This window comes from Cupriavidus sp. SK-4, assembly GCF_000611125.1.
GTDB lineage: Bacteria > Pseudomonadota > Gammaproteobacteria > Burkholderiales > Burkholderiaceae > Cupriavidus > Cupriavidus necator.
The window spans coordinates 33,297-90,176 of the sequence record NZ_JFJW01000138.1 but is presented as its reverse complement, the minus strand read 5'-3'; the positions used below and the strand labels follow the sequence as shown (position 1 = coordinate 90,176).

General features: G+C 64.8%; 54 protein-coding genes (1 of these 54 cut by a window edge). 13 read left to right on the top strand and 41 right to left on the bottom strand.

Annotated features, from left to right (window positions below; all coding sequences use genetic code 11):
- Window positions 1–396, top strand: the end of a protein-coding gene (locus tag CF68_RS27935) for a tripartite tricarboxylate transporter substrate binding protein (RefSeq protein ID WP_035825297.1). It extends 585 nt beyond the left edge of the window; only the last 396 of its 981 coding nucleotides appear in the window; the start codon falls outside the window, past its left edge; its stop codon occupies window positions 394–396.
- 36 nt (window positions 397–432) lie between these two features.
- Here the strand turns inward: CF68_RS27935 and CF68_RS27930 are convergent, their stop codons facing one another.
- Entirely contained in the window at window positions 433–2,163 is a 1,731-nt protein-coding gene (locus CF68_RS27930; protein ID WP_035825294.1) for a SulP family inorganic anion transporter, read from the bottom strand.
- 300 nt (window positions 2,164–2,463) lie between these two features.
- On the opposite strand from CF68_RS27930, the gene CF68_RS27925 reads away from it, so the two are divergent.
- The gene (locus CF68_RS27925; RefSeq protein ID WP_035825291.1) at window positions 2,464–2,811 is read left to right on the top strand and encodes a hypothetical protein; all 348 of its coding nucleotides are present in this window, start codon (window positions 2,464–2,466) and stop codon (window positions 2,809–2,811) included.
- An 84-nt stretch (window positions 2,812–2,895) separates the two neighbouring features.
- Here the strand turns inward: CF68_RS27925 and CF68_RS27920 are convergent, their stop codons facing one another.
- The 5 genes from CF68_RS27920 to CF68_RS27900 form a co-directional block, all read right to left on the bottom strand.
- Window positions 2,896–6,399, bottom strand: a complete 3,504-nt coding sequence (locus CF68_RS27920) for a pyruvate carboxylase (RefSeq protein WP_035825289.1) — start codon at window positions 6,397–6,399, stop codon at window positions 2,896–2,898.
- Between the two features lie 628 nt (window positions 6,400–7,027).
- Window positions 7,028–7,783 carry a hypothetical protein gene (locus CF68_RS27915; RefSeq protein WP_235205907.1) on the bottom strand — a complete coding sequence of 252 codons (756 nt, stop codon included), beginning with the start codon at window positions 7,781–7,783 and terminating at the stop codon, window positions 7,028–7,030.
- Window positions 7,784–7,836: 53 nt separating this feature from the next.
- A complete protein-coding gene (locus tag CF68_RS27910; protein ID WP_235205906.1) occupies window positions 7,837–11,211 on the bottom strand; it encodes an EAL domain-containing protein in 3,375 nt (1,124 codons plus the stop codon).
- A 336-nt stretch (window positions 11,212–11,547) separates the two neighbouring features.
- Window positions 11,548–13,974, bottom strand: a complete 2,427-nt coding sequence (locus CF68_RS35610; protein WP_235205905.1) for a SagB family peptide dehydrogenase — start codon at window positions 13,972–13,974, stop codon at window positions 11,548–11,550.
- Window positions 13,975–14,179: 205 nt separating this feature from the next.
- The gene (locus CF68_RS27900; protein ID WP_013954173.1) at window positions 14,180–14,482 is read right to left on the bottom strand and encodes a putative quinol monooxygenase; all 303 of its coding nucleotides are present in this window, start codon (window positions 14,480–14,482) and stop codon (window positions 14,180–14,182) included.
- Window positions 14,483–14,778: 296 nt separating this feature from the next.
- Here CF68_RS27900 and CF68_RS27895 point away from each other — a divergent pair, with 296 nt between their 5' ends.
- Window positions 14,779–15,510, top strand: coding sequence for a GntR family transcriptional regulator (locus CF68_RS27895; RefSeq protein WP_035825284.1), 732 nt, complete (start codon window positions 14,779–14,781; stop codon window positions 15,508–15,510).
- A gap of 32 nt (window positions 15,511–15,542) precedes the next feature.
- On the opposite strand, the gene CF68_RS27890 is transcribed toward CF68_RS27895, so the two are convergent.
- From CF68_RS27890 to CF68_RS27835, 12 genes are all read right to left on the bottom strand, one after another.
- Window positions 15,543–16,460, bottom strand: a complete 918-nt coding sequence (locus CF68_RS27890; protein ID WP_035825282.1) for a porin — start codon at window positions 16,458–16,460, stop codon at window positions 15,543–15,545.
- Between the two features lie 110 nt (window positions 16,461–16,570).
- Window positions 16,571–17,092, bottom strand: a complete 522-nt coding sequence (locus CF68_RS27885) for a hypothetical protein (protein WP_084187477.1) — start codon at window positions 17,090–17,092, stop codon at window positions 16,571–16,573.
- Between the two features lie 130 nt (window positions 17,093–17,222).
- Entirely contained in the window at window positions 17,223–19,022 is a 1,800-nt protein-coding gene (locus CF68_RS27880) for an amidohydrolase family protein (protein WP_035825280.1), read from the bottom strand.
- Between the two features lie 84 nt (window positions 19,023–19,106).
- On the bottom strand, window positions 19,107–19,814 hold the full coding sequence (locus tag CF68_RS27875; protein ID WP_035825278.1) for a fumarylacetoacetate hydrolase family protein: 708 nt from the start codon (window positions 19,812–19,814) through the stop codon (window positions 19,107–19,109).
- A 31-nt stretch (window positions 19,815–19,845) separates the two neighbouring features.
- Window positions 19,846–20,784: a VOC family protein gene (locus CF68_RS27870; RefSeq protein ID WP_235205904.1), complete on the bottom strand. Its 939-nt coding sequence runs from the start codon at window positions 20,782–20,784 to the stop codon at window positions 19,846–19,848.
- A gap of 55 nt (window positions 20,785–20,839) precedes the next feature.
- Window positions 20,840–21,238: a cupin domain-containing protein gene (locus tag CF68_RS27865; protein WP_235205903.1), complete on the bottom strand. Its 399-nt coding sequence runs from the start codon at window positions 21,236–21,238 to the stop codon at window positions 20,840–20,842.
- A gap of 72 nt (window positions 21,239–21,310) precedes the next feature.
- Window positions 21,311–22,267, bottom strand: a complete 957-nt coding sequence (locus CF68_RS27860; RefSeq protein ID WP_051591718.1) for a fumarylacetoacetate hydrolase family protein — start codon at window positions 22,265–22,267, stop codon at window positions 21,311–21,313.
- Window positions 22,268–22,279: 12 nt separating this feature from the next.
- Complete coding sequence (locus CF68_RS27855; RefSeq protein WP_035825323.1) at window positions 22,280–22,678, bottom strand: nuclear transport factor 2 family protein; 399 nt, start codon at window positions 22,676–22,678, stop codon at window positions 22,280–22,282.
- Window positions 22,679–22,778: 100 nt separating this feature from the next.
- Window positions 22,779–24,170 (bottom strand): MFS transporter, encoded by a 1,392-nt coding sequence (locus CF68_RS27850; RefSeq protein ID WP_084187475.1) that lies wholly within the window; start codon window positions 24,168–24,170, stop codon window positions 22,779–22,781.
- Window positions 24,171–24,283: 113 nt separating this feature from the next.
- Window positions 24,284–24,586, bottom strand: a complete 303-nt coding sequence (locus CF68_RS27845; protein ID WP_051591715.1) for a putative quinol monooxygenase — start codon at window positions 24,584–24,586, stop codon at window positions 24,284–24,286.
- Window positions 24,587–24,676: 90 nt separating this feature from the next.
- Window positions 24,677–24,976, bottom strand: coding sequence for a putative quinol monooxygenase (locus tag CF68_RS27840; RefSeq protein ID WP_013954161.1), 300 nt, complete (start codon window positions 24,974–24,976; stop codon window positions 24,677–24,679).
- Window positions 24,977–25,053: 77 nt separating this feature from the next.
- Window positions 25,054–25,449 carry a nuclear transport factor 2 family protein gene (locus CF68_RS27835; protein WP_035825271.1) on the bottom strand — a complete coding sequence of 132 codons (396 nt, stop codon included), beginning with the start codon at window positions 25,447–25,449 and terminating at the stop codon, window positions 25,054–25,056.
- Window positions 25,450–25,676: 227 nt separating this feature from the next.
- On the opposite strand from CF68_RS27835, the gene CF68_RS27830 reads away from it, so the two are divergent.
- Together CF68_RS27830 and CF68_RS27825 are read left to right on the top strand one after the other, a co-directional pair.
- Window positions 25,677–26,606 carry a LysR family transcriptional regulator gene (locus tag CF68_RS27830; protein WP_035825269.1) on the top strand — a complete coding sequence of 310 codons (930 nt, stop codon included), beginning with the start codon at window positions 25,677–25,679 and terminating at the stop codon, window positions 26,604–26,606.
- Window positions 26,591–26,845, top strand: coding sequence for a hypothetical protein (locus CF68_RS27825; RefSeq protein ID WP_035825266.1), 255 nt, complete (start codon window positions 26,591–26,593; stop codon window positions 26,843–26,845). Before CF68_RS27830 ends, CF68_RS27825 begins: the two co-directional genes overlap by 16 nt.
- A gap of 80 nt (window positions 26,846–26,925) precedes the next feature.
- On the opposite strand, the gene CF68_RS37805 is transcribed toward CF68_RS27825, so the two are convergent.
- The 15 genes from CF68_RS37805 to CF68_RS27750 all read right to left on the bottom strand — a co-directional run bounded on the left by CF68_RS37805 (window position 26,926) and on the right by CF68_RS27750 (window position 39,791).
- On the bottom strand, window positions 26,926–27,108 hold the full coding sequence (locus tag CF68_RS37805; RefSeq protein ID WP_200872600.1) for a hypothetical protein: 183 nt from the start codon (window positions 27,106–27,108) through the stop codon (window positions 26,926–26,928).
- Between the two features lie 30 nt (window positions 27,109–27,138).
- Window positions 27,139–27,447 (bottom strand): YciI family protein, encoded by a 309-nt coding sequence (locus CF68_RS27815; protein WP_035825261.1) that lies wholly within the window; start codon window positions 27,445–27,447, stop codon window positions 27,139–27,141.
- 23 nt (window positions 27,448–27,470) lie between these two features.
- The gene (locus CF68_RS27810) at window positions 27,471–27,911 is read right to left on the bottom strand and encodes a nuclear transport factor 2 family protein (protein WP_051591714.1); all 441 of its coding nucleotides are present in this window, start codon (window positions 27,909–27,911) and stop codon (window positions 27,471–27,473) included.
- A complete protein-coding gene (locus CF68_RS27805; RefSeq protein ID WP_035825257.1) occupies window positions 27,904–28,623 on the bottom strand; it encodes an ABC transporter ATP-binding protein in 720 nt (239 codons plus the stop codon). Before CF68_RS27805 ends, CF68_RS27810 begins: the two co-directional genes overlap by 8 nt.
- 2 nt (window positions 28,624–28,625) lie before the next feature.
- The gene (locus tag CF68_RS27800; protein ID WP_011614952.1) at window positions 28,626–29,432 is read right to left on the bottom strand and encodes an ABC transporter ATP-binding protein; all 807 of its coding nucleotides are present in this window, start codon (window positions 29,430–29,432) and stop codon (window positions 28,626–28,628) included.
- Window positions 29,429–30,376 (bottom strand): branched-chain amino acid ABC transporter permease, encoded by a 948-nt coding sequence (locus CF68_RS27795; protein ID WP_051591713.1) that lies wholly within the window; start codon window positions 30,374–30,376, stop codon window positions 29,429–29,431. Before CF68_RS27795 ends, CF68_RS27800 begins: the two co-directional genes overlap by 4 nt.
- Window positions 30,377–30,378: 2 nt before the next feature.
- On the bottom strand, window positions 30,379–31,266 hold the full coding sequence (locus CF68_RS27790; protein ID WP_035825255.1) for a branched-chain amino acid ABC transporter permease: 888 nt from the start codon (window positions 31,264–31,266) through the stop codon (window positions 30,379–30,381).
- A gap of 29 nt (window positions 31,267–31,295) precedes the next feature.
- Entirely contained in the window at window positions 31,296–32,450 is a 1,155-nt protein-coding gene (locus tag CF68_RS27785) for an ABC transporter substrate-binding protein (RefSeq protein WP_035825253.1), read from the bottom strand.
- A 37-nt stretch (window positions 32,451–32,487) separates the two neighbouring features.
- The gene (locus CF68_RS27780) at window positions 32,488–33,405 is read right to left on the bottom strand and encodes an NAD(P)-dependent oxidoreductase (RefSeq protein ID WP_035825250.1); all 918 of its coding nucleotides are present in this window, start codon (window positions 33,403–33,405) and stop codon (window positions 32,488–32,490) included.
- Window positions 33,406–33,416: 11 nt separating this feature from the next.
- On the bottom strand, window positions 33,417–34,409 hold the full coding sequence (locus CF68_RS27775) for a tripartite tricarboxylate transporter substrate binding protein (RefSeq protein WP_035825248.1): 993 nt from the start codon (window positions 34,407–34,409) through the stop codon (window positions 33,417–33,419).
- A gap of 67 nt (window positions 34,410–34,476) precedes the next feature.
- On the bottom strand, window positions 34,477–35,115 hold the full coding sequence (gene leuD, locus CF68_RS27770; protein WP_035825246.1) for a 3-isopropylmalate dehydratase small subunit: 639 nt from the start codon (window positions 35,113–35,115) through the stop codon (window positions 34,477–34,479).
- Window positions 35,116–35,136: 21 nt separating this feature from the next.
- Window positions 35,137–36,552: a 3-isopropylmalate dehydratase large subunit gene (leuC, locus tag CF68_RS27765; RefSeq protein ID WP_035825242.1), complete on the bottom strand. Its 1,416-nt coding sequence runs from the start codon at window positions 36,550–36,552 to the stop codon at window positions 35,137–35,139.
- Window positions 36,553–36,589: 37 nt separating this feature from the next.
- Window positions 36,590–37,534, bottom strand: coding sequence for a hydroxymethylglutaryl-CoA lyase (locus tag CF68_RS27760; protein WP_035825240.1), 945 nt, complete (start codon window positions 37,532–37,534; stop codon window positions 36,590–36,592).
- A 37-nt stretch (window positions 37,535–37,571) separates the two neighbouring features.
- The gene (locus CF68_RS27755) at window positions 37,572–38,783 is read right to left on the bottom strand and encodes a CaiB/BaiF CoA-transferase family protein (RefSeq protein WP_035825237.1); all 1,212 of its coding nucleotides are present in this window, start codon (window positions 38,781–38,783) and stop codon (window positions 37,572–37,574) included.
- 120 nt (window positions 38,784–38,903) lie between these two features.
- Window positions 38,904–39,791, bottom strand: a complete 888-nt coding sequence (locus CF68_RS27750) for a LysR family transcriptional regulator (RefSeq protein ID WP_035825235.1) — start codon at window positions 39,789–39,791, stop codon at window positions 38,904–38,906.
- An 83-nt stretch (window positions 39,792–39,874) separates the two neighbouring features.
- Here CF68_RS27750 and CF68_RS27745 point away from each other — a divergent pair, with 83 nt between their 5' ends.
- Window positions 39,875–40,729, top strand: a complete 855-nt coding sequence (locus tag CF68_RS27745) for an IclR family transcriptional regulator C-terminal domain-containing protein (RefSeq protein WP_035825233.1) — start codon at window positions 39,875–39,877, stop codon at window positions 40,727–40,729.
- A gap of 18 nt (window positions 40,730–40,747) precedes the next feature.
- On the opposite strand, the gene CF68_RS27740 is transcribed toward CF68_RS27745, so the two are convergent.
- From CF68_RS27740 to CF68_RS27725, 4 genes are all read right to left on the bottom strand, one after another.
- Window positions 40,748–41,587, bottom strand: a complete 840-nt coding sequence (locus CF68_RS27740; RefSeq protein WP_035825231.1) for a protocatechuate 3,4-dioxygenase — start codon at window positions 41,585–41,587, stop codon at window positions 40,748–40,750.
- 22 nt (window positions 41,588–41,609) lie between these two features.
- Entirely contained in the window at window positions 41,610–43,262 is a 1,653-nt protein-coding gene (locus CF68_RS27735) for a class I adenylate-forming enzyme family protein (RefSeq protein WP_035825228.1), read from the bottom strand.
- On the bottom strand, window positions 43,259–44,047 hold the full coding sequence (locus CF68_RS27730) for a citryl-CoA lyase (RefSeq protein WP_035825225.1): 789 nt from the start codon (window positions 44,045–44,047) through the stop codon (window positions 43,259–43,261). The genes CF68_RS27735 and CF68_RS27730 overlap by 4 nt, the downstream gene beginning before the upstream one ends.
- 141 nt (window positions 44,048–44,188) lie before the next feature.
- Complete coding sequence (locus CF68_RS27725) at window positions 44,189–44,482, bottom strand: hypothetical protein (RefSeq protein WP_035825222.1); 294 nt, start codon at window positions 44,480–44,482, stop codon at window positions 44,189–44,191.
- 252 nt (window positions 44,483–44,734) lie between these two features.
- On the opposite strand from CF68_RS27725, the gene CF68_RS27720 reads away from it, so the two are divergent.
- The 6 genes from CF68_RS27720 to CF68_RS27690 all read left to right on the top strand — a co-directional run bounded on the left by CF68_RS27720 (window position 44,735) and on the right by CF68_RS27690 (window position 51,536).
- Complete coding sequence (locus tag CF68_RS27720) at window positions 44,735–45,385, top strand: TetR/AcrR family transcriptional regulator (RefSeq protein WP_051591712.1); 651 nt, start codon at window positions 44,735–44,737, stop codon at window positions 45,383–45,385.
- A gap of 325 nt (window positions 45,386–45,710) precedes the next feature.
- Window positions 45,711–47,006, top strand: coding sequence for an integrase arm-type DNA-binding domain-containing protein (locus CF68_RS27715; protein WP_035825218.1), 1,296 nt, complete (start codon window positions 45,711–45,713; stop codon window positions 47,004–47,006).
- Complete coding sequence (locus CF68_RS27710) at window positions 47,003–47,578, top strand: hypothetical protein (protein WP_035825215.1); 576 nt, start codon at window positions 47,003–47,005, stop codon at window positions 47,576–47,578. Before CF68_RS27715 ends, CF68_RS27710 begins: the two co-directional genes overlap by 4 nt.
- Before the next feature lie 233 nt (window positions 47,579–47,811).
- Window positions 47,812–48,036: an AlpA family transcriptional regulator gene (locus CF68_RS27705; RefSeq protein WP_035825213.1), complete on the top strand. Its 225-nt coding sequence runs from the start codon at window positions 47,812–47,814 to the stop codon at window positions 48,034–48,036.
- 67 nt (window positions 48,037–48,103) lie between these two features.
- Window positions 48,104–48,556 carry a hypothetical protein gene (locus CF68_RS37265; protein ID WP_152548560.1) on the top strand — a complete coding sequence of 151 codons (453 nt, stop codon included), beginning with the start codon at window positions 48,104–48,106 and terminating at the stop codon, window positions 48,554–48,556.
- A 136-nt stretch (window positions 48,557–48,692) separates the two neighbouring features.
- Complete coding sequence (locus CF68_RS27690; protein ID WP_152548559.1) at window positions 48,693–51,536, top strand: phage/plasmid primase, P4 family; 2,844 nt, start codon at window positions 48,693–48,695, stop codon at window positions 51,534–51,536.
- A gap of 328 nt (window positions 51,537–51,864) precedes the next feature.
- Here the strand turns inward: CF68_RS27690 and CF68_RS37555 are convergent, their stop codons facing one another.
- The 4 genes from CF68_RS37555 to CF68_RS27670 all read right to left on the bottom strand — a co-directional run bounded on the left by CF68_RS37555 (window position 51,865) and on the right by CF68_RS27670 (window position 56,457).
- Window positions 51,865–52,728: a hypothetical protein gene (locus CF68_RS37555; protein WP_161786878.1), complete on the bottom strand. Its 864-nt coding sequence runs from the start codon at window positions 52,726–52,728 to the stop codon at window positions 51,865–51,867.
- 341 nt (window positions 52,729–53,069) lie between these two features.
- The gene (locus CF68_RS35605) at window positions 53,070–53,738 is read right to left on the bottom strand and encodes a PIN domain-containing protein (protein ID WP_152548558.1); all 669 of its coding nucleotides are present in this window, start codon (window positions 53,736–53,738) and stop codon (window positions 53,070–53,072) included.
- A gap of 8 nt (window positions 53,739–53,746) precedes the next feature.
- Complete coding sequence (locus tag CF68_RS27675; RefSeq protein ID WP_035825202.1) at window positions 53,747–54,499, bottom strand: hypothetical protein; 753 nt, start codon at window positions 54,497–54,499, stop codon at window positions 53,747–53,749.
- Window positions 54,496–56,457, bottom strand: a complete 1,962-nt coding sequence (locus CF68_RS27670) for an ATP-binding protein (protein WP_035825199.1) — start codon at window positions 56,455–56,457, stop codon at window positions 54,496–54,498. Before CF68_RS27670 ends, CF68_RS27675 begins: the two co-directional genes overlap by 4 nt.
- Window positions 56,458–56,660: 203 nt before the next feature.
- Here CF68_RS27670 and CF68_RS38735 point away from each other — a divergent pair.
- Window positions 56,661–56,880: hypothetical protein (locus tag CF68_RS38735; RefSeq protein ID WP_235205902.1), on the top strand; the 220-nt coding region annotated here is incomplete at its 3' end.

Genomic DNA, 56,880 nt, shown 5'->3' with positions numbered 1-56,880 from the left:
ATGGTGGGAGGCCATATCCACATGATGTTCCACGGCGTGCCGGCGGTGATGCCGTTCGTCAAGGGCGGCCAACTCAAGGGCATCGCCGTGGCCAGCAAGCAGCGGCTGCCGTTGTTCCCCGACGTGCCGACCATGGCGGAAGCCGGCTTCCCGGGCATAGAGGCCAGCGAATGGTATGGCCTGGTCGCGCCTGCCGGCACGCCCAGGGAGATCGTTGCGCTGCTGAGCAAGGAAATCGACAAGGCGCTGAATGCGCCAGGTGTGCGCCAGCAGCTTGCCAGCAAGGGCTATGAGCCGGCCAGCCAGAGCTCTCCGGACCAGTTTGCGACGTTCATGGCGGCAGAGCAGAAGAAATGGGCGCTCGCCATCAAGCAGACCGGGTTCCGGCTGGAGTAGCCGGCGCGCGGCGCAACCAGCCTGGACCGTAACGGTTCAGGCCGGCTTGCCGACGTAGTCATCCACCGCACTGCCCACCGTGGGGTGGAAGTTCTTGTCGCCGATCGCTTCCATCAGCTCGAAGCGCTTGAGCTTGTCGCGCACCGGGTCCTTCATCTCGGCAAAATGCAGCGCGATGCCGCGCTCGCGCAGGATGCCGCTCAGTTCACGCAGCATGTCGGCCGAGGTGACGTCGACGCTGGTCACCGGTTCGGCCGCCACCACCACCCTGCGCACGGGTGTCGGCGATTCGTCGATCGCTTCCATCAGCCGCGCCTGGAACAGCTCGGCATTGGCGAAGAACAGCGGCGCATCCCAGCGGAACAGCAGCAGCCCGTCGATGCGCTCGGCATCCGGGTAGCGCTTGGTGTCGTGGTAGCCGCGCAGGCCCTCGACACGGCCGAGCACGGCATAGTGTGGCCGCCAGCCGTCCCACAGGAATTCGATCACTGCAAGGACCACCGCCAGGATGATCCCCGGGATCGCCCCGAACACGGCGACCGCGGCAAAGCAGACCATCGACAGCCAGAACTCCCACTGCTGGATGCGGTAGATGCGCTTCAGGTCCGCGAACTCGAACAGGCCTATGGCCGCCGCGATCACCACCGCGGCCAGTGCGCTGTTTGGCAGGTACTGCAGCAGGTTGGGCGCGAACATCAGCAGCAGCGCCACGGCCAGTGCACCCACGACTCCGGTGAGCTGGGTCTTCGCGCCCGCGGCTTCGGCCACCGGCGTACGGGACGCGCTGCTGCTGATCGGAAAGCCCTGGAAGAATCCCGCAGCCAGGTTGGCGGCGCCCAGGCCGACCATCTCCTGGTTCGGGTCGACCCGGGTGTTGGTGCGCGCGGCAAAGGTGCGCGACAGCACGCTGGTATCCGCGAACGAGATCAGCGCGACGGCAATGCCGCCCAGCAGGATCGCAACCAGGTCCGCGCCACTGACCCAGGGCACGACAAAGCCCGGCAGCCCTTGCGGGGTCTTGCCCAGCACTTTCACCCCGTGCTGGTCGAGGTCGAACATGCTGACGGCCAGCGTCGCGACGATCACGGCAATCAGGATGCCGGGCACGCGCTCGAAGCGCTTCAGCAACAGGATCAGCACCAGGCTGCCCGCGCCGACCGCAAAGCTGTACCAGTTGGTCTCGCCGGCCAGGATCGCCTGGCCGAGGCTGACCATCTCCCGCAGCGGGCCGGCATCTTCGATCGAGATGGCGAACAGCTTGGGCAACTGGCTGACCAGCACGGTGAGCGCGATCCCGTTCATATAGCCGTAGCGGATCGGCTTGGACAGCAATTCGGTAATGAACCCCAGCCGCAACAGCCCCATCACAATGCAGACCACGCCCGAAACGATCGCCATCATGCTGGCCACCATGACGGCGCGCCCCGGATCACCGCCGGAGACCTGCAACACCACCGCCAGGATTGGCGCCGCCAGCGCCGAATCCGGCCCCAGCACGAGGATCCGGCTCGGGCCAAGCAGGGCATACACCAGCAGCGGGACCATGGTGGCGTAGAGCCCGTAGACACCGGGCACGCCGGAGGCCTCGGCGTAGGCGATGCCCACCGGCACCAGCATGGTCGTGAGCACCAGACCGGCGGCGAGGTCTTTCGGCAGCCAGGCCGGCTGATAGTTCTTCAACACCAGCAGTCCCGGGAGCCAGCGCAACCATCCGGGTGCCTTGTCGACTTCGCGCTGCGCGGCGGGGGTCAGGTTCTGGGGCTGCATGGGTCGAGTTCTGTCCTGGGCAGGCAAGGAGTATGCATCGACTATAGGAGGTCGCGCTTCGACCAATGTGCGTCGGATCAAAGAAAAAATGGGATTGGCTTGCACTGGTGGCGCCAGGCTGAGGACGCCGCGAGCCTCTCCGATGCTGCATCGCAACAGCCCCTCGTGCTGCCATGCTGCCTGCGCCGGTCTCCGCGCTGTCGACAGCAGCGGAACCATCAGTTTCTGACAATCCCGCGACGGGCACATATGATGGTTGTCTGGCGGGCATGCCCGTTATCCATCACCGGGGAGAGAACGATGCCGATATCCAAGAGATGCTTGGTAGCCGGCCTGGTGGCACTGGGCTGCGCCTCGGCAGCGCTGGCGCAGCGCGCATCGACCGAGGGTGCCGCGAGCGCCATATCGGATGCCGTTCAGGGCGGGACCAGTCCCTATCGCCCCCCGTCGGCCGCCACCCAGGATCCCGAAGAGGCCGCACGCGCGAAGTGCGAGGAGCTGAAGGAGCAGTACAACGCCACATCAAAAAGGCGTTCGTACCATTCCGGCCCGGGCACGCAGAACGCGCAGGGCCGGACCATCCCCAAGATCGAACGCGACAAGACCCGCAAGCAACTGCAGCAGGCGTACCGCGACAATTGCACGTAGCCGGGGTCTGTCTGGACCGCGTGGCGGAAGTGGCGGACGGTTCGCTGCAGGATGCGAATCGGAGCCTGCGCCCGCCGGCCAACGTCAATCCTTCAGTTCGATCAGCAAATCCTTCGCCGCCACGCGATCCCCCTGCTGAACATGGACTGCGGCGATTTCGCAGTCCCGCTCCGCCGCGATATGGGTCTCCATCTTCATCGCCTCCAGCGCCAGCAGCGTCGTGCCCGCGGCCACGCGCTGCCCCGGCTGCACCGCCACCGTCACGATCGAGCCAGGCATGGGGGCGGCGACATGCAGCGGGTTGTCGGGCTCGGCAACCGGACGGCTGTGGCGCGCCGCCGCCGCTTGCGTGGTGCTGCGCTGCTCGACCAGCGTGGTGCGCGACTGCCCGTTCAGCTCGAACTGGACCTTGATGACACCCTCTTCGGCATCGGGGTGCGTGCCTTGCAGCGAGACCAGTAAAGTCTTGCCGGCGGCGATGTCGATGGCTACTTCTTCCTGCGGCTGCAGGCCGTACAGGTATGCCGGCGTGGGTACCACCGAGGTGTCGCTGTAGTTGCGCACATGCGCGTGGTACTCGCCGGCCTGCTTCGGGTACATCAGGTACGAAGCCAGCTGGCGGTCGTCGAGCGGCTGCTCGCATGCTGCTTCACCCGCGGCGCGCGCCGCGTCGAGGTCGACCGGCGGGATCTGGTCGCCGGGCCGGTACGGCACCGGCGGCTCGCCGCGCAGCACCTTGCGCGACAGTTCCGCGGGGAAGCCGTCGGGCGGAAAGCCCAGCTCGCCCTTGAACAGCGACACCACCGATTCAGGGAAGGCGGTTTCCTTGGCCGGATCGCACACGTCGGTGGCGCTCAGGTCGTTGGCCACCATCATCAATGCCAGGTCGCCGACCACCTTGGAAGTCGGAGTCACCTTGACGATGTCGCCGAACATCTGGTTGACCTCGGCATAGGCACGCGACACCTCGGTCCAGCGATGCTCGATGCCGAGCGAGCGCGCCTGCTCGCGCAGGTTGGTGTACTGGCCGCCGGGCATCTCGTGGCGGTACACGTCGGCGGTGCCGGCGCGGATTTCGGATTCGAACGGCGCGTAGTAGCGGCGCACCCCTTCCCAGTACATCGACGCTTCGTGCAGGCGCTCCAGGCTGAGGCCGGGATCGCGCTCGCTGCCGGCCAGGGCCGCGGCGATGCTCGACAGGTTGGGTTGCGAGGTCAGCCCGCTCATGGCGTCGAGCGCGCCGTCGACCGCATCGCAGCCGGCCTCGATCGCGGCCAGTGCTGAAGCGGCCGAGATGCCGCTGGTGTCGTGGGTATGGAAATGCACCGGCAGCCCGGTCTCTTCCTTGAGCGCCCTGACCAGTGCCGCCGCGGCCTGCGGACGGCAGATGCCTGCCATGTCCTTGATGCCCAGCACGTGCACGCCGGCCTGCTTCAGCTCGCGCGCGATGCCGACGTAGTATTTCAGGTCGTACTTGGCGCGCGACTTGTCGAACAGGTCGCCGGTATAGCAGATCGCGCCTTCGCACAGCGCGCCGCTCTCGCCGACGGCATCGATCGCGACCCGCATGTTGCGCACCCAGTTCAGTGAATCGAACACGCGGAACACATCCACGCCGGCGCTGACCGCCTGACGCACGAAGAAGCGCACCACGTTGTCCGCATAATTGGTGTAGCCGACCGCGTTGGAGCCGCGCAGCAGCATCTGGAACAGCACGTTGGGAACGCGCTCGCGCAGTTGCTCAAGGCGCTGCCACGGGTCTTCCTTGAGGAAGCGCAGCGCCACGTCGAATGTGGCGCCGCCCCAGCACTCCAGCGAGAACAGCTGCGACAGTTCGCGCGCATAGAACGGCGCGATCGGCAGCATGTCGGCGGTGCGCATGCGCGTGGCGAACAGCGACTGGTGCGCGTCGCGCATGGTGGTATCGGTCAACAGCACCTGCTTCTGCTCCAGCATCCAGCGCGAGAACTTCTCCGCGCCCAGCTCGCGCAGCCGGTCGCGCGTACCGTAGGGCAGCGCACCGCTGGTGTCGAAGGCGGGCAGGACCGGTGCGGGCAGCGGCAGTGATGGCAGCGTGCGGCCGCTCATCTCCGGGTGCCCGTTGACGCTGACCTCGCCCAGGTAACGCAGCAGCTTGGTGGCGCGGTCCAGGCGCCTGGTGAACGCCAGCAGTTCCGGCGTCAGGTCGATAAAGCGCGTGGTGACGTCGCCGGACCGGAACGCGGGATGGTTGATGACGTTCTCGAGAAACTGCAGGTTGGACGCGACGCCGCGGATGCGGAACTCGCGCAGCGCACGGTCCATGCGCCGGATCGATTCGGGCGCGGTCGGCGCCCAGGTGGTGACCTTGACCAGCAGCGAATCGTAGTACGGCGTGATCACCGCGCCGCCGTAGGCGGTGCCGGCGTCCAGGCGCACGCCGAAGCCGGCCGCGCTGCGGTAGGCGGTGAGGCGGCCGTAGTCCGGCAGGAAGCCGTTCTCCGGGTCCTCGGTGGTGATCCGGCATTGCAGCGCATGACCGTTGAGCGAAATCGCTTCCTGCACCGGCACGCCCGCGGCGCGCACGATGATGTCGCCGTTGTCGTTGCGCGTGTTCTCGGTCATGCCGATATGGCCGCCCTCCGTCACGCGGATCTGCGCCTTGACGATATCGATCCCGGTGACCATCTCCGTGACCGTGTGCTCGACCTGGATGCGCGGATTGACCTCGATGAAGTAGAACTGGCCGGAATCGGCATCCATCAGGAATTCGACCGTGCCGGCATGCGTGTAGCCGACCGCGCGCATCAGCCGCAGGGCCGATTCGCACAGCGCGGCCCGGCCGGCATCGTCGAGGTATGGCGCGGGCGCCCGCTCCACCACCTTCTGGTTGCGCCGCTGCACGGTACAGTCGCGCTCATAGAGATGCACGAGGTTGCCGTGCGTGTCGCCCAGCACCTGCACTTCGACATGGCGCGCGTTGCGCACCAACTTTTCGACATACACCTCGTCGTTGCCGAACGCGGCCAGCGCCTCGCGCCGCGCCGCGGCGAGCGCCCCCTCAAGGTCCTGCTCGCTTTCCAGGACCCGCATGCCGCGTCCGCCGCCGCCCCAGCTTGCCTTGAGCATCAGCGGATAGCCGATGCCGGCGGCCAGGCGCTTGCACGTCTCCAGGTCATGCGGCAGCGGATCGGTTGCCGGCATCACCGGCACGCCCGCCTCGATCGCCGCGTTGCGCGCCGCCACCTTGTTGCCAAGCTTGCGCATGACCTCTGGCGACGGGCCGATCCAGCGGATTCCCGCGTCGATCACGGCCTGCGCGAAATCCGGGTTTTCCGAGAGGAAGCCATAGCCCGGATGAATGGCGTCGACCTTCGCCTGCCTGGCAATGCGCAGGATGTCGTCGATGTCGAGGTAAGCCGCCAGCGGCTTCTTGCCCTCGCCGACCAGGTAGCTCTCATCCGCCTTGAAGCGATGGAGCGCGAGGCGGTCTTCCTTCGAATAGATTGCCACCGTGCGCACGTTCATCTCGGCGGCCGCGCGCATCACGCGGATCGCGATCTCGGAACGGTTGGCAATCAGCAGGGAGCGGATAGGGGCGTAGTCCATGGGGTGCAGGGAAACGAACCGGCCGCGCGCAACCGCCGCGGCAGGGTCAGGTGATCGGGGATGCAGCACGGGCGCAAGCCTTGCCCGGGGCCGCTAGTCGTAATGGGCAAATGGGGCGTGCGAGTCCATCCAATCATAGTGCGCCGACGCAGCGGCCCACGCCCAGTTGGCTCGCTTTGGCGACTGCTGGTCCCGATCGCCATGCTCGCTTCGGTTCTGGCCGGCAAGCGGCTGATCGCCATCTCCGGCAAGCTCGCGGCTGTGCCCGCGGGCTCCGTTTCTTCCGTAGTACATCGTGGTGCCTTCCTCTTCAAGACCAGGTTCGCCTGCCCACGACGCAGCGCGATGGCCAGGGCGACGGCAGGTTTGCAGGCACGATGAAATACGCGCCCATCCCGGCCTGCTGCCGCAAGAAGCGGGCCACGGCCGATTCAGGCACCATCCCTTTGATTTTGTGGAGGATTTTCTTCCGAGGCCAGTCTATCGAATTTCAGAAATGAAATTTTTCATTTCATCGATGCCGCGGCCAATGCGCGATGCAGCACCTGTGCCGCGCGGCAACCGAGAGTGCTGGCGTGGGCAACGTGGCCAGGCTGACGACACCCGCCCGGCCACGAATGCCAGGCCTTCAGCAGGCCGCGGCCCGGGGCGAAGACAGTGCGCAGTATGCGGGGGCGCCGGCGTTGGCAATGCGGGCGCAGTACGCGGGATCCTCCGTCCTGGCGATGCGTGCACAATACGCGGCCTCTTCCGCCTTGGCCATGCGGGCGCAGTACGCGGGCTCTTCCGCCTTGGCCATGCGTGCACAGTACGCAGGCTCTTCCGCCTTGGCCATGCGTGCACAGTACGCGGGATCCTCAACCTTGGCCATGCGTGCGCAGTACGCCGGTTCCTCCGTCCTGGCGATGCGTGCACAGTACGCGGCCTCTTCCGCCTTGGCCATGCGCGCGCAGTACGCGGGCTCGTCGGCCGCTGCCCGGGCGCAATATGCGGCAGACGTCAGCGGGCTGCCGAATTCGCGCATGCTCAGCGCATCGCTCGCCGCGGCCATTTGCAGGAGGCGGGCCTCATCCTCCGGACCGTCGATGCCAACGTAGGGGTCGTGGTGAAGGACATAGCCGAAGATGCGCTCGCAATCGCTGGCATAGCGCCTGGTATCCAGGATGTGGGCATGCCAGAAGGCATCCACCTGCTCGCTGGGGACGGCGGGCGTGTCCGGATGCTTCGCCGCCAGCTTGAGGAATTGCCGGTAGCCGCTCTCCGCCTGCTCCAGCGATTCTGGCGACCAATGCGCATGCTTCTGGTGCAGCAGCTTGGCCTTCATCCTGGAAAAGTCCAGGGCGTCGATGGCCTGCCACATGATGTCAATAGTACGGTCCTGCATGATTTAGCTCCCTGTTATTGGACTGCTTAAGCACGCACCTGACTGGCGGGCAGTCAGGCACGCATCGGTTGCGGTCCATGCTCGAAAGCGGGACCGTTCTCCATGCGGCTGGCCAGGAAGGCAGTGATCTGCGCCGGCGGCAGCGGATGGCTGTAGTAGTAGCCCTGCACTTCGTCGCAGCCTTCACGGCGCAGGAATTCAAGTTGCACCTCGTTCTCCACGCCCTCGGCGACCACTTCGAGGCCAAGCCGGTGGCCAAGGCCGATCACCGCGCTGGTAATCTGCGTGTCGCTGCGGCTTTCCGGTATGTAGCGAACGAAGCTGCCGTCGATCTTGACCGTATCGATCGGGAAGCGGCTCAGGTAGGCGAGCGAGGAGTAGCCGGTGCCGAAGTCATCGATCGCCAGCCGAACACCGGTGCGCTTCAGGCGCGAGAGCCAGCTGGACGCCTGCTCGGCATCGCGCATGACCATGCTCTCGGTGAGTTCAAGCTCAAGCAGGTTGCCAGGCAGCCCGGCTTGCCGCAGGGCATCGATGATGGTCAGCCTGAGCGACTTGTCGGCGAACTGCCGCGCTGAAAGATTGACTGAAACACGCACCGGCGGCAGTCCCTGGGCGCGCCATGCGGCATTCTGCCGGCACGCTTCGCGCAGGGCCCAGGCGCCGATCTCGACAATGGCGCCGCTCTGCTCAGCGAAGGGAATGAAATCTCCGGGCATGACCAGGCCGAGTTCCGGGTGGCGCCAGCGGATCAGTGCCTCGACCGCCGTGCACGCTCCCGACGCAAGCGCAATGCGCGGCTGGTAGTAGAGGATGAATTCGTCCTGCTCGAGCGCGCGGTGCAGGTGCGACTCCATGTCGATGCGCCGCTGCAGCGACGCGCTCATGCCCCGGCAGTAGAACTGGTAGCCGTTCTTGCCGAGCTGCTTGGCACCGTACATGGCCAGGTCGGCATGCTTGAGCAGGGTCTGCCAGTCGCTGCCATCCTCGGGGAAAGAGCTGATGCCGATGCTTGCCGTCATGCGCAGCTCCGACTCGTTGACGACAAAGCCTGGCGCGAGGGCAGCCTGGATCCTGGCGATGGTCCGGTCCAGGATCGTCGAATCGCCCTTGGGGTCCAGCAGCACGACGAATTCATCGCCGCCGAAGCGGGTGATCAGCTCCACCTCCTCCAGGCTGCCGCGCAAGCGCTCGGCCATCTCGCGCAGCACGATGTCGCCGGCGTTGTGGCCGATCGTGTCGTTCACGACCTTGAATTCGTCCAGGTCCACGAAAATGACATGCAGGGCTTGGCCGCTGGCGCGGGCACGGGTCAGCGCCTGCTCGAACTCGGCCTTGAACATGAGGCGGTTGGGCAGGCCGGTGAGGGCATCGTGATTGGCGATGAAGCGCAGGTTCTCCTCGGCCTGGCGCCGCAGCAGGAAGTGCCCGGTCTGATTGGCAATGCCGCTCGCCATCGCGAGCGCATGCGTATCGGGGCTGCGCTTGCTGCGGGAATAGAGTTCGACCACGCCGAGCGTCACGTGGCCCCGGCTCAGCGGGAAGGCAAACACCGTCCGGATGCCGCCCGCGTCGAGCCACCTGGCCTGCGGATGCCGGGCCATCGCGCTGCGGCTTGCATACCATTGCGGCGCCTGCAAGACCGCAGCGCCGGCCGGCCCTGCGGGGCGCTCGGCGAGCCAGGGCTGCAGCGCCTTGGCGCGGGCCAGGTAGACCGGCGGCAGCTTCAGCCCCTGGCTGTCATCGCCCGGCCAGAAGGCACCGGCTTCCCAGTCCATGCCTTCGAGCAGCGTGTGGACAATCTCCTCCAGCACCTCGATTTCGCTGGTGGCGGTGGCCAGGTGCAGGGCAATCTGGTGTTCCTGCGTCCTGGCCTGCTCGGCGGACCTGCGCTGGCTGATGTCCTGCGCGGTGCCCCGCAGCACCGCGCTGTCCGCCGCGCCATGCGCGTGGCCGATCAGGTGCAGCCAGCCCCGGCGTCCGCGCCGCGACCGGTAGGGGCACTCGAACTCGAACGGCTGGCGATCCTGCAGGGCTGCCCGCATCCTTTCCTGCAGCACGGCGCGATGGCCGGCGTCGATCGCCTGGAACAGCGCTTCCGGAGTCGGCTTGTCGCCGCGCAAGCCTAGCAGGCGCGCCATTTCCCGGGAAAAGTGCGCGATGTCCTGGTCCAGGTCGATGCGCCAGTCGCCCAGGTGGGCAATCTGCTGCGCCTCGGCAAGCGCGGCCTGGCTGTCGCGCAGGCTGTGCGTCATCTGGTCGGCCACGGCCACGGCGCGCGCCCGCGAACTCGACAGCGCATAGGCCAGCCACCCCAGCAGCACGCTGATGATCAGGCCGGAAATCACCACCAGCGCCGGCAGGTATCGCTGCGGACCACTGATGGCCTTGGCATCGGCAGCAAATGCAATTACCCAGCGCCGTCCGCCGAAATTCCGCACCACGCTCTTGGCCAGGTCATGCTGGCCCGGGGCCGCTTGGCCGTCGGCCAGTGCCGTCGCGCCATGCGCGGCACTGGCGTGGGCGGCGCTGCCGCCAGCAACCCGGCTGCGTTCCCTGGCCGCCAGGCCGGTCACGCTGTCATAGAGCAGGTTGGCTGCGGAGAGCGGAACCGCCGCCTGCGCGAAGTCTCCGGCGTCATGCACGCGGAACCGGATCCGGCGCAGGTTCTCATTGCTGACCAGGTCCGTCAGCAGGTCGTCGACCCGGATCCCCGCGCCAACCGAGCCGACATAGGCGCGTCGGCGCGCTTCCACGGAATCCAGCTCGGGCACCTTGCGGTACACCGGCAGGCGCAGGGCGATGCCCACATGCGGGCTCTTTGTCTCGCTGAAGATCAGGCGCCCGCTGCTGACTGACTGCCCGGTATCGCGCGCGCGTTCGAGCGCGGCCAGGCGGCGTGGCTCGGCGCCCATGTCGACGCCGATCGACGCCAGGTTGACGTCGAGCGGCTCGACATAGGTCAGCACGAAATGCCCCGGCCGCTGGCCGGGAGGGCGGACGTTGAACGTCACGCCCGCCTCGCGCAGGATCGGATCGCTGCGCTGGCTGGCGACAAAGGCGTCGATCTCGGCCGCCGGCACGTATGGCGCGTAGTTCAGCGTCTGGAAACCGGGATAGCGCTGCGGCAGGTTCAAGCCGCTGACGAAATCGCGAAACTCGCCGCGCGAGACATGGTCGCTGGCGCCGAACAGCGCCTGCATGGTCACCAGTACATCGGTATAGAGGCGGATCCGTGTATCGATCTGCTGGATCACGTCGCCGGTATCGTTCTCAAAACGCAGGCGGACATCCTTTTCCAGCAGGTCGGTGCAGAACGCATAGACGACGGCCGTCGTCATCACGCCAAGCAGCAAGGTGCCCGCGGTGATGGTGCGCGACCCAAGGCGTCCAAGCGGGCGCAGCGCGCGCGCAAGCGTCTGGCGCAAGATTGTTTCCCCCCGGATGTCGATGGCAACCATGCGGCTGAACGGCCGTCACCAACGACTGATGCTAGAAGTGCACTTATCGGCTGGGGTTCTGTTCGAAACCCCACGCTCTTATATGTCTTAACAATCTATAACAAGCGGGGAAAAACGGGCCCTGATTTTCGCGGCGTAAACACCCAACTTAAGTGGGGTGGCAGTTTTGCGAGATGTGGAAGCGAACATTCACGTTCAGCCCCTGCCTGGCACGTGTCACGCTGCAGTACTTCCAGAATCCGGAGACTGATTTCCCCCGCGTGTGTTTCCCGCATGGCCAATCATGCGCCAGGGTTGGCGCGGTCATGACGATGGCTGCGGCATGGCGTGGCCCAGCGCCACCGCCAGCAGGAACTGTTCCTGCGATGGATCCAGCCCGAGGACGTCGTTCAGAAGCGCGTCGAAGACGCCGCCGAACGGGCGCGCGCTCAGCCCCAGCGCGGTGGCGGCGAGAATCAGGTTCTGCGACAGATGGCCGGACTCAGCCACCAGCATGCGATAGCCCCCTTCGCCATACTTGTACTCGTGCCGGGGAAAGTACCCGGTCAGGCAGATCAGCGCGGCACAGCCCGAGATCATTTCCCGCTCCGCCGGCAACATGGCTTCGATCAGGCGCTCGCGGAGCAGTGGCCGCACGCATTCCAGTTCCCCCTCATCCGGGCAGAGGTGATAGATGGCTGGGGGAAGCCCTTCCACATTGAGTATGACCGGATAGATTTCCACCGCGTAGAGCCCTCCGCTTGACGGATAGGCGCGTAGCGTGGCGTCGCGCGAGGCTCCGCTCAGGATGCCTGTCGCGCCGCAAGCGATCTGGAGCAGCGCGTCGAACGGCTGGCGGGCAACCGGCAGGCCGGTATAGGCGCGCTGCGAACGCCGGGCCCGTGTGATGGCGTGGAAGGCCTCGAGCTCTGCGGGGATGGATCGGCCGAGCGTCGTTCTTGGCGCGCCAGGATAAGCGCGATGCCCACCGTCAGTTGCCAGATGCAGGACGGCGTCGCGGTCCAGGCCGCCGCCGGCAAGCACACCTTTCTTCGTGAGGGTATGCAGCAGCCGGCCTGCGGTCCGGCCCGAGAGGTCGATCACGCCGGCGTCGGCCAGCGCGCGCAGCAGGGCATCCCCAACGCAGCGGTCGGGAGGGGGTAGCCGGTCCAGCAGTTGTGCGACAGTGTGCTCGCCGTCCATGGCGCGCAACAGGCCAGCCAGCACCGCGACCGCACCAGCCACGGCGACTTCGCGCCGTGTGGCACGCATCAATACGCAGCCGGGCTGTGGCTCAAATGCCGGCTCCTCGCAACGCAGGGCGAAGCGCGTGGTGCTGTCGGCATCGGCCCAGCTGCGTGCAAAGGGAACCAGCGTCGGGTATAGGGCGCCAACGTTTGCTCCGCCGGCTGGCGTCCAGGTGGTCTGCCGGCTTTCAGGCACCCCGTCTATCAGCAGGCCAGAATCGAAGACATACGAGACCGCCGTCTCATCGATCATGGTCAACCTGAAGCCGGCGGATTCAGGCATTGGGCCAGGCGCCGGCACTGCGGCCTCTGCTGTCGCTGCTGTCGCGCCGGCGCGCCGTGCCGCGTCGGCGAGCCGGTCACGCAACGCCGCCTGGCCGGCGAGGTCCTGCGTTGCCGTGCATGCGGCCAGGCCGGCCTCGTAAGCGTGGCAGGCTGGCGCCGGCCGATCGAGCGCCAGCAGCGCGTCGCCCAGGTCGCGTTGCAGCATGGCCGCCAGCCCCATGCGGCTGCCGCCCTCCGGCGCCTGTGCAAGCGTCGCAAGGGCCTGCTCAAGGAAACGGACCGACTGCTCGAGCCGATGCGCCAGCCGCAGTGAGTGCCCGAGCCGGCCGAACACGACGGCGGCGCCGAAGGACTTTCCCTGGCCCAGCGAGGCCAGCGTGGCGAACAGCTGTGGAACGCGCAGGTGCAGTCCGTGGAAGAGCAGATACTCCGCCCGCAGCGCGGATGCCGTCGCAGCGTCGCTCGCCGTGTCGGCCTGTATGTCGGCCACGTCTGCCAGGACACCAAAGGCATGCCAGATCTCGGGCGCATCCGGCTCAAGTGCAGCGGTAGCGTCCAGGGCGTGCTGCACCAGGCGGCGGATATCCGCGGCCGGTGCCGACCCGACTAGGAGCCGTGCCAGCGCACATGAGTGCTGAAGCTGGCGCCGCGACGGGACGGCGCGCGCGTCGAGGTCGAGTGCCTCTCGATAGCATGCGATCGCCTCGGCTGGCCTGGCGGCGCGCGCGAGACATGCGCCCCTCTCACCGAGGACCTGCGCTGCCCGCGCGCAATCGCCCAGCGCACGGAACGCGCTTGCCGCCTGCGCATAAGACAGGCTCGCCTCGGCGTCACGCTGCAGCGATGCGTCGAACTTGCCAAGCCGATGCCAGGCCTGGGCCACAAATCCCGCATCGCCCGCGTTCCTCGCGGCGGCCAGCGCGGCTTCATAGGACTGCCTTGCCTGCTCAATGTCGCCCGAGGCACGGAACCCGTCCCCGAGCGCGGCATGCAGCATGTAAACAAGCCGGCCAACGGCCCGCGCGGGTGCGAGCCGTTGCGCCAGCGTGAGCGCGGCATGTAGCTGCGGCATCGCCGCGTCGAAGCGTGACGCCCCAAGCAGGCACTGCCCGATCCGCTCGAGGACGACAGCGCGCTCGAAAGCGCGCGCCGGCGGCAGCCGGGCGTCGATGGCCTCGAACAATTGCCGGGCATGGTCCCAGTTCTGCGCCTGCAGCATTTGCTGCGCCCGCTCGCACGCGGCGGGATACCACGCGCGGATGTCCTGGTCCTTCGATACGCTCCGACTGCCGGCGCTGGCGCCCTGTGTCCCTGAACTGGCCATTGGTCTCATCCGACATATCTCCGCCGACAGTTGACAGGGCAAGCACGCCCGGAGCCTGAGCGGCCGTCCGGACGTATCTTGCGACAGCGGACTCTTTATATTACGGCGCTACGCGGATGAAATCCGAACGCTCCCGCACGTCGAGCATCGGCGGCCCCACGGTGTACCACGTCTTGTGATGCGCTGTCTGCGCATGCGCCTCGATGGCGGCCTGGTCCCGATAGACCTCGTAGTACATGATTCGGGTGGGATCTTCCGGGTCGACCAGCACGTCGAACTGCAGGCAACCCGGTTCGGTCGTTCTTGCCGCTTCGGCATTCGCGTTCAGCGCTGCCATCAACTCCTCCACCTTGCCCGGCTTGATGCGGCAATTGACCACCAATACGACGTTTCCTTTACTCATGAATCTCGCTCCTTAGTCACCGCCGCTGAACCGCGCTTCGGCTCGAACGGCGTTTGTTGTGGGTCATGGCAGCATCCCAGACCGCACATGGCGCTGCGATCCTAATGCTATTATCATTATACTTATATAGACCAACACAGCAAGCCAACTTCGCGGCAATCGACATCATTGCAGCGCACGAACCGACAAGGAGAGGCGATCTAGTCTCCTGTACGCGCCAATGATCGTTATGTTGTATAATATTTTCATTATGTTCAATACAACGGCCGTTCGCCGCCGGCAGGAATATCTTACCCATGGAAACCAGTCATTTCAGCCGTAAGCTTCCGCTCTGGTACCAGGCTTGCGAGTCGATCCGCGCGGAGATCTACAACCGGCTGCGCACCAGCGAACTCCGCCTCCCACCCGAGAGCCAGCTTGCAGAGGAGCATGGCGTCAGCCTGATCACCGTCCGGCAGGCATTGACGGTACTGGAGAGCGAGGGTCTGATCACGCGGACTCGCCGCCGGGGCACTATCATCAATCCACTCGAAGCGCAGCCAAGGAAGGAGATGAAGGTCCTGGGAACACTGGCGACAGTGTTCAACCACGACTCGGCTGCGGAACTCGACCTGCTTGAGAAGCTTCTGGTCGTCACCCCCGAGGACCTGAAGGCGACCTTCCGCGACGCGACGCACCTGACCTATATGCGCCGCCTGCGCCATGACAAGAACGGCCCGATCAACTACGCGGTCAATTACATGCTTCCCGAGTTCGGTGAGAACATCACCGAGGCCGATATGCAGAAGATGCCGATTCCGCGGATCCTGCGGGACAAGTTCAATGTCAATGTCATGCGCATCGACTACAGCGCCAGCGCAATGGAAGCCTCCGCCGATATTGCGAGCCACCTCCGGGTGCCGCCGAAAAGTGCAATCCTGAATCTGGTGGCGACGGTCTTCGATCATACGGAGCGCGTGGTCGATGTCGGGCGGATCTATTGTCCCGCGGGCAAGTTCTCCTTCGATATCTCGATCGACATGTCATAGCGGCCGCGCATGCTCGGGCGGCGCGCCCGCTCTCAGAATCTGTGCTTGATGCCGATCTCGCCGCCGAAGTGTTTCGGCCTGGCATTGCTGTCGTGCACGATGTCGGCATACAGCGAGGTGCGCTTCGACAGCGAGTAGTAGTAGGCGATACCGGTCTTTTCCATCAGCGTCCGATCAGAAGTGGTATCCCTGAGCTTGCCGTGGGAAATGTGGATCTGGCTGTTCCGGATCGGAATCGTGGCGCCCAGGATCAGGGACACGCGCCGGTTCCCCGTATCCGTCATGCCGCCGCCCATCGAGGCGCGCAGCGTAAATGCCTGCGTTTCATAGACGCCGGTGACCATGTGCCAGATGGCCCTGTCGCCGCCAGGCCGGTCGTATCCATACGCCGCGAGGACGGAACCGGCCCGGTAGGAAACGGAAAAGGAAACCGGACGATGCGGCACCTTGTTGCCCTCGGCCTCCGCGACCTGGCCAGAGAACGTCAAGCCGTCCACGTCAAACTGATAGTTGACGGATTTGTCGTTGTATACCCTGCCGATGCCGCCGGTGCTGATCAGGAACATCGACATCAGCGTGCTGTTGTAGAGCGGGTCCGCGGGAATCTGCACGTTCCAGCTCGCTGGCGTGTATTCCCGCCCGACCCAGAACCGCCCGAACCGGCCGAGAATGCCCACCATCGAGCGGTCGTTGAACAGCCTGGTCGGATCCCGCATGGCACCCGTGTCCCCGGCAAAGCGGTTCTCCACATTGAAGAAGGCCTGCATGCCGCCCCCCAGGTCCTCGGTGCCCCGCAGGCCAAAGCGGTTGCCCGATCCGTTCTGCATTGCCCAGGCGCCCTTGCCCGGGTTCTTTGCGATCGCAATATCGATCACGCCATACAACGTCAGCGATTGTCCCCACGCGGTACTGCAGAGGACGAAAAGCAGGAAAGAGACAAACAATTTCATCGGACCACGCTCCCCCATCTGTTGCCTTTGGCACTTCAGGCATATTTATTAAGAATATTTATAAATCTATTGGGCGGAACAGCCTCCTCGCTACACCGCCGGGTGGTCCCTCACATCATGTCTTCAAAGGAATTGATGGACATCTGCGTGCCGCGCAGAACACCGCCGGCATCGAACTGGAAATGAAATACCGCGACCTGCGTCACATACTGGAAGCGGTAGGACCAGACTTCACGCTTCTGCAACGCGTAGTACTGGATCGGCAAGCGGGGCTTGCCGAATCGCGCCACCACATCCTGCTTGGCCCACGCGCCCGGCCTGGCCTGCTGCAGCTCCTCCATCGTCAGCATCTGGCGATAGTCGACCAGGGCGCCATCCGTGTCGAAATCCGCGGCATAGACGAAGAGTCCGAGCGGCTGGCCCGAGTACAGCCAGCGGCTGCGCCCGTCATGCAGCCGAACCTTGTCGGTGGGCTCTCCCAGCCTGGCCTGCAGCGTCCGCGCGGAAATGCCGCGCACCTCCTGCAGTTCAACCATGGTCGGCGCAGCGGCGCAACCGGCCAATGCAAGCGCGGCACCGGCGCTTGCCAGAAAACCGCCGAGCGCACTCAATCGGTCTTTTTCCATTTTCATCAGCGATTCCCTGAGGGGGTGAGGAATCCCCGGGATAAATCCACGGGGCAAATGGGGAACAGGAATTCCCGCAGACAGAGGCTGACGGCGCAGGCCCTGCCTGCGCCGCTGATGCCGTCAGGCGCCCAACTTACGGCCTGAGCACATAAGCCGGCGCGGTGGCGTTCTGCCCGATATAGGAGGTCGATCCCAGGAAATTGGGCCGATACGGTTCGGCATGGCTGTTCAGGCCCGCCGGCAGGGCGCCTGCCAGCGCCGGGCCGTTGATGCGCGCCAGCACGCGATCCCTCGCCCGGGTCACGTCCCTGAGCAGCTTCTGCACGTCCCAGCCGACCAGTTTCCCATCGCGGTACACGATCTTTCCGGCAATGACCACGTCGCGCACGTTGCGCGACTCCATCAGCGTGACCACGGTGCCGGGAACGTTGTTCATGGGCGCGGTGTTGAGCGTATTGGCGTCGAGCACGACGATGTCGGCCTCCTTGCCCGGCGTCAGCGTGCCGACCTTGTGAAGCAGGCCTGAGCCCGCGGCGCCGGCAATGGTCATCATCTCGATCACTTGCCGGCTGGTCACCAGCTGCGGCACCTTCAGCCCCCGCGGGTCGCTCAGCGGGAACACCAGCTCGTTCGCCAGCGCCCGTTGCAGCGTGAATGCGGAACGCATCATCGAGAACGGGTTGGTCGTCATGTTGGTTTCCGTGTCCGGGCTCAGGCTGGGCAGGATGCCGTAGTTCAGCGCAAGCTGGAACGGCGGCATGCCGTGGCGCATCTGCATTTCCACCAGCGGCGAGATCGAAACGTGTGCGCCCCGGTCGGCAACCAATTGCCAGGCGCGCGACCTGACGTTATCCACGCCGATCTGGGCGACCGGCTCGTCCTGCCACAGCGTGCAGTGGACCAGCGTGACATCGGACCAGTCGGCGCCGTTGCGCGGATCCTGCGCAATGCCCTCGACGACTGCACCGTGCGCCGCGTGGTTGTTGATCCAGGCGCCGAACTCCCGCGCGAGTTGCCATCCCGTGTAGTTCTGCTTCTCGCGCGTGCGCGGATCGACCACCGGGTGCCAGTCCAGCATCGCGCCCAGCGTCACCAGCTGGTCCTTCGAGCTGAAGTACGTCTTGGCCAGCCGGCCCAGCCCGAATGACGTATCGCCGCTGCGGCCGGGGTATTCATAGGACTGCTCCGGAAACTGCGCCGAGCGGTCATTGCCCCATCCGTAAGCGTAGACCGCGCGTTGGCCCGAGTCGAAGAGCGCCTGGATCATCGCGTCGGTATGGTCCGGCGTGTGCGATGACTGCGAGGTATCCGTGATCGTGGTGACGCCCTGGGTGATCTGGCTGAGGGACGACACCAACTCGGCGACGTAGCAGTCCTCCGGGTCCATGGGCGGTCGCCCGAGATCCCAGATGGGTGGCTGGCCCGGAACGGGCGGATTCGGCATGAATCCCGGCGTCCAGACCTCCTGGATGGTGGTCGTATAGAATTCGCCCGGCCATTTGGCGACCGGCTGCTGGCTATTGGCCGGTATGGCGCGGATATGGATGCCATCGGACAACGCACTGCGCATCAGCGTCTGGTACTGATGCTGGTGCGTGCTGATGAAGCCGGGCATCACGATGGTTCCGCTGCAATCGATGACCTGCGCGTCGGCCGCTTCCAGATACGGGGCAATGGCCACGATCTTCTTGCCCTCGACCAGGACATCCGCCTGTTCGAAGTCTCCTACCTTCTCGTCAAGCGTGAGAACCGTGCCGCCTTTCAGCAGCAGGCGCGCACCGCGGTTCCCGCCGACTTCCGGGCTCCGATACGCCTGGCTGTATGCGCTGCGAGCCGATGCCTCGCTGGCCGCGTTGCTGGCCCAATTCTCCTGCCCTGCTGCATCCCCCGGCGGCCATTTACCGACTCGCCCGGATTCGCCTTGCTCGTTCATGCTCCGACTCCAGATATGAAGGAAATATTTCCCTGTGGCTGGCGCCTGGACCTGGCGCCATGCTTGCATGCGACTGACGCCTGGCTAGGCTGCAGGCCCAATGCGCAGGTCAATGCTGGCGACGCCTGCGACCACGCCGTGCAGGCTGTCGCCGGCACGCACCGGCCCGACGCCGTGGGGCGTTCCCGTATAGATCAGGTCGCCAGGCCCGAGGCGATAGTATTTGGAGAGATCGGATACCAGCTCCGCCACGTTCCAGATGAACATCGAGATATCGCTGTCCTGCTTCGTCTCGCCATTCACCGAGACCGCGATCCTGCCGCTTTGCGGGTGACCGATTTCCGAAACCGGCACGATCTCCGAGACGATCGCGGACTCCTCGAAATCCTTTCCCACTTCCCACGGCCGGCCCTTGTCGCGCGCGGCGAGCTGCAGGTCGCGCCGCGTCATGTCGAGCCCGCATGCGTATCCGAACACGCAGTCCCAGGCCTCGGCGGGCGACACCCTGAACGCAGGCTTTCCGATCGCGGCAACCAGTTCGATCTCGTGGTGATAGTTGGCAGTTGCCGGGGGATACGGAACGACCGAGTCCGTGTGCGTGATGGCGAACGGGCTCTTGGTGAAATAGAAGGGCGGCTCCGGCGAGACTTCCCTGCCCATCTCCCTGGCGTGGTCGGCATAGTTCAGCGCGACGCAGAAGATGCGGCGCACATGGTAAGGCTGGGTGCTGCCACGAATGGGCACACGCGGCAGCACCAGGCTTTGCGGGTCGAATTCAAGTGAGGTGTTCATGTTCGGTTTGATAGTGGTGTTAAGCGGCGGATCAGGGGACGACGCGATTCAGCAGCGCCTCGGAGGGCTCCCCGCCCCACGGCGAGACAAAGCCCTGGACGATGTCAACGCGCTTGCGTCCCGAGCTTGCGTTCAGCAGGTCGCCATGGGCGTAGTGTTCGTGAACCATCCCCCAGGGGCCGCCCCAGTAGTCGAACACCTGGTTTCCGAGCAGGTGGCGTCCAACGCCATAAAGCGGCTCGTACCCTCCCCTGGCTTGCAGGTGCTCGTGGCCGGTGAAGACATCGTCGAGGTCAACCACCTCGAAGGCGAGATGGTTCAGGCCCGCGGTGGCATTGCTGAAGAACATCGCCACGTGGTGGTCGACGAACTCGTCGCCGCAGTCGCAGCGGTTGAATGACCCCAGCACGTTGTCCGGGCTGCCCTCGTACACCTCCTCTGACGGCAGCAGGCCCAGCACATGCCAGTACCATTCCAGCGTCTCCTGCAACCGGGGGGTGAAGATGACGGCATGGCCGAAGCTCCTGACCCGGGCGGGCCCCATGTGGATCCGGTCCAGTACGCCGACCGTCCTGCCTTGTTCCGGATGGCGATGCGTGATCGGAAGCTCAGGCAGTGGCGCGATGCCGTGGACGACTTCGATCAGGTAGCCATCGGGGTCGCGCAGGCGCACGCGCTTGCCGCCACCGGGCGCGTCGATCGGCTCCACCGCGGAGGCGCCAGGCACCCGCGTCAGCTTCTCCAGGTCTGCCTCGCTGCCCGCGCGGTAGGCCATGCCCAGGAAGGCAGGGCTGCCCTTTTCCGTCACATGGATGTATTGCGCGGGCCCGGTGCCGCGCATGTACAACGTATTCTCGTTGCGCGCGACGCGCACCATGCCGAAATCGAGCAGGAATGCCTCCATCCGGTCCAGATCCGGTGCGCGCAGCCGCCCGTATGCAACGCCGGTTGCCTTGATGATGCTCATCATGTCTCCAGGTGTTGGCTGGCCGCTCGTGGGCGGCCGAGCCTTGTGCTGATTGTTGCTAAGCCGCCTCGGTCTCGGATTCGAGCGTGCTGAAATTGCCCGGCGAAATGACCTCGAGGCATTCGAAATCAGCCGACCAGTCCAGCGCGCCGTGCGTCAGGCCGCCAGGCTGGTACATGCAGTCGCCGGCCTTGAGCGTGACTTCGCCGTGGCCCTCGTGCCAGAGCTTCATCCATCCCTTGAGCATGTAGACGACCTGCAGGTCTACGATGTGCCGGTGACCGCCGATGGGCGACTCCATCGACGCGGTGGCACGAATCAGGTGCACCAGGTAGCGGCCGCTGGTTGCCTTGCGCATGCCGAGATCGCAATACTCGAAGAAGCCCCGTCGTCCATCGCTTTCCCAGCTCAGATCCTCGCCTCTGAGGATCGTCAGTTTCTCCACGTCTTCCATCATGTCTCCTTGTCCAGTTTCCAGAAGATTTGCGCCCGTGCGGGTTGCCGTGCCAGACCCGCAGCCCGCCCGACGCTATGCCACCGGATTGGCCAGCGTGCCAAGTCCGGCGATCTCGATTTCGATGCGGTCCCCTCGCTTGAGATAGACCGGCGGCGTGCGGCCGGCGCCAACGCCTTCCGGGGTGCCGGTGCTGAAAATGTCCCCCGGCTGGAACCGGTACCATTTCGAGAAATACGAGATAAGCCTGGGAATCCGGCAGATGAGATCGCTGGTGCCGCTGTCCTGCATGACCTTGCCGTTCACGCGCGTGGTGATCGCCAGGTCGTGGGGATCCGCGATCTCGTCAGCGGTAGTCAGGACCGGTCCGCATGGCGAGAAGCTGGGCAGGTTCTTGCCGAGGATGTTCCGGTCCCATGCGCGGATGGACTGGAAGCGCTCGGTCGAGGAGAACACCTCGGCTACCCAGTTGCGCGCCGACACGTCGTTGACGATGGTGTAGCCGGCGACATACTGCATCGCCGACGCCTCGTCGACGTTATGGCAGGTCCGTCCGAACACGAAGGCGAACTCGCCTTCGAAGTCGACCTGGTCCGGAAACTGCGGCGGAATCAGGATTGGCTTCTCGTGGCCCGTCAGCGTGTCGGCAGGCTTGATGAAGGCGGTAGGATTTTCCGGCAGCGGCACGTCCGGATACTCGCGCATATGGCGACCGTAGTTGCCGGACGCCGCCAACAACAGGCGCGGTTCCGGGATCGGGGCCAGCAGCGGCGTTCCATGGAACGACACCAGTGCCCCTGTTTCACTGAGCTGGGCGCTCGCGTGGTCGCTCATTTCCTCGACGGCGCGCCGGCACTGATCGACCAGCGCCAGTGCGGGAGCGCCGCCTTCGAGAATGCCGCGCACATCCGCAGGGATAAGCTTCGCCACGCCAAGATGCCGGCGCAGCAGGATCAGGTCGAGGATATTCCCATCGCTCATCAGCAGGCCGGGATGGCCCTTTTCCCCACAGTCGATAGTCACGAATTTCATCTTGCTGTCTCCTTATGCCTGCGCCTTTTTGCCAGTCGGTATGGACGCCCACCCAACCATCTGCCAGCCAAAGGAAGCCAACACCCAGACGCTCTGGAAGAGGCTGTCGATCAGCCGCTTCTCGCCACTGGACATGCCCTGGATCGCAATGTGGCCGTGAACCACCGCGGTATCCCCGTACACCTGGACCGCTGCCGCCGTGCGCTTGATGTCGAGGTACTTCACCGCCCCGCTCGCGATGGAGGCGAGGTATTGCTGCTTGTCGTCCTGCCTCGCGCTGCCGTGGATGTAGACCAGGTCGCCGCCCAGCAGGCGGTCCAGGCCTGCCATATCGCCGCCGATCATCGCGGCATGCCGCTGGTCGTCGGCATTGAGGACCGAGGTGATCTTGCTTTTGGTTTCGTCTTTCATATCGCTCTTCCAGGCCATCGGATGAAGGCTGACATCCGATGGCTATTTTTTGCTTATATCAATAGATCTAATGTGCGGACCATGGCCGCCGGTTATCGTGTCATTGCGCCATGGAATCCGCCACCGATCCGCCTGTCTTCGGGTCCGTCAACGCGCGGCTGCCGGCGCCTGACTGGCCGGGGGAATGGGCAGGAATCAGCCAGATGGCCAGTGCAGAGACCGAGCAGATGGCAGCCATCACCATCAGCGGCACCGTCAGACTGCCGGTCCGCTCCTGGCCGACCCCCATCAGGTAAGGCCCGATGAAGGAACCGAACGACGCAACCGTGTTGACCAGGGCCAGCCCGCACGCGGCGCTCTGCCCGACCAGCAGCGTGGACGCCAGCGCCCAGGCGGGCGGAAAGCACGCGAACAGGAAGGCGCAGGCAACGCTGAGGCCGGCAATGGTGATGTAGATGTTGGTGCTTGACTGGACGCTGATCACGAAGCCCAGCGCTCCCACGAGGACGGCAAAGCAGAAATGCCCGCGACGCTCCTGGAAATAGTCGGACGAATAGCCGAGCACCAGCGTCACCAACACGGTGCCAATCCAGGGAATGGAGGAGATCAGGCCGATGTTGCGAAAGCCGCTGACGCCGGCCGACTGCACCATCGTGGGCAGCCAGAAGACGATGCCGTACAGGCCGAGATAGCCGCCCGCCATGATTGCGCCGAGCGCCCACACGCGCCAGTCCTTGAACGCCAGGAACCAGCCGCCCGACTCATGCCTGGAGGCACGATCCCTGGCGATTGCGTCGAGGACGACGCGCTTCTCATGTGCACTGAGCCACTTTGCGTCCTGGGGCTTGTCCGCGACCAGCAGGAAGAACACGAAGCCCATCAGGATCGCCGGGATGCCCATGACGACAAACAGCCATTGCCACCCGGCCAGCCCGGCCGTGCCGGACATCGACTCCAGGATCCAGCCGGACAACGGGCCAATGAACAGGTTGCTGATCGGGAACACCAGCAGCAGCAATGCCATGACCCGGCCAAAGCGCGCCCGCGGGAACCAGCCGGACAGGTAATAGACGATGCCGGGGTAGAAGCCCGCCTCCATGAGGCCCAGCAGGAACCGGGCCATATAGAACTGCTCCGGCGTGCGCACCAGGATCGTCCCGACCGTGACGATGCCCCAGCTCACCATGATCCTGGCAATCCATTTCTTCGCACCCACGCGCGCCAGGATGACGTTGCTCGGCACTTCGAACAGCAGGTAGCCGAGCGAGAAGATCCCGGCGCCAAAACCGTAGGCCGCGGCTGACAGGCCGAAGGCCTCGGTGATCTGCAACTTGGCAAAGCCGACAATGAAACGGTCGAACAGCGCAATCATCGAACAGATGAACAGCAGCGGAAGGATGCCTCGCGTCACGCGCCGGAATACCTTGTCCTCTTCTTCCTTGCCGATCTCCGCCGGCAAGCTTGTCCTGATAGTCGAATCAGAATTGATCATGGTGAACCCTTCTCTTTCTGGATGAGCCAGCCCTTGCCGGGACGCCGGCAAGGGACGGTGAATCGCGTGGCAATACCCAAAGACCGGCATGCCAGCCCGGGACAGCTTCCGCCTCAGGGCGCGACGCGCTCGTAGATCGCCAGGTCGTGCTCGGCGAACAACGGGATGCCCTCCTGCAGGAATCTCTTGAAATGCGGCGTCTGCTGATGCGCCTGCAGCGCCGCCAGATCCCGGTAGACCTCGTAGACGACAATGCGCTCGTCGCTGTCCTCGGCGATCGTGACATCGAACTGCAGGCAACCGGCTTCGGTCTGCAGTGCCGCCATGCGGTTTTTCTCCAGCTCATCCAGCAGTTGCTGCCGCTTGCCGGCCTGCGGCTGGCAGGCCACCACCACCACTTGCTTTCTCTCGCTCATCAGTGTCCCCTCTTGCTTGTTGTGTATTGCTTCGCTTCGCCGGGCGGGCGACCTGTCGCGTGCCGCCCGAACCGCCTCAGCCGCGCCGGGTCACGGTGCCGTGCGTGACAGCCGCACCGGCTGCCGCACTTCGAGAAGCGGCGCGCCTTCGGTCACCCATCGCTTGTGGTGAGCGGTCTGCGCGTGTGAATCGATCGCCGCCTGGTCCCGGTAGACCTCGTAGTACATGATCTTGGTCGGATCGTCCTTGTCGACGCTGACGTCGAAATGCAGGCAGCCCGGCTCCGCGCGGGAGGCTTCCGCATTCGCCAGCAACTCCGCCATCAGCTCCTTCACCTTGTCGCTCCGGATCCGGCAGTTCACTGCCAGGACCACGTTCTTTTCGCTCATCGCTTCTTCTCCTTCAGTAGATTGATCTGCTCACAGACCGTACTGCCTGGCGCAGGCGCGCCAGGCACGAATGTCCATCACGCGGACGTGAACGCTTGCGGCACAGACGCCCAGGCCGCCATTTGCCATTGCTTGTCCGACCTGACCCACACGCTCTGGAACAGGCCGGTCATGCCCTTGCGGCTGCCCTCGCGCAACACACTGAGCGAAAGCTGTCCGTGCATGACGGCGGTCGGCCCATAGACCTGCACGACTGCCTCTGACCGCTTCAGCTCGACGTATTTGACGAGACCGCTCGATACCGCCTTGAGATAGGCAGCCTTGTCTTCCGTACGCGCAGTCGCATGCGTATAGACCAGGGACTCCGCAAGCAACGCATCCAGCGCGGCCACGTCGCCGGCCAGCATGGCCGCATATCTCGCGTCATCCGCCGCCATCACCGCCGCAATGTCGGCGCTCATCTTCTCGTTCATCTCCACCACCTTTTCGAGGTTTTCAGGGTTGCCCCGGACAATGTTCCGGGCCGTAAAATTAATGATAATATTTATATACTCTTATAAGACAAGATCAATCAGGGATTCCCCGCGATGCCCGGCCTCGGGCGGCGCGAGCCTCACATATTCGCTTCGCCCGGCAACTGAAATTCGACGGCCAGCGCTCGCGAATCAACGACTTCGATACAGCCACCTCGTCACTTCTCATGGATATCAAGCAACTCCGTGCATTGCTGGCCGTCGCAGAAACCGGCAGCACGACCAAGGCGGCGGAACGCCTGCACATCGTCCAGCCCGCCGTCTCCCGCCACATCCGGCTTCTCGAGGAGGAGCTGGGCGTCGAACTGTTCGAGCGCGAACGGCACGGCATGCTGCTGACCGATGCCGGCAAGACCCTCGCGGAGTACGGCCGGCGTGCGCTGCGCGAACTGGATCGCGCCAGGGCGGAGATCCAGCCCGCCGCGGGCCTGGTCTCAGGCACGGCGGACATTGGCCTCCTTCCCAGTTGCGGCGAACTCCTGGCGCCGGAACTGGTTGCCACGCTAAGGGACCGGCATCCGCAGCTGGGCGTCCGCCTGACGGTAGGCTATGCCGGGCATTTGCGGCAGTGGCTCGAGTCGGGCGACGTGGATGCCGCGCTGATGTATGACGACAAGTCGGTCACGGGCCTGCAGGTGCAGGCCTTGCTCGACGAGCAGCTGTACTTGGTGGGGCGGCCAGGCACGCTGCCACAGGCCGGGCCGCTTTCCGTCATGGACCTGGAGGGACTGGCGCTGGTGCTGCCGAATCCGCCGCATGGTCTTCGCAATGTGGTGGAGCATGCTTATGCCGTCTCCGGTATCGACCTCGTTATTGCCGCCGAAACCAATTCGCTCAGCGTGCAGAAGTCGCTGGTAGCGAAAGGCTTCGCCCATACCATCCTGCCAAGTTCCGCCATCTCCGACGACCTGGCGCGTGGCACCCTGGCCGCCACGCCCATTGCCTCGCCGGCCCTGTCTCGCCGCATCCTTCTCGCGCGGCTTGCCACGCGCACCCAATCCACCGCCGCCTCCTGCGCGACCGCGGCGCTCGTGTCGCTGATGAAGCGCCTGGTGCAGGACGGCATCTGGCGCGGTGCGACATGGATCGGCGCGTAAAAAAAATCGCCATGACATCGCGGCTGCTCACGGGGTGCCAGCGGATCGCGAAAGGATTGGCCGGCGGCGCCTCCGTATTGATCCAGACACTTCTGGTCTGCCTGGCAAGAGGTTCGGACCTGGATTTGTCATCGGAAATACGCGGCATTCGCTTCGGTGGATCAGTGGTCATGATCTTAGAACTGATATTCATCGAAGGTGAAATTCAACTTGCTGATCTGAAGGATCAGTTAACGTGATACCGGGCGCCGCGACGCAATCCTGTATTTCAGAGACGAGTTGGCAAGAAGGCCGGATCGCTGCACCAGGACAGCGCGGTTCAGCGCTTAGATGTCGCCGTCGGACCAGCCGCGGCCAATGCCTTCAGCTCGGGGGTGTTGAAGAAGTGCTCGCGCGCACAGGCGCCGTCCCTCGACTTGGAGGTCTGGTGGTCGGCGTCGACGCATTCCATCGTCCGCCGCGCCAGGATGCCGGCCTTGTCGCCATTCACCGCCTGATCCATGCCCCGCATCACGCCAGGCGCGCCCGGGCATCAAGCCGGATCCAGGACGTCCGACCTCGGCTGGAACCGGTGGATATGAATCGTCTGCCAGACGCCGGCCTGATAGAACGGATCGGACCGGTTGAATGCGATCACGGCCTCCTTGCTCCTTGCCCGGACCAGGAACAAGCTGCCGATCATGTGCTCACCGCCGTCGGACATCAGCGGGCCGCGCAGCACGCATTCGACAGGCGCCGCGGCCAGGTAGGCACGGTGCGCGTCATGGCTTGCCAGCCGGCGCGGCAGCGCGTCGGCATGGTCCAGGCAATGGATGATGAAGTACGTGTCGTCCGGGTCCATCGGCGCTGCTCCGCATGCTGCCATCAAGAGGCTCCTGGCACAGGCGGCGCGCTCGCGGCCGGCATCGGCGTCGAGGCCCAGGCCAGCATCTGCCACGCGCCCTGATGGCGCCTCCACACGCTGAGAAAGCGGTTGTCGAGCGTGCGCTCCGCCCCGTCCACCACGGCCCTGAGCAGGGCCTTGCCCTGCATCACGGCCATGTCGCCGTAGATCGCCTGCCCCACCTCCGCCAGGCTCGCATGCAGGTAGCGCACCCGCCCGCTGCGGATCGAGCCGAGGTACTCCGCCTTGCTCTCGCGCAATGCCGAGGAGTGCGTATAGGAAAGCTCGTCGGCCAGCAGGGCATCGAGCGCAGCCAGGTCGCCGGACAGCATGGCGCGATACCGTGCCTGATCGGCTTGCGTGAGTGCGGCAAGGTCCGCGGGTTCGCCCAGTGCCATCGTTGTGGTCTCCAGGTCAGCCATGAAGGTAAGCCTTCACCAGGGTCTTGTCGTTCAGCAGGGCCTGCCATTCGCCGCGCCGGACTTCATGGATCACGCGCCCCACCGACAGCACATAAGCGCGATCCGTCATCTCCGCGGCGATCGCCACGCTTTGTTCGACCAGCAAGATGCTCAGCCCGCGCGCGCGCAGCTGGTTCAGCACCGCCAGGATCTCCTTGACGATGCGGGGCGCCAGGCCGGTGGTGAGTTCATCCATGATCAGCAGGTCGGGCTGGAGCAACAGTGCGCGCGCAATCGCCACCATCTGCTGCTGCCCCCCGGACAGCAGCCCGACCGCGCTGTCGGCGCGTTCGCGCAGCAGCGCAAACAGATCGCATACATCGTCATAGGTGTAGCGCAGCGCGCCGCCGCGGGCGCGCTTGCCGGCCTGCTCGGCCAGGCGCAGGTTGTCGCGCACCGACAGCTCGGCAAACAGGTTGCGGTTTTCCAGCACTACGCCGATGCCGTGCTTGAAGCGGCGATGCCCGGGGACATGGCCGATCTCCGCCCCGTCCTTGACGATGCTGCCGGCCATCGGCCGGATCAGGCCGGCCAGCGTGCGCACCAGCGCGGTCTTGCCGGCGCCGTTGGCACCCACCACCGCCACCGCCTCGCCCGGCGCGACCGTCATTTCGATATCGTGCAGCACCGGTACCGCGCCGTAGCCGGCGCGCAGGCCTTTCACGTTCAGCATGGTCAGACTCCCAGATAGGCTTCACGCACGCGCGGGTCGGCCTGCACCTCGTGCAGCGCCCCGCTGGCGATGATTTCACCGTAATAGAGGACATGGGCCGTGCCGCAGATCGTCATCAGCCCCATGTCGTGCGAGACCAGCAGGATGGTCATGCCCTCCTGGTGCAGGCGCACGATCCATGCGCGCAGCAGTTCGATCTCTTCGCTGTTCAGCCCCGACGACGGCTCGTCCAGCAACAGCAGTTCCGGATTGCCGATACAGGCACGCGCCAGTTCGACGATGCGCCGCTGGCCGGCCGGGAGGGTGCCGGCCCGGTGCTGCAGCAAGCGCTCCAGCCCGAATTTGCCGGCACATGCCAGCGCCGCATCGTGCATGGCCGCCAGCTCGCGGCGCGACGCCGGCGTGCGCAGCATCGCCTGCAGCACGCCCGCGTGGGTGGCCTTGTGACAGCCTGCCATCAGGTTCTCGAGCACGGTCATGTGCTCGAACACCTGCGGCGTCTGGAAGGTGCGCACCAGGCCGGCGCGGCTGCGCTGCTGGACGGTGTCGGCGGTGATGTCCCGCCCCGCCAGCGACACCTTGCCCCCCTTCGGGCGCAGGAAGCCGGAGACGATATTGAAGCAGGTGGTCTTGCCGCTGCCGTTCGGGCCGATCAGGCCGACGATATGGCCGGCCGGCACGTCGAAGCTGACATTGCGCAGCACCTCCAGCCCGCCGAAGCTGTGCGCGACCGCGTCGAGGCGCAGCAATGCCTGCGCCGGGCGCACGGCTTGTGGCGCCGTGCCAAAAGCAGGAACGGGATGGTTCACCTTGCCTCCTTCAAGCCGCGCATGCGCTGCAGCGCACCAGCGATGCCGCCCATCATCCCGCCGGGCATCAGCGTGACCACCAGCACCAGCACCGCGCCGAACAGCACCTGGTGGAAATCCCCCAGCCCGCTCAGCAGTTCCGGCACGAGCGAGACGAACAGCGCACCAAGGATCACGCCATAGGTCGAGCGGGCACCCGCCACCACCGGCACCAGCAGGAACACGATGGAGCGCTCCACCGTAAAGCTCTGCACGCTGACGAACGACACATAGTGGGCAAACAAGGTCCCGGCCAGCGAGCCCAGCATGGCCGACAGCACGAACATCGAGGTCTTCAGCCGGTGCATGTCCACGCCCAGCACCTGCGCCGCCGGCGCGGCATCGCGCATGGCCCGCATGGCCAGGCCCGGGCGGCCCTTGACCAGGTTGTCGACCAGCCACAGCAGCACCGCGAGCAGCGGCCAGACGAAGTAGTAGTAGCGCTCCGGGGTGTCCAGCACATAGCCGAACCAGGACAGCTTGGGTATGCCGCCGATTCCCAGCGTGCCGCCGGTCAGCCAGTCCCACTCGAAGAACAGCACGTTGGCGATGCTTCCCACCGCCAGCGTCGCCAGCGCCAGGAAGAAGCCGCCCAGGCGCAGCACCGGCATGCCGATGGCCGCAGCCAGCGCGGCGCTGATGACCAGTCCGGCAGCCGCACCGGCCAACGCCGGCCAGCCCAGCGCCGTGGTGCAGTACGCCGAGGCATATGCGCCGATGCCGTAGAACGAGGCCTGCGCCAGGTTGACGATGCCGCACTGCCCCAGCAGCAGGCCCACGCCAAGGCCGCCCACGGCCAGGGTGGCGGCGAAGTTGAGCAGGTCGACGTGGTGCCGCGACAGCAGCTGCCCCGCCACCACCCACAGCAACACGCCAGCCAGGATGAACGCGCGTGACGGGTTCATGGTTATCCTCCCTTGCGCCCGGCCCGGCCCAGCACGCCGTTGGGCAGCAGAATCATGATGACGATCAGGATCGACAGCGCGATCACGTCGCGATAGCCGGACGGGAAACCCACCACCGCCAGCGATTCGGCCAGGCCGAGCAGCAGGCCGCCCGCCACGGCCCCGAGCGGATTGCCCAGGCCGCCGAGAATGGCCGCGGCAAAGCCCTTCAGCGTGAGGCCGATGCCCATCTGGTAGTTCATCGACAGCAGCGGCGTGACCAGCACGCCGGCGATCGCCCCGAACCCGCCGCCAAGCAGGAACGTGTACGTGCGCATGCGGCGCACGTTGATGCCGGTGGTGGTGGCGCCATCCGGATCGAGCGAGGCGGCGGTCATGGCCAGGCCGGTCAGGGTCCTGGTGTAGAACAGGCGCAACGCACCGACCAGCAGCACCGCAATGCCGATCAGCGCCAGCGCATGCACGGGCGTGGTGGCGCCGAACAGCTCCACCACCCCCTCCCCGCCGAGCGCCGGCAGCAGGTGCGAATCCCGGCCGCCGAAGTAGAGCGCCGCGGCCGACAGCGCAAAGGCCAGGCCAATGGTCAGCAGCAGGAAGCTCTCTTCGCCGGCGCCGCGGCGCAGCATCGGCCGCACGAACAGCACGTCGATGGCCAGGCCGCTGGCGGCGCCGGCGGCAATGCCGCCGGCAATCGCCAACGCATATGGCAGGCCCAGCGCCTTCAGCGCGAACACCGCCACCAGCGCGCCGATCACCGCGAACTCGCCCTGCATCGCATTGACGATGCGCGTGCCCTTGAAGATGATGGCCATGCCCACGCCGATCAGCGCGTAGACGAAGCCATTGGTGATCCCGGACAGGATCGCCTGGAATACGAGGGTGGTGGACATACCAGCTCCTTTCCCGCGACCGTCGCAGGCTATGGTTTGGCCTTGTAGGGCAGCCGCTCGAACTGACCCTTCTGCAGCTTCGAGTACGTGAAGCCGGCCAGCGTCATGCCGCCCATGTCGGGCGCGGCGAAGTCGTAGCCGCTGGTGACGCCCTGGTAAGGCCGGCGCAACGCGCTGCACAGCTTGTCGCCCGGCGCATCGGCACCGGCCGCCTTCAGGCCTGCGGCCAGGGCCATGACCGCATCCCAGCCCACCGCCGAGAAATGCTTGGGCAGCTTGCCGTACTCCTTGCGGAAGGTCTCGACGAATTCCTTCTGCCCCGGCAGCGGGTCCTCGGACACGATGAACTCGGGATGGATGATGTTGTCCGCGGCCTCGCCCATGGCCTTGACGGTCTCGTAGGTAGCCGTGCCATGCACGGAGATGATGGGAACGCCGACCTTCAGCTGGCGCACGTTGCGGAACGGCGCGGGCGAGGTCGAGATGACGATGATGGCATCCGGCGTGGCCGCCTTGATCTTGGCCGCCTGCGTGGTGACATCGGTGGCAGCGATCTCGAACTTCTCCACCTGGATGAAGCTGACGCCGTACTCGCGGTCCAGCGTCTTCAGGCTGGTCCATACCACCTGCCCGTAGCCCGAGTCATGCAGCACGCCGACGCGCTTCAGGCCGTTGTCGCGCGCATAGGCCAGCACGGCACGCGCGTTGAGCTCCTGCGACGGCGTCAGGTGGAACACACAGTGGCGTTCGCGCTCCACCGCGGGCCCCAGTCCCGAGAACGAAAACAGGGGCACATTCTGTGCCTGTGTGATGCCGCCGATGGCAACCGTCTGTGCAATGCCCGATGGCCCGACGATGGCGCGAACCTTGTGCGTATGGAGCAGCGCGTTCGCCTTGGCGACGGCGGAATCCGGGCTGGAGCCGTCGTCTTCGACAATCATTTCCAGCGGCCGCCCGCCAATACCCCCACGGGCATTGACGACCTTCTGCGCCAGCAGCGCGCCTTCGCGCTCGGCCTGGCCCACGGCGGCAAGGCCGCCGGTGATCGAGAACAGGCCGCCGATGCGGACCGGTTCGGCGCCGGGCTTGCCCTGGGCCAGCACCGGCGGCATCGCCAGGGCCAGGGCAAGCCCGGTGGCGACGAACAGGGCGCGTGGCGCCCGGGTGATCGGGTTGTGGTTCATGTCTCCATCCTTTTTTATAGGTATCGGGTTGGCCCGATTACACTGCGCCGGGCTCGCCTGCCCACTCGAGCACATCGGCCAGCGCGGCGATGTCGAGATGGTCCTGCCGGTGCTGCTGCATCAGCGCCAGGTATTGCCGCACCAGCGACGACATCGGCAGCGCGACCGCGTTGTCGCGGGCCACCGCCAATGCCAGGTCGAGGTCCTTCACCACCAGCGAGATCGGGCCGACGGCGGCGTAGTCGCGCTGCTTGAGCTGCTCTGCCTTGGTGCGGTAGTGGGCGCTGCCGACGATGCTGTCGTTGATCGCATCGACCATCAGCGCGCGGTCCAGCCCGGCGCGCGCGCCGAAGGCCAGCCCTTCGCCGATCACCGCGGTGCTCATGAACACCATCATGTTGATCATCAGCTTGATGACACGGGCCTCGTCCGCGCCGCCCACGTAGGACTGGCGCGCGGTCAGGCAGGCCAGGATGGGCTGCACCGCGTCGAAGGCCGGCCGCGGCCCGGACACGAAGCAGCTCAGCTGCGCGCTGGCCGCCAGCGATACCGTGCCCGACACCGGCGCGCGCAGAAAAGCGGCGCCGCGCCGCGCAAGCGCGGCGGCCACCTCTGCCGAGGCGTCGGGCGAGACCGTGCTCATGTCGACAAAGACCTTGTCCGCGGTCGCGGCCCCGGCAACGCCGCCAGGGGCCAGGAACAGGTCGCGCAGCCCGTCATCGTCGAAGATCGTTGAGAACACCACATCGGAGTCCGCCACCAGTGCCTGCGCGGCAGGCGCCACCGCGGCCCCTGCTGCGGCCACCGCCTCGCACTGCGCCGGCACCCGGTCAAAGACCGTGAGCCGGTAGCCGGCTTTCAGCAGGTTCAGGCACATCGGCCGGCCCATGGCGCCAACCCCGATCCATCCAAGCCGCGGTGATTGCACCGCGTGTGCGTTGCTTGTGTTGGTCATGGCCCGCCCCCCTACTCGACCCTGACGCCGGACAGCTCGACCAGCTTGCGGGTCTGGCGGGTCTGCGTCTCGATGTACTGCGAAAACTGCGCCGGGCTCAGCTTCATCGGCACCATGCCCTGCGCGGCGAAGTGCTTCTCGACGAAGTCCTTGTCGTCCAGGATCTCGCGGATGGTGGCGTTCAGCTTGTCGACCACCGCGCGCGGCACCTTGGCCGGGGCCAGCACGCCGTAGACGGCCGAGATGTCCATGTCCTTGTAGCCGGCCTCGGCAAAGGTGGGCACCTGCGGCAGCGCGCGCGTGCGCTTGTCGCCGCTGACGGCGAGCACCTTGAGTTTCTTTGCCGCAACAAAGCTCTGGATCGTCGGCAGCGCCGGGAAGGTCATCAGGATCTGGCCGCCGACGACGTCTGCCACCGCCGGCGCCGAGCCCTTGTACGGCACGTGGACCAGGTCGGTGCCGGCCAGCTTGTTGAACAGCGCGCCCATCAGGTGCGGCTGGCTGCCGCTGCCGAACGAGCCGTAGCTGAGCGCTTGCGGGCGGCCCTTCGCATACGCGGCCAGGTCCTTGACGCTGTCCACCGGCAGGCTGCCCGATACGGCCATGACCAGCGGCACGTAGCCGATCGTCGCCACCGGGGCAAAGTCGCGCGCGACGTTGTACGACACGGACGGCAGCACCACCGGGTTGAGCACGAAGGTGGCATCGTTGGTCAGCAGCAGCGTGTAGCCGTCGGGCTGCGCCTTGGCCACCGCGTCGGCGCCGATCACGGTATTGGCACCGCTCTTGTTTTCCACCACCACCGGCTGGCCCAGCTTCTCGGACATGCGCTGCGCCAGTTGCCTGGCGATGATGTCGGTGGTTCCGCCCGGTGCGTAAGGCACCACCATGCGGATCGGCTGCGCGGGATAGGTCTGCGCCAGTGCGGGGGCCGTGCCTGCCAGGCAGGCCAGGCCGAAGGCTGCGGCACGCAGCGCGTGGGTCGTATGAAATTGCCAGGACATAGGGTCTCCATCCATTGTCTGTGTCGACGGTGCCGGCTCGGACGGCCGGCTGCCGCCAGGGGATCATTCAGTCAAAGAGCCAGGGCTCGACTTGCCGCCGCGCCTGTTCGTAATCCCGGATCTGCCCGGCATGGCGCAGCGCCAGCGCGATATCGTCCAGGCCGTTCAGCAGGCAGTGCTGCTTGAACGGATCCAGCGTGAAGGCAATGGCCTCGCCCGACGGCGTCACCACCTGCAGCGCGGCCAGGTCCACCTGCAGCCGGTAGCCCGGCGTGGCCGCGGTCTCGGCGAACAGGCGCTCGACCACGTCCGGCGCCGCCACGATCGGCAGCAGGCCGTTCTTCAGGCAGTTGTTGTAGAAGATGTCGGCGAAGCTGGGCGCGATCAGCGCGCGCAGGCCGAAGTCCTCCAGCGCCCACGGCGCATGCTCGCGCGATGAGCCGCAGCCGAAGTTCTCGCGCGCCAGCAGGATCGAGGCGCCGCGGTAGCGCGGCTGGTTCAGCACGAAATCCGGGTTGAGGGGCCGGCTGCTGCAGTCCTGCCCAGGCTCGCCGTGGTCCAGGTAGCGCCAGTCGTCGAACAGGTAGGGGCCGAAGCCGCTGCGCCGGATCGACTTCAGGAACTGCTTGGGCAGGATGGCGTCGGTATCGACATTGGCTCGGTCCAGCGGCGCCACCAGGCCGTCCAGCGTGGTAAAGGCTCTCATTGCTCGGTTTCCTCCGGTGGTCTACAGCGAGCGAACATCGATGAAGTGGCCCGCCACCGCGGCCGCGGCCGCCATCTGCGGGCTGACCAGGTGGGTACGCCCGCCCGGCCCCTGCCTGCCTTCGAAATTGCGGTTGGAGGTGGAAGCGCAGCGCTCGCCGGCCACCAGGCGGTCATCGTTCATGCCCAGGCACATCGAGCAGCCCGGTTCGCGCCATTCGAAGCCGGCGGCGATGAACACCTGGTCCAGCCCCTCGGCCTCGGCCTGCGACTTGACCAGCCCGGAGCCCGGCACCACCAGCGCCTGCCTGATGCGCGGCGAGACATGGCGCCCGCGCAGCACCGCCGCCGCCGCGCGCAGGTCTTCCAGGCGCGCATTGGTGCATGAGCCGATGAATATTTTGTCCAGCGCGACCGCCTCGATCGGCGTATTCGGCAGCAGGCCCATGTAGTCCAGCGCCTGCTCGATGCTCTTGCGCCGCACCGGGTCGCGCTCGTCGCGCGGATCGGGAATGCGCTCGCCGACGGCCACCACCATTTCCGGCGAGGTGCCCCAGGTCACGTGCGGGCGGATCGCGGTGGCATCCAGCTCCACCACGGCATCGAAGGCGGCGCCCGGATCGCTGCGCAGCGTGCGCCAGTAGCCGGTGGCGGCGCCCCACATCGCACCGGCCGGTGCCTGCGGGCGGCCGTCCAGGTAGGCCAGCGTGGTTTCATCCACCGCCACCATGCCGGCGCGCGCACCCGCTTCGATCGCCATGTTGCACACGGTCATGCGCGCCTCCATGCTGAGGCCGCGGATCGTGCTGCCGGCAAACTCGATCACGTGGCCGGTGGCGCCGGCGGTACCGATGCGGCCGATCAGCGCCAGCGCGATGTCCTTGGCGGACACGCCACGGGGCAGCTCGCCCTCCACCTGCACCAGCATCGACCTGGGCTTCTTCATCCACAGGCATTGCGCGGCCAGCACCTGCTCGACTTCAGAGGTGCCGATGCCGAAGGCGAATGCTGCGAACGCCCCATGCGTGGACGTGTGCGAGTCGCCGCAGGCAATGCTCATGCCGGGCAAGGTGGCGCCGCGCTCCGGACCGACCACGTGCAGGATGCCCTGGCGCGGATCGTCCATGCCGAAGTTGACGATGCCGGTGTCCGCGCAGTTCCGGTCCAGGGCCTCGACCTGCGCCCGGCTGACCGGATCGGCAATGCCCAGCTTGCGCGCGGTGGTCGGCACGTTGTGGTCGGCCGTTGCCAGCACGGAAGCGGCGCGCCACACCTTGCGCGCGTTCAGGCGCAGGCCTTCGAAGGCCTGCGGGCTGGTCACCTCGTTGACCAGGTGGCGGTCGATATAGATCAGCGCGGGCCCGTCCGGCTCCTGGTGGATCACGTGGCTGGCCCAGAGCTTGTCGAGCAGGCTCGCCGGGCGGTCGGGTTCAGTCATGGGGGTCTCTCCTTGTATTTCTCGTGGCGGACGCGGGTTACCTTGCGCCCACCCATTCAGGCACCGGATGCAGCTCGGTGCTCTTGCCGGCCTTGACCACCTGCCCGGATATATCGTGTCCGACCAGCGCCGGCAGCTCGCGCGCCGCGCCAAGCAGCCGGTCCAGGTCGACACCGGTGTCGATGCCGGACGACTCCAGCATGTGCACCAGGTCTTCCGTGCAGATGTTGCCGGTCGCGCCCGGCGCAAAGGGGCAGCCGCCCAGCCCGCCCAGCGACGCATCGAAACTGTCCACGCCCGCCGCCAGGCCGGCCAGCACATTGGCCAGGCCCATGCCACGCGTATTGTGGAAATGCAGGGTCAGCGGCACGCCCGGGAACCAGCGCAGGAACGCCTCGACCAGCTTGCTCACCTGGCGCGGGTCGGCCATGCCGGTGGTATCGGCCAGCGTGATGCTGTCCATGCCCAGCTCCAGGTAACGGCCCGCGGCCCACTTCACCCGTTCCGGCGCGATCTCGCCTTCGAACGGGCAGCCGAACGCGGTCGCCACGCAGCCGCTGACGGCCAGCTCGGCCGACTGCGCCAGCTGCATCACGCCGCGGAACTGCTCCAGCGACTGGTCGCAGGTCATGCGCATATTGGCCAGGTTGTGCGTCTCGCTGGCCGACATCACCAGGTTGATCTCGTCGAGGTCGCACTCCAGTGCGCGCTCGCAGCCGCGCGCATTTGGCACCAGCGCGGTGTAGACCACGTCCGGTTGGCGGCGGATGCCTTTCGCGACCGCCTCGGCATCACGCAGGTTCGGGATCGCCTTGGGCGAGACAAACGAGGTGATCTCGATCCTGGCCAGTCCGGTTTCGGAGAGGCGGTCGATCAGCGCGATCTTCTGTTCGGTGGGGACGAATTCAGGCTCGATCTGGAAGCCGTCGCGCACGGACACTTCATTGATGCGCACGCGCCGGGGGGCGTTAGGAAGCCACATGGTTCTTTCCTTTCTTTCCTTTTCGTAGGGGGCGGGCTCAGACCACACCAGCGGCGCGCAGCGCGCGCAACTCGTCGCCGGCAATGCCGATGCCCGCCAGGATCTCTTCGGTGTGCTGGCCCAGTTCGGGGCCGATCCACCTGGTGCGTCCCGGGGTCCCGCTGAGCTTGGGCACGATGCCGGACAGCTCCACCGGCGAGCCATCGGGCAACTGGTGCGGCTCGATCATGTCGCGCGAGCGGTAGTGCGCGTCGCTGCTGATCTCCGCCGCGGTGTAGATCTTTCCGCAGGGCACGGCCACGGCTTCCAGCGTTGCCAGCACCGTGTCGAGGTCATGCGCGGAGGTCCAGGCGGTGATGGCGTCGTCGAGCATGGCGTTGTGCTGCACGCGCCCGTCGTTGTGTGCCAGGCGCGGGTCTTGGCCCAGGTCGTCGCGCCCGATGGCGGCCATGAAGCGCCGGAAGATGGCATCGCCGTTGCCGGCGATGATCACGTACTGGCCGTCCTGACACCGATACGTATTCGACGGCGAGATGCCCGGCAGGCTGGCGCCAGAACGCTCGCGCACATGGCCGAACTTGGCGTACTCCGGCACCAGGCTCTCCATCACGGCAAACACCGACTCATAGAGCGCCACGTCGACAAACTGCCCTTCGCCCTGGTTGGCGCGCAGGTGGTGCATGGCCAGCAAGGCGCCGATGACGCCATACAGCGACGCCAGCGTGTCGCCGATGCTCACGCCCGAGCGCACCGGCGGCCGGTCGGGATAGCCGCTGACATAGCGCAGCCCGCCCATCGATTCCGCAATCGCGGCAAAACCGGGGCGGTCCTTGTAGGGTCCGGTCTGGCCGTAGCCGGAGATGCGCACCATGACCAGCGCGGGGTTCACCTTGCGCAGGTCTTCCCAGCCCAGGCCCCATTTCTCGAGCGTGCCGGGGCGGAAGTTCTCGATCACGATATCGGCTTCGGCCACCAGCTTGCGCACGATCTCCTGGCCCTGCGCCGAACGCAGGTCCAGCGTCAGCGACTTCTTGTTGCGGCTCTGGCTATACCACCAGAGCGAGGTGCCTTCATACAGCTTGCGCCACTTGCGCAGCGGATCGCCGTCCTTGGGCGATTCGATCTTCAGCACTTCGGCGCCGAACTGCGCGAGCAGTCCGCCCGCATACGGGCCTGCAATCAGCGAGCCGAGTTCGATCACGCGGACGCCCTGCAGCGGCATCGTTCCGTTGTTCGCTTCGTTAGCCATGGCGGTTTGCTGCTCCTGTGGATACGGTGGTCTTGATGCAAGATTGGAAGAACTCGCGCGCGCGGTAAAGCAACCATTGGCGAGCCCGCCATCGCGAAAAACGATGGCAGCGCTGGCGCGCTATTCGTCCTCGCGCAGCCGGTCAACCAGCAGCCGCGCCACCGCGGACAGGCCCTCATACGCACGCACGCCGATCACCAGCTGGCGCGCGGCCCATGGTTCATCGAGCGCGACGGTGTGGATGCCAAGGGTCTGCTGGTAAGGCCCGGCGCTGGACCTGGGCAGGATCCCCAGGCCCAGTCCCGCCTGCACCATCAAGCACAGCGCGTCGTAGCCAGGCACGTGGATGCGCGGCTTGAACACGCGGCCGGCCTCGCTGGCGGCCTTGGCCAGCTGCAGATGGATCTGGCTGCCTGCGTGCAGGCTGACGAAGTCGTAGTCGAAGGCCTCGCGGATGGTCACCGACTGCCGCCCGGCCAGCGGATGCGCGCCGGGCACCACCACGACCAGTTCGTCGCGCCGGTAGGGGAACGTCTCCAGTTCCGCACCCACCGCACCCGCGGTGAAGATGCCGATGTCCGCGGCGTTCTCGGCCACCGCGCGCACGATGGCGGTGCTGACGCGCTCTTCCAGGTGCACGTCGATCAGCGGGTACTCGGCCAGGAACGACTTGAGCTGCGCCGGCAGGAACTGCGTGATGGCCGAGATATTGGCCATCACCCTCACCTGCCCGCGCAAGCCGCCGCCGTAGTCGCGCATGCGCACCAGGATGTCATCCAGGTTGTGCAGCACGCCGCGCGCCAGGTGCGCCAGCTCCATCCCTGCCATGGTCGGTTGCACGCCCTTGTTGCTGCGCATCAGCAAGGCCGTGCCCAGCCCCTGCTCCAGCTCGCTCACGCGCTTGCTGACCGCGGCCGCGGCCAGGTGCGCGTGCTCCGCGGCCGCGGCGATGGAGCCGGTTTCGGCCACGGCGACAAACAGGCGCAGCGAAGTGGGGTCGAGTCTCATGATGCGGTGTCTCCCGGATCCGGTGGCCTGCGGTGGCCCCGGCCCTTGTGTTGCAGGCGGTCTGTTGCAGCTAAAATACGGTCATGACCTCCGCCGCCAAACCATCCGCCCCCGTCGACAACGACGCTCCGCCGAAGCTCGAGGAAGGCCACCGCGACTACGTCGCGGCGCTGGCGCGGGGCCTGGCGGTGATCCAGGCCTTTACCGAGACCACGCCGGAACTGACGCTGAGCGAAGTGGCGCAAGCCACCGGCATGACGCCCGCGACCGCGCGCCGCGCGCTGCTGACGCTGCAGGCGCTGGGCTATATCGGCGCCAACGGCCGCCGCTTCGTGCTGCTGCCCAAGGTGCTGTCGCTGGGCGCCGCCTTCCTCAGCTCGATGAACCTGCGCGACATCGTGCAGCCGTTCCTGCAGGAGGTGGCCGAGCGCTTCCGCGATTCGGTCTCGCTTGCCATCCTCGACGGCGACAGCGTGGTCTACCTGGCGCATGTGCCCAGCCGCAGGCGCATCGCCTTCCGCGCTTCGGTGGGTTACCGGCTGCCGGTCCATTGCACCTCCCTTGGCCTGGCCTTGCTGGCGCACGCGCCCAAGGCCCAGCAGAACAAGATCCTCGACAAGGCGCCGTTCCAGAAATTCACCCCGCTGACACTCAGCGATGCCGACGCGCTGCGCGCGGCGCTGGCACGCGCGCTCGAGCAGGGCTATGCCATCCAGGACAGCCAGCTGGAGCTGGGCGTGCTGTCGATCGCCGTGCCGGTGCGCGATCCGCAACAGCGCGTGATCGCCGCCATCAACTGCTCCACCGAAACCGAGCGCACCAGCGCCGACGAACTGGTCGCCACCCGGCTGCCGGCGCTGCGCGAAGCCGCCGCATCGATCGAGGCGGCGATCCGGCGCGCACCGGCGCTGGCGCACTCCATTACCGCCGCGTCCTGAGCGGCTCCGCGCGCTCGCTTACTGCGCCGTTTCAGGCTGCAGCACGATATCCAGGTTGACCAGCTGGTAGCCGTCGCGCTCCGGGTGCGGCAGCGCGTCGACGATGTGGTCGTCGATGGTTGAGAAGATGCAGTCAACCGGATTGGCCGGATCACCGGCGAAATACAGCTGCGACGTCAGCGTCCGGTAGCCAGGCTGCATCACCCGGTAGTGGATGTGCGGCGCGCGCTGCCGGTTGCGGCCCAGCCGCTTCATCAGCACGCCCACTTCGGTATCCTCGCGCCCGATGATGTAGCCACCCGGGCGGATGGTGAACACCTGGAAGCTGCCATCGGCCTCGCAACGCAGCTTGCCGCGCAGGTTGTCTTCGGACTGCGAGTCGTCTTCGTTCTCATAACGGCCAAACTGGTTGGGCTGCCATACGATCATCATCGCGCCCGGTACCGGCTGGCCGGTGGCGGCATCCAGCACGCGGCCGCGCACCTCCAGCCGCTGGCCAGGCTCGTCCTCGGTGGCGATATGGCACGGGTTGGAGCCTTCGGCGATCTCGTCCTTGGGGAACGGACCGGTCACGTTCTGCGGCGTGGCGTGGTCATCGGTGCGTGCCAGGTCCAGCGCGCGCATGGTCAGGCCCATCATGTCGCACAGCATGACCAGCTCATCCTGTTGCGCCACCTTGCCCATCCAGGTGGCGATCCGGTAGAGCTGCTGGTCGGTCAGCTTCAGTTCGTCCAGCATGGCGTGGAAGTGCTTGAGCGCCACGCGGAACTGCGCCTGCAGGACCGGGTCCGCGCCGGGCGCGTCCTCGCACATGGCATCGAAGGCGCGTTGCAGGGTGTAGTTGGCGGGGTTGTTCATTGTTGTCTCCGGTGATTCTGTGTCAGTGGCTGGCGGCGGCCATGTCGATGGCGCGGGCGAACAGGGTCCCATCCGCTTTCAGCTTGTGCTTGGCCGGCTTGTGCGTCGGGGTGTGCGGAATGGCATCCACCACAACGACATAGCGCGGCAGCTTGTGCACGGCCAGCCGGTCGCGTGCCCAGGCGAGCAACTCGCCCGGCTCGACCGACTGCCCGGTGCGGAACTGCACCGCCAGCAGGATCTCTTCTTCGCCCAGGTCCGCCGGCACGCCGATGGCCGCCGCTTCCTCGACTGCGGGGTGCTCGCCGAAGACCCGGTCGAGCTCGGCGCCGGACACGTTCTCGCCCTTGCGGCGGATCACGTCTTTCTTGCGCGCGACGAACACGTAGTAGCCATCACTGTCCTGGCGCACCAGGTCGCCGGTGGCAAACCACCCGTCGCGGAACGCGGCCTCGGTCTGCGCGGCGTCGCGGTAGTAGCCCTGCATCAGCGTCGGGGTGCGGATCAGCAGTTCGCCCGCGGCGCCGGGTGCCACGTCGTGGCCGTCGTCGTCGACGATGCGCGCCTCGGGCACCGGCACGGCCGGGTCCGGGTGCGGCGAGATCAGGCCCATGGTGCCGAGCTTGTGCGGGCCGTTGAACGGATTGGCGATGACGCCGGGGATTTCCGTCATGCCGTAGCACTCGATCAGGCGCGGCACGTGGAATTCCTGCTTCATCACCCGCACCATCTCCTGAGTCTGCGGCGCAATGAACATCTTGGTGATGCGATGGCCCGGAACGAATTCCGCGCGCGGGCGCCGCGCCAGGATGCTGCCGGCGGCAGCCACCAGGTTGACCTCGGTCGCGCCGCTCTCGGCCGCGAAGCGCCAGAACGACGACGCCGAGAAGCGGCGCATCAGCACCAGGCAGCCGCCGCAGGCCAGCGCCCCGCCCACCGAATACATCAACGCATTGATATGGAACAGCGGCATCACGCACATCACGCGCTCGTCCGGCTGCAAGTGCAGGCGGCCGACAAAGGCCTCGGCGGTCAGCACGTAGCCGCGATGGCTGTGCATGGCGCCCTTGGGGAAGCCGGTGGTGCCGGAGGTGTAGATGATCAGGGCGGTGCTGCGGTCGCTGTCGACGCCCGGCGCAGCATTGGCCGGCTGCGCCGCATGCGCCGCGATCGATGCGGCCAGCGTCGGCACGCCGTGATCGCCGTCCTCGTTGGCGCGCAGCCAGACGTCACCGCCCAGGTCCGCGGCCACGGCCGCGCCGGTTGCCAGCGTGCCGGGCGCGCAGACCAGGCCGCACACCTGCGCGTGCCGGAATACGTACAGCGCCTCGTCGAGCCGGTACTCGGGATTGGCCGGCACCATGGTCGCGCCGATACGGGCCAGCGCGAACATCAGCACCACGGTGGACGGATGGTTGGTCGAGAGCACGCCGACACGGTCGCCGGGTCCGACTTGCATCGCCCGCGCCAGCCAGTCCGCGGTGAGGCCGATCCGTTGGTCCAGCTGGCGATAGCTCCAGGTCTCGCCCTCGAACACAAGCGCCGGCTTGTCCGGGTGCGCCGCCACGCGGGCGGCGAGGAAACCGGTCAGCGTGGCATCGTGGGCGCGGTACTGCCTGAGCACATCGAGCGGCGCCACCAGCGCGTCGCGGGCAAGGGGTGCGGGCGGCTTCATGATGCTTGCGCCGGCGCGGCGCTGTAGGTGATGGCGTGTTCGGCGGCGTCGGCCAGGATAAAGCCGATGGGCTGCGCGCGCTCTTCCTGCAGGTGGGCGATCAGGCTCGCCACGCGGGCCAGCATCGGCACGCCCTTGAGCGCGCTGGCGGGATAGCCGGCATCGAGCAACACCGCGGGGATCGCGCCCGACACATTGAGCGGCAAGGCCTTGCTGTAGTGCTCGGGGACCGCCGCGGCCACCGCCTCGAGCGCGGCGACGTGGTCGCCCGTGATGCCGAGTTCACGCGCGAATGCCAGCAGGCGGTGCGCACGCGGATCGCCCTGCTTGTGCGTGGGGTGGCCGAAGCCCGGCAGCGGCTGCCGCGCCTGCCGCAAGGCCCGCACCACCGCATGCGCGCTGTCTGCCAGCGTGCCGGTGTCGCGGCCGGCCAGCACTTGCGCCAGCATCTGCCCGGCGGTTTCCGAGGCCCCCAGGATCACCGAGCCGCAGCCCAGCACGCCCGCGGCCACCGCGCCCTGCAGGGCGTCGGGGGCGGCGGCGAGCGTCATGCGCGCGGCCTGCACCGACGGCACCAGCCCGTGTTCGGCAATGGCGACCAGGCAGGCATCGGTGATGGCCACCAGCTTTTCGTCCGGCTGGCGGCCGGTAAGCAGGAAGAGAAAGTAGGCAGTAAAGCCGATCTTGCCGATCAGTTCCTGGCTGAGATCCTTGCCATGCACCGACACCCCGTGGAGATCCACATGGGCAATGGCGGTGTGGCCGGTGCGTTTGGCATCCGTCACGTTGTCTCCTATTTTTTGCGCTACACGCAATCTACTGCGGTATACGAATTATTTTAGGGCGTGCCACGGTGCATTGCAAGGTCGGGAATACCTGCACCGGGAGCCAGCTGGCACTGCGCCAGGCACAGCGCCGGCACATCATCAGGCACGGTCCGACGGATCGGTCTCCCCGATCCGGGCGAGCGCGCCATCGGTGAAGGGATCGACCCCGCGTACCGCGCCGTCCAGAAACGGATCGGCCTTGCGCGCTGCCACCTTGCGGAACTGCTCATCCACCAGCCGGCCCGGCTGCGAACGCTGCACCGACCCGGCCGACGGGATCGAGCCATGTGCCGCACGCGCGCCATCGGTATAGACATCGGGCGACCGCACCGCGGCCTGGGCCGCCGAAGCCATCACCAGCACCACTGCTGCGCCAAACATTGCCGTTTTCATCACTTGCTCCTGTTTAAGCATCGAAGAGAAGAGCGCCGGTTCTGGCCGGGTCTGGGGTCCAGCCCTTCAGCGCGTCGCTCATGGTGGCAAATATAGTAAAAACCGTACCGTATGGTATTCTTCAATTCGAAATGAGTCGTTCTGATTTCTTGAAGCCATGAGCTTGTCACATGGGGAAACGCAGCAGCCTGCCGGCTTTTGGTAGACTGCGCAGGGCCCCCGGCATGGGGTGCGCCGCCACGCCTGCACCAGATGAACTCTCCAGAAAGCGCTTCCCCCCCTGTGGTCCACCACCCGCCCGTGCGCATCACGCGCCGCGGCGAAGAGAAACGCGCGCTGATCCTGAGCACCGCCGCGGAGATGTTCCTGGAACATGGCTATGACGGCGTCAGCCTGGATGACATCGTCAAGGCGTGCGGCGGCTCCAAGACCAACGTGTACAGCTATTTCGGCGGCAAGGACGGACTCTTCGTCGCGGTGGTGGAGCGGCTATGCGACCGCTTCCTGGAGAAGACAGAGAAAGGACTGGACCTGTCGCGCTGCAACGCCGCGCAGGGCCTGCACCGGATTGCCCACAGCTTCCTGCATTCGCTGCTGGAAGAACGGCATCTGGCGTTCCTGCGGCTGATCTTTGCGGAGTCGCGGCGCTTTCCGGCGCTGGGCAATGCCTGGTACACGCGCGGCCCGGAGGCAACGTGCGCCTATATCGCGGCCTTCCTGTCCGCGCAGCAGGCCAACGGCATCCGCCTTGCGGCAAGTCCCGAGGCCAGCGCCCGCCTCTTCCACGGCATGGTGCTGGCCGGCGTGCTGCACCGGACGCTGGCCACTGGCAGGCGGCCGGACGAAAGCGAGACCGGAGCGCTGGTCAACGACGCCATCGCCGTGCTCGTGCCGAAGGACTGAAATCGCCGCGCGGATCGCTCATCGCGCCGGGACGTCCGAGATGCCTTAAATGCGCGATTCTCCAGCACAAGGCATCTGATGGGCCAGAAAAACAAAAACCCCGGAAGACCGCGATCTTCCGGGGTTTCGCCGCCATTTCTGGCGGAGACGGAGTCCGCCGACACATGATTCAATCCAGTTCAAGCAACCTCAATCCACCCCACCGTATCCCTTATACAACAAGGGATTGCGGAATTTTTCAGCCATTCTGAATTGATTTGATCTAGCCTGAAGAAACTCCGGTATTGTAGGAAACGTTGTAGGAAAGATCTGGGGCGGAGGGCAAATGGCTGGCAACGTGATCACCACGGACAAGCAGGTGCAGGCGGCTGGCGTGGGCCGGTACGGGTTGGGCGACGGGCTCATGCTCGACGTGAAGGCGGCGAAGTCGGGCGGCGAGCCGGGCAAGTATTGGACGATGCGCTACACCGCGCCTGCCACCGGAAAGGCCCGCTGGCTGGGACTCGGCGCCTACCCGAAAGTCTCGCTGGCCGGCGCACGCAAGGCCCGTGACGCCGCCCAGGAGTTGCTGAACCAGGGCATCGACCCGCTGGAGCATCGCGCGGCGGACAAGGCAGCTCGGCGAGTCGCCGCCGCTGAGGCCGATACCCGCATCTTCGACAAGGTGGCGCAGGCATTCATCGAGGCAAAGTCACCCGGCTGGTCGAATCGCAAGCACATCGCCCAGTGGACGGCGACGTTAAACACCTATGCCAGCCCGATCATCGGCGCGCTGGATGTGGCGGCGATCAACACCGAGCACATCCTGACGGTACTGACCCGCCAGCAGCCCGACGACCCCAAGTCAAAAGGTATATGGAACGACAAGCCCGAAACTGCCTCCCGTGTGCGTGGGCGCATCGAGTCGGTTCTGGCCTACGCGGCCGCGCGCGGGCTTGTCAACGGGTCAAACCCGGCCACGTGGCGCGGCCATCTATCCGCCCTGCTGCCATCGCCGCGGAAGGTTCGGAAGGTAGAGCACCATGCCGCGCTCGACTTCCGCGACATTAGCGCTTTCATGGCCGAATTGCGACAGGCCGAAGGCATGGGTGCTCGTGCGCTCGAATTCGGCGTTCTGTGCGCCTCGCGTAGCAGCGAAATCCGACTCGCCACCTGGGGGGAAATCGACTTGCAGGCCGCCGTCTGGACGATCCCCGGCGAGCGCATGAAAGCAAAGCGCGCGCACCGCGTGCCGCTGTCAGAGCCGGCGGTGGCGCTGCTGCGCAGCCTAGGACCTGGCGAGCCTGACACACTGGTGTTCGAGAGCACGCTGCGCGCGGGCCGGCCACTGTCCGACGCCACGCTGAACGCCGTGATCGAGCGCATGGGCTATGACGTGACGCAGCATGGCTTTCGCTCGACGTTCCGCGACTGGGCAGCCGAGACGACCAACTACCCGAACATCGTCTGCGAAATGGCGCTGGCCCATACGGTCGGCAACGCCGTGGAGGCAGCATACCGCCGCGGCGACCTGCTGGAGCGCCGCAAGGCGCTGATGACCGACTGGGCGGCCTACTGCGCGCAGGTGCCCGAGGCGGCGGTCGTGACGCCGATTCGGGGAAGCGCGGAGAGCGCAGCGTGAGCAAGCGGGTGCAGGTTAGCGAACAAGAACTGGCTGCGGCGCTGGCGCATCCCACCACCCTCTCGGCGGTGAACGCCTACCGCGTAATCCAGCGAGCCGTCGAACTCCAGCGAGCAGTCGAACAGAACGCCTGGCTGGACGACATGGCCCGTGATGCCGACCATAAGCAAATCGACCCATTTCTCAACTATGTCGCATCCGTGGAGGCCGGGGACACGAAGAAAATTGCCGATTGTCGGGCCCAGGCAGCGTCGGCGCTTGCCATGTTGCACAAGGCGCTGAAGGAACACGCTGCGCCCATCAAGGGGCGCGGCCGGCCAGTAAATTCTGACCTTTTCCTGCTGATTGCCCGGCTGTCCACCGTATGGCGCGAGGTAACTGGCAGGCAGCCAAAGGTGGGGCATAAGCAAGATGATCTGCTGCCCGATGGCTCCCGGCCGCTGCACTACACGGGTGCGGTGCTGGACTTCGCCTGTACGGCCGTCGCTTCGCTGCCAGACTCCGTGCGCCCCTCACGCGAGAGCCTTTACTACGCCTTCAGGACCCTCCCCAAATTTCTCGGCTTCGTCTAGGCGCTGAGCGCCGGTCCAACTATGTGTGCGCCGCTACAAGCAGGCGGCAAGCCGCCTCTGAACGCTGACAGACTACCCTGAACGCTGACAGACTCCTCTGAACGCACAGACAATTTCCTGAATTTCTCCCGCGATCCGAATGAAAAATACGAAATTCGGGTTGAATTAAGAATCCGGAATTCCAGCCTGACGCGCACTACGCTGACCTGCATGAGTTTGAGCAGGAGCAGCCCATGACATATCCCACCCGGATTGTGCGGTTCAAGCAGATGCAGGGCGAGTTTGGCCTAGGCAGTCCGAACACCATCCGAAAGCTGATCAGAGACGGCCTGCTGCCGCCGCCATTCTCCATCGGCAGCCACGCCGTCGGATGGCTGCGTGAGGACGTGGAAGCGGCGATTGCTGCGATGGCAACGCGCCGTTCATGGGCTCGCGTGCCCGCTGACGCGACCACCTGACGCCCCCCCCCCCCAACAAACGGCCCCGACATTTGGGGCCTCAAAAAACAAACCATAGGAGGCCATTATGTCCAAATCCGGGCAGAAGCGCACTCGCGCCCGCTCGCGCCAAAAGCAGCGCATGCCGCGCGCTCAGCGCTGCCTCGACAACCCGACGAAGCCGTGTCCGAAGTGGGAATTGCGCTGCCGCGCGGGAGACCTCGCTGTTGTCACGAATGTTACCGGTGGTGGGTGGAATCCATATCCGAATGGGATGTCGGCCTGGGTCGATTTCACGCCCCTGCTCGGCCGCATCGTTCGCCTTGGCGAGCTTGACCCCCGCTATGCGCAGTGTGTTCCGGTGTGGTGGCTCACGGAAACGATCATCCTACCCGACGTAAATGGCAGGCCCTGCCCGGTAGCCTCGCTCCCCGACGCTCGCCTGCGCCCATTGCGCGGTTTAGACGTTGCGGAGGACTTGGAGGAAGGCGACGTGCTGCCGGTTGAAGCCGAAACGGTCGGTGTGGGCTGCCGCTCATAAAACAAAAATGCCTGCCATTGACTGGCAGGCGTCAAGGGCGCGGCGGTAGCGCGCCCGCTGAGGACAAGACAATGTGCAATGACATTATGCCCGCGTGCGGTGCGAGGCGCGCTGACACCGAAGCGGAGGCCGCGCAATGAACACCACCCATGGACCGGTCCACCCGGCAAGCGCACACGCCGTCAGCAAATCCGCGCCGCCTCCTGCCTCGCCAATGACAGAAGCTGAGGTTGTTGATCGTGTACTGCGTTTAGTGGATGCAGACCGCGTCCCCGAATCTTTCGCTGCTAGCCACATGTGCCGCAGCATCACGCAATTGCGCGGCGAGTTGGCGAGCAGTCAGAAGCCGGCGGCGCAGGAGTTCATCGACAAGGAAGCCACGCTCGAAAGCGCCTGGGAAAAGTTAAGGCCTGCCGTGACATCAGCTCCCGCTGCCGCCAAACCCAAGTCATCTGCTGCCCCGACTAACCCTATTACGTCTGCTGCTGCGGCTAGCCCACCGCCCGTCAGTTCGCCGCCCGCGCCTGTCAACTTCGACGCAATCCCTGACGAGCTGAAGGCCAGCCGCCATTGGGTCATGTGGAAGCGCGTGCCGAAGGTTGACAAGAATGGGGTCCAGACAGGGTGGACGAAGCCGCCCTTCCACCCCAGCAGCGCGCGAGCCAGCTCGACTGATCCGTCAACGTGGTGCAGCTTCAGCGAGGCGCGCGATGCATGTGCCAACACTTCCAACGGCACGCCGGTATTCGCTGGCATCGGACGCGTGTACGACCCGGACGACCCGCTCCCCTCGTTCGGCTTTGATCTTGACCACTGCATCACGCCGGATGCCAACGGCGTGCCGCGACTCAGCGCAGACGCGAAGCAAGCGCTGGCTGAGCTGGGGTGCTATGCCGAGATCAGCCCGTCCGGCGACGGCATCCACATTCTTGGCCCCGGCACGCTGCCAGGCCCTCACTTTACAAACAATAAAATCGGCCGCGAGGGTTATGACAGTACGAAGCGCGGCCGTTACCTGACCTTCACCGGCAAGACACTGCCTGGCTACGAGAGCTGGAAGGCGCCTGATCCTGCCGCCCTCGCCCGCTGGTACGGCAAATGGGCCACGCGTGGTAGCGGCCGCGCGTCGGGAGCGAGCACCAACGCAAGGAGCGCCGCTCAGGGTACGTCCCCAACCGGCGCGTCAGCAACCACCGCCGCCAGTAGCGCAAACCCGACCGGCGCGAGAACAACGGGCACGCAGGCCGGCGCCCCCGCTACACCGCGTGGAGGGTGGCAATTCATCTCGGTCGCACTCCACGGGCGGGGGCTGCCACAGCAAATCATCGATCTGATTCAACGGCTCGACGGGCTCGATACAACCTACAAGAATGACGGAAGTCACGCACTTTACGGCGCGTGTATAGAGCTGGCTCGCGCCGGCTTCACCGATCAGGAGATTGTCTCCATCCTGACCGACCCGGCGCACGACATCGCGACCATCGCGCCGCGCCACACCGCGACTGCTGACAGGCAGGACAACGCGCGGTGGATCGCGCAGTACCAGATCACGAAAGCCCGCATCGCTGCGATGACCGGCGCCTCCGTCATGGCGCGCGATCATTACACGCTGGCGCTGGCCTACACGAACCATCTGCGTGTGCAGGCCGGGCATCCTGCCGTCTACACGCAAGGCGCCATCTGGACGGTCAAGGACAATATCTGGGTCGCCAGCAAAATGGATTCGGTGGCGACGGATGTGGGTCGGTATTTCCGTGGCCACAAGTCGATCACGACCCGCACGGCTTACAAGTCCATCGCTGAGACGGCCGCCACGCTGATGGAGGATGACCAGTTCTTTGAAAGCGCGCCGTCCGGGGTTGCGTGCCGGGACAGGTTCTGGCGCGTCGAGCCCGGCAAGATCATCAGCGAGCCGCTGACGCCGGCCCACCGGCAGAGGTTGAGGCAGCTAGCCGATCCCGTATTCAGTAAGCCGCCCGCCAAGTTTCTGAAAATCCTGACGGATGCGATGGGTACAGACGCACGCGGTGCCGAGCAAATCAGGCTGCTGCAGCAGTGCCTCGGCCTGGCGCTGACAGGCGCGCTGTGGAAACACCGCGTGGCGCTGTGCTTGGTCGGGCCGACCACTTGCGGCAAGAGCAAGGTGATGGAAATCTTCGAAAAGTTCTTCCCTGACGACGCGGTAGGCGCCTGCCCGCCGAGCCGTTGGGACAGGGAATATCACGCTGCCGCACTGGCCGGCAAGACGCTGAACGTAGTGGGCGAGGTCGAGCCGAACATGCCGATCCAAGGGGGAGCTTTCAAGTCCATCGTCGGCGGCGACAGGATCGACGGGCGCCATCCCAGCGGCCGCGTATTTACCTTCGTCAGCATGGCGGCGCAGTTCTTCTGTGGAAATCGACTTCCGCCGACCACCGACCGCAGCAGTGCGTTCTTTAAACGGTGGCGGATCATCGTCTTTGAGAACACCTGCCCGCCTAGCGCAGTGCAGACGGACCTTGCCGAGAAAATCGTCGCCACTGAAATGGCTGAGTTGCTTGGCTGGCTGCTGGAAGGAGCGCGCGACCTGCCGCAGACCGGCGAGTTGCCGACCAGCGCGGCGCACGACGAACGCATCCGGCAGTGGCGCTACGCCAATAACTCCGCCGCTGCCTTCGCTGTCGATCCGGCATATTGCCAGACCGATCCCACTGCGTCGGTGGCAGGAAAAGACCTGTACACGCTGTACCGCTATACATACGCGCACAACGAGGGAATTCAGGCTTGCACCCAGCAGAAGTTTTATGAGTACCTTGAGGACGTGGCACCGGACCTTGGCATCGTCTGCACCAACCGGGGTGGGTCAAAATGGTACAGCGGGATCAAGCTTAATTCGCAGCAAGCGCACAGCGCTGGCTTGCCCTTCGCGCCAGTTGCCGGCACCGGCGAGGAGAGCGCGAACGCGCCTGAACTCTCTGCAGGTGGAGCGGCCAAGGCTTGATAGTGGCGATAGTGGGGAAATAGAGGGAGGGGTGTAGATTTCTTCATCTCCCTCTCTCTATACCCTCTAGGGGGTATTTTCCCCACTTTCCCCACTCGGCCGCCCACCCAGCCAGCTTGTGCCGGTTCCGCAGCTAGTCTGCGCCACACGACCGTGGCAGGGGGCTCGCAGGAAGTCACACTAGCCCAATCGCACTCCGCGCGCTGCCACAATCCGCTCCCGCACCTCCTGACCTGGCGGGCCACCGCCTAGATGGCGATAGCGTTCACGGCGTGCGCCAGCCCCCCCACTCTGCGGTGAACAGCCGCGCCTGCGCTACGGTACCGCTCTACGCGTGCAGCACCGCCCGCCGTGCCGCCTCGATCCTCGCCTGCGCCCGCTCGACTTCCTTCGTGCCGACAGGCGCCCCGTCCATCAGAGCCGCCAGCAGATCGCGCTCGCGCGCATGGGCGATCTCCCGCTGTTCCAGTGACGACAGGGTAGCCGGGCCAATGGAAGGCGCCCAAACGCCCGATTTACCTGCTTGCCGGGTCTGCTTCGTTCCGGGCGCATGTGCCGTCCCTACCCGCTTGACGACCTTCCGGCGCCCGGGCTGCGGCTCGACCCACTCTCCATGCAGGATGAGCGACGGGCGCCACGCGCACGCGTCACTGTCGGCCGTCATATCGAGAGCCGATCCATCGGCAGGCGGGTCAGGGATACGGGCGTCGCGCTTGCGCAGCTCGGCGATGACAGCATCGCCCTCGGGCTCATGCAGACACTTGCGGCGCACGAGGTTGACGAATTTCCATGCCAGCCAGTCCTGCGTCATCGGCGCCAGCCAGTCATAGTGCAGGCCGTGCCCATCCAACCACGAAACGAGGTGCTGGCGCGCCTCTGGCTCAAGGTGGCAGGTAAAGCCAGGCGTCCAGGGGTCGGTGAGCCAGAGGGATCGCATCACCTTGGCGTGTGCCTGTTTCGGGTTCAGGGCCTTGCGGCGCGACCTCGCTTCGCGCAGGGTCGTCGCATTGGTGTGCCAGTAGCAAAACTCTCCGCCAGTCTGCGCGGGTTTTCCGCAAGGCTCGCCCAACCGGTTACGTGCGCGACAACGCGGTGCAAGTGCCTGCGCACGCTTTCCCAGAACCCAAAACGGGGGTGCTTCATCACGGCCGTCCGTTTGACCGAAGACACTGTCGAGATTTGCCGTGGTCATCTGATGCGCCCTCCATACATGAAGCACCTGAACCATGTCGATGCCACGAAACGCTGGTGAACCACTATGAACGCTCCGTACAAACGGCACTCCGTCTTGTGAGCGTCAAACGCCTGCGCAATCGTGCAACTGCGCTCGCCGCCCCATGCTCCCTCAGAAAGCCTGAGTAGCACGCCCACCTTCTGGCATGGTAGTGCTTTCCCTCGCCATTCAGGGAAGCTCGTCGTGATACATCATGCGCCCACTGGAAGCCCGCGGCGTTTGGCGAGAACGAATATGAATGCGACTGGGCGATTTGCGCATGCTCCCAAATGTCGCGCCCACAGAGAGCAAAACCGCTTCTACCTTGCTAGGCGGACAATGCAGTGTCCACACATCCATTCCCCGTCGTCGTAGATCCCGCCAGTCATGTCTGTTCTTTGATGGCACCAACCGCACACAGAGTAGATGGCATAGTCCTCTTCAAATCTCTCTCTTTGCGATTGCCAATAACCTGGCTGACTTGACGGCAGCAGCTTTGAATCTGGTGGAGACGCAAACCGCCCACAGTTTGTGCACCACTGCCCACCATGATGTTCAATCGTGCTGGCCTTTTTGCAGTGTGCGCACACCACCCGGTCAGGCGTTGACACGATGGCGACATTGGAAGCAGGCAGCAACTCATCAATGCTCTCGATCCTTCGGCAACTCATGCCATTGCTGTTCAAATGGTTCAGCAAGGGATCGAAGCCCTTGTCTCCGCTGAGCACATAGCACTGGGTGTCGGGTGCTGTCTCATAGGTTCTTCCAAGCTCAAAGGCGATGTGGAAATCCAGAGCATTCTTGCCAGCGCCCGAGATCTTCAGGAAGTCCACTCGGCTGAACCTATGAGCCGTCGTTGGTTTCCTAGAAGCCTTCGGAGGGTTTTGATTTGCGCCGACGAAAATGATGGCCTTGAAGCTCTCGTCCAACGGCGACAAGTCCACCTTGTGCTTATTCTCCAGGTCCACCAGCAGCAGCTTTCTTGTCACGCCGATCCTCACATGAAGTTGAGCAAGAGACGACCAATGGAGTTGGTCAGGTCGCGAGCAAAAAGGGCAAGCCATCTCTGGGAGTCATCACCGAAGTGAGACTCACTGAAGCCATTTCTTGAGTTCGCGATCGCATTGGTCAAGGTCGGCATAGCATTGACAATCTCAACAGGAAACGGGCCTTGGAGCTGAAGCTTCCTGCTGATGTCGTCCTTCACCACCTTGCACAAAGGCATCAGGTCAGAAAGAGCAGCTTGACTAGGAACATGCGTGCGGACATATGCCTTGTAGAGTCCTTCAAGGCATGTGTAGCTCAGCGTGGTCGCACGGTTGTAATGGTGAGCGTCAATCGCATGGTCAATGTCATTGAGGCTGTTGTTCAGCTTCTGCGAGTTCCACAGATCGACGGGAACAACAGTTGTAGGTACGGCATAACCACCGCCAAACACGATGTTCCTGATGTTGTCAGCTGCATCTTTGTCGTGAGGCTCAATGTGATTGACGAAGACGCGATAGAGTTGAAACCGCTGGGCTTCTGGAAGCCCTTGTATGAGGTCCCAGTAGAACTCTTTTCGGGAGTTGGACTTACCCTGCCGTTCTCTCAATGGCAGCAACTGTTGGTAGCTCGGTGATCCTGGATCAACCTGTTGAACCATACGACAGAAGGCGGAACCTCCGACGTAAAGAACCTTGTTATCGCTATTCAAAGAAGCAAACAGGTAGTTATAGGCCGCTATCCAATTGACGGTTGATGGAGTCATTCACCGGCTCCAACCGGCTCGATCAAGGCAGGCTGCACAACCTGGATCGGTTCAATGAACTTGCTCAACTCGTCCTGTTGGGCGACAAGGAACGGCGCCTCCTTCACCTTTTCATAAAGTTTAAGAAGACGTTGCTCGGCACGATTCAAAATAATGCTGTAGAGCAGAGGCTGAATCTTGACTCGCTCATTATCTTCAGTGCGAGTCCCGCCTTCTCCGCTTTCAATCTGATCACCCAGAACGAAGCCGTCAACTCGTGTCTCAGGCTGGATGTGGCCCTTCTTCTTCAACTCCTTCACATACTTCCAAATCTGCTCCTTTTCCTTGGACCCCAACGAAAGTTTCGTGGTCTTTAGATCAACAATAACTAAGTGCTGAACACCAACCTCTTGGTGGTCTTCATTGTAAGAAGGCAGGGAGTAGAACCCAGTGCTGCCGTCCCCGCGGATCACAAAGTCAGGTCGATTCAGAGAAGCTTTTTCCGACTTACCATCAAACAGCTCCCGGATGACTGTGGTCATGCCTTTGTTGGAAGTGAAGTGGATTGATTCAAACTTGTCGCCAAACATCCATAGACCCTTGGCAAACAGAGGTTGAAGCTCCTTCACTTCATCAATACCTGCCACCTGGATCTTTATTCGCAATTCGTTGATGACCTTCAACCGCCCTTGGATTTCATCCAGGACGACCTTTGCCATGCCAATGGTCCATTGACTCAATACTTCGTGAAGTGCGTCAAGATCATGCGGATCTTGATTGTGCAAAATCTCCAGTAGGCCATACTGGGACTTGCTTTTCTCAAGCTTGGCAAGGATAGACGTTAGCTGAACAATCTCTTGCTCGCCAAAATTTGGGCACGTATCTACCACCTCATTGACGAAGGTAGTGACTCGGTCCTTGCTCAAGAGGGGCAGCAGGTTGACCGATTCGCCTATCTTCTCAAGAACGGAACTTTTCCTCTCTTCCCGTTCGGCGTAACTAGTATTGGAGATTATTTCTTTAATCTTATCCTGAACAATTGGCCGAGTCCTTTGCCAAGCAAAATTATCGTCGTGAAACCCTGACCAATCTTCCTTTACCGCATTTTCCTTATTCAAAAAATCAGCCTGGACGATAAAGGTATATCGTTTTGCCTTCTCAGTACGACCATCAAGAATACGCTCAACATCGGCGCCCCTCCACTTGCAATCACCCACTGCTCGATCTGTAACCCACCAGGCAATCCCATGCTGCTTGGTTGTCTTATCTGCCTTCAGGGTGTCAATGTGGTAGATCTTGACCGTACCATACTGGGGAACATCAACATCAACGATAGACAGTGAGGACCTGCTAATATCGCTGAAGGTGATAGGACTACCGTTGAGAATGACCTTGAACGATGGATTAGCAAGGAACCGGCTACCGAGAAGTTCTCTCGCCTGCTCCACGGATAAATTGGTTTGCCGAATTTCACCTTGACCAGTGATGGTGGTCCCGTGTCCATCAAGGCCAGATTCCACGAACTCAACAAGCTTAGTGATCAGAGGCTTGTTTGATGTTCTACTGACTTCATACACAAACTTCTGCCCGTCCTTGATCGACGTAATCAAGTAACTTTGGCTCAGGCAAAAACTAGCAAACCGCCCTTTACCATTTTTTCCGAACACGAAGCGTGGAAGTCCCTCTACGCCAGGTGGCGGTGTGGTTGTCGGACCTGTCTTGCTGATTCGGTCATAGGACATGGCGCGCCAGATGTAGTCAAACTCATCCTTGGTCATGCCTTTGCCGTTGTCCGAAATAGAGAACTGTTTCCCCTTCTTCGGATCGGGCCAATCTATTTTTACTTCGGTGGCGTAGGCATCCCAGCAATTGGCAACCAGCTCTACGATTGCCGTGCTGGGATTGGTAATGATAGAGCCGGCCCAGCTTTCGAGAAATCGGTCTTCGTAGAAAATGTCTTCCTGCGCTTCCTGCTGCATCGACCCCTCCTAGTTAGTTCTATTCCCCCCTCAGGTGCAGGTATCTTAACATTCTTACTCCGGCCTTCGGAAACGTCCGCCCGGCTTGTCTATGCCCCCTCAGTTGACCGGAGTCGGCCAGAAACTGGCATTACCAAAGCCCATCTGCTAGACGGCCGCCTCGGATTCGAAACCCGACCTTGCCGATGGCACGGAAACTCAGCTTGCCAAACGCCGATGGTCGCTTGCTCACGCATCCAGCGCATTTCGTCCGGTCGACGTTTGCCGTCTGTGGAAAAACTCATTTCAGGCGCGATCACGTCGAGGTGCTGATTCACCACAAGGACGGAACCATCCGCGACAGCGACCGCGACGCCCCCAATTCCCCGCTCCCAGCAGGCGGCGCCCAGTGCCCGGCTCGGGTCAAAAGCAATGTAATAGCAA

Bases quoted from the DNA above. Each gene is read 5' to 3' on its own strand.
- CF68_RS27930 (WP_035825294.1), bottom strand. From the start codon at position 2,163: ATGCAGCCCCAGAACCTGACCCCCGCCGCGCAGCGCGAAGTCGACAAG.
- CF68_RS27755 (WP_035825237.1), bottom strand. From the start codon at position 38,783: ATGGCTAACGAAGCGAACAACGGAACGATGCCGCTGCAGGGCGTCCGC.
- CF68_RS27815 (WP_035825261.1), bottom strand. From the start codon at position 27,447: ATGGACCCGGACGACACGTACTTCATCATCCATTGCCTGGACCATGCC.
- CF68_RS27865 (WP_235205903.1), bottom strand. From the start codon at position 21,238: ATGATGGAAGACGTGGAGAAACTGACGATCCTCAGAGGCGAGGATCTG.
- CF68_RS27780 (WP_035825250.1), bottom strand. From the start codon at position 33,405: ATGACCAACACAAGCAACGCACACGCGGTGCAATCACCGCGGCTTGGA.
- CF68_RS27845 (WP_051591715.1), bottom strand. From the start codon at position 24,586: ATGAGCGAGAGAAAGCAAGTGGTGGTGGTGGCCTGCCAGCCGCAGGCC.
- CF68_RS27740 (WP_035825231.1), bottom strand. From the start codon at position 41,587: ATGAACAACCCCGCCAACTACACCCTGCAACGCGCCTTCGATGCCATG.
- CF68_RS27805 (WP_035825257.1), bottom strand. From the start codon at position 28,623: ATGCTGAACGTGAAAGGCCTGCGCGCCGGCTACGGCGCGGTACCGGTG.
- CF68_RS27825 (WP_035825266.1), top strand. From the start codon at position 26,591: ATGGATCGGCGCGTAAAAAAAATCGCCATGACATCGCGGCTGCTCACG.
- CF68_RS27810 (WP_051591714.1), bottom strand. From the start codon at position 27,911: ATGGCTGACCTGGAGACCACAACGATGGCACTGGGCGAACCCGCGGAC.
- CF68_RS27790 (WP_035825255.1), bottom strand. From the start codon at position 31,266: ATGTCCACCACCCTCGTATTCCAGGCGATCCTGTCCGGGATCACCAAT.
- CF68_RS27690 (WP_152548559.1), top strand. From the start codon at position 48,693: ATGAACACCACCCATGGACCGGTCCACCCGGCAAGCGCACACGCCGTC.
- CF68_RS27715 (WP_035825218.1), top strand. From the start codon at position 45,711: ATGGCTGGCAACGTGATCACCACGGACAAGCAGGTGCAGGCGGCTGGC.
- CF68_RS35610 (WP_235205905.1), bottom strand. From the start codon at position 13,974: ATGCTGCAGGCGCAGAACTGGGACCATGCCCGGCAATTGTTCGAGGCC.
- CF68_RS27920 (WP_035825289.1), bottom strand. From the start codon at position 6,399: ATGGACTACGCCCCTATCCGCTCCCTGCTGATTGCCAACCGTTCCGAG.
- CF68_RS27855 (WP_035825323.1), bottom strand. From the start codon at position 22,678: ATGAAAGACGAAACCAAAAGCAAGATCACCTCGGTCCTCAATGCCGAC.
- CF68_RS27850 (WP_084187475.1), bottom strand. From the start codon at position 24,170: ATGATCAATTCTGATTCGACTATCAGGACAAGCTTGCCGGCGGAGATC.
- CF68_RS27830 (WP_035825269.1), top strand. From the start codon at position 25,677: ATGGATATCAAGCAACTCCGTGCATTGCTGGCCGTCGCAGAAACCGGC.
- CF68_RS27675 (WP_035825202.1), bottom strand. From the start codon at position 54,499: ATGACTCCATCAACCGTCAATTGGATAGCGGCCTATAACTACCTGTTT.
- CF68_RS27900 (WP_013954173.1), bottom strand. From the start codon at position 14,482: ATGAGTAAAGGAAACGTCGTATTGGTGGTCAATTGCCGCATCAAGCCG.
- CF68_RS27915 (WP_235205907.1), bottom strand. From the start codon at position 7,783: ATGCAGGACCGTACTATTGACATCATGTGGCAGGCCATCGACGCCCTG.
- leuD (WP_035825246.1), bottom strand. From the start codon at position 35,115: ATGAGAGCCTTTACCACGCTGGACGGCCTGGTGGCGCCGCTGGACCGA.
- CF68_RS27735 (WP_035825228.1), bottom strand. From the start codon at position 43,262: ATGAAGCCGCCCGCACCCCTTGCCCGCGACGCGCTGGTGGCGCCGCTC.
- CF68_RS27785 (WP_035825253.1), bottom strand. From the start codon at position 32,450: ATGAACCACAACCCGATCACCCGGGCGCCACGCGCCCTGTTCGTCGCC.
- CF68_RS27795 (WP_051591713.1), bottom strand. From the start codon at position 30,376: ATGAACCCGTCACGCGCGTTCATCCTGGCTGGCGTGTTGCTGTGGGTG.
- CF68_RS27725 (WP_035825222.1), bottom strand. From the start codon at position 44,482: ATGAAAACGGCAATGTTTGGCGCAGCAGTGGTGCTGGTGATGGCTTCG.
- CF68_RS37265 (WP_152548560.1), top strand. From the start codon at position 48,104: ATGTCCAAATCCGGGCAGAAGCGCACTCGCGCCCGCTCGCGCCAAAAG.
- CF68_RS27925 (WP_035825291.1), top strand. From the start codon at position 2,464: ATGCCGATATCCAAGAGATGCTTGGTAGCCGGCCTGGTGGCACTGGGC.
- CF68_RS27720 (WP_051591712.1), top strand. From the start codon at position 44,735: ATGAACTCTCCAGAAAGCGCTTCCCCCCCTGTGGTCCACCACCCGCCC.
- CF68_RS27835 (WP_035825271.1), bottom strand. From the start codon at position 25,449: ATGAACGAGAAGATGAGCGCCGACATTGCGGCGGTGATGGCGGCGGAT.
- leuC (WP_035825242.1), bottom strand. From the start codon at position 36,552: ATGACTGAACCCGACCGCCCGGCGAGCCTGCTCGACAAGCTCTGGGCC.
- CF68_RS37555 (WP_161786878.1), bottom strand. From the start codon at position 52,728: ATGACCACGGCAAATCTCGACAGTGTCTTCGGTCAAACGGACGGCCGT.
- CF68_RS27705 (WP_035825213.1), top strand. From the start codon at position 47,812: ATGACATATCCCACCCGGATTGTGCGGTTCAAGCAGATGCAGGGCGAG.
- CF68_RS27875 (WP_035825278.1), bottom strand. From the start codon at position 19,814: ATGAACACCTCACTTGAATTCGACCCGCAAAGCCTGGTGCTGCCGCGT.
- CF68_RS27670 (WP_035825199.1), bottom strand. From the start codon at position 56,457: ATGCAGCAGGAAGCGCAGGAAGACATTTTCTACGAAGACCGATTTCTC.
- CF68_RS27840 (WP_013954161.1), bottom strand. From the start codon at position 24,976: ATGAGCGAAAAGAACGTGGTCCTGGCAGTGAACTGCCGGATCCGGAGC.
- CF68_RS27745 (WP_035825233.1), top strand. From the start codon at position 39,875: ATGACCTCCGCCGCCAAACCATCCGCCCCCGTCGACAACGACGCTCCG.
- CF68_RS27860 (WP_051591718.1), bottom strand. From the start codon at position 22,267: ATGAAATTCGTGACTATCGACTGTGGGGAAAAGGGCCATCCCGGCCTG.
- CF68_RS27775 (WP_035825248.1), bottom strand. From the start codon at position 34,409: ATGTCCTGGCAATTTCATACGACCCACGCGCTGCGTGCCGCAGCCTTC.
- CF68_RS27890 (WP_035825282.1), bottom strand. From the start codon at position 16,460: ATGAAATTGTTTGTCTCTTTCCTGCTTTTCGTCCTCTGCAGTACCGCG.
- CF68_RS27885 (WP_084187477.1), bottom strand. From the start codon at position 17,092: ATGAAAATGGAAAAAGACCGATTGAGTGCGCTCGGCGGTTTTCTGGCA.
- CF68_RS37805 (WP_200872600.1), bottom strand. From the start codon at position 27,108: ATGGATCAGGCGGTGAATGGCGACAAGGCCGGCATCCTGGCGCGGCGG.
- CF68_RS27895 (WP_035825284.1), top strand. From the start codon at position 14,779: ATGGAAACCAGTCATTTCAGCCGTAAGCTTCCGCTCTGGTACCAGGCT.
- CF68_RS27870 (WP_235205904.1), bottom strand. From the start codon at position 20,784: ATGATGAGCATCATCAAGGCAACCGGCGTTGCATACGGGCGGCTGCGC.
- CF68_RS27880 (WP_035825280.1), bottom strand. From the start codon at position 19,022: ATGAACGAGCAAGGCGAATCCGGGCGAGTCGGTAAATGGCCGCCGGGG.
- CF68_RS27760 (WP_035825240.1), bottom strand. From the start codon at position 37,534: ATGTGGCTTCCTAACGCCCCCCGGCGCGTGCGCATCAATGAAGTGTCC.
- CF68_RS27750 (WP_035825235.1), bottom strand. From the start codon at position 39,791: ATGAGACTCGACCCCACTTCGCTGCGCCTGTTTGTCGCCGTGGCCGAA.